Here is a 56,888-nt window from a genome sequence, read left to right as displayed (position 1 = left end):
CGTTCTGAATCGTGGCGGTATAGGTCTTGCCGTTCAGGGTCACGGTGACCTGGGTCCCGCTGGCGAACTGCGCGCTGGAGCCGTTAATCACCAGTGACGAACCGGCTTCAGCCGCGTTGATGACGTCGTCACCGCTAACGGTGTTCACCGTCAGCGCCACGGAGGCGGTGTTGACCACCACGTCATGGGTCTGGGTGCTGCTGTTGCCCGCGCTGTCGGTAATGGTCGCGCTGAGGGTCACGGTGCCGTCGGTCAGCGCGGAAATCACGCTGGCCGGGACGCCCACGCTCCAGTTGCCGCTGGCGTCAACGGTAGTGGTGTACTGGTTCGAACCGAGGGTGATAACCACTTTATCGCCGACGCTCGCGCCGGTTGCCGTGCCGCTGACAATCTGCGCCTGCCCGTGCTCCACGCTGTTAATGACGTTATCGCCCGCGACAGCGTTAAAGCTGACGGTCGGCGGCGTGGTATCAAGCGTAATCGCTTTGCCCGCGCTGCCCGGGTTACCCGCGGCGTCGCTCACGCTGACCTGCACGGTGTAGCCGTTATCCGCCAGTGCGGACAGGTCGGTGCCCGGCACGTTCACGCTCCAGATACCGCCCTGCTGCACCTGGGCGGTATAGCTCTTACCGCCCAGGGTCACGGTGACCGTCTGCCCGACTTCCGCCGTGGTGGTGCCGGAAATGGCCACGCCCGCAGACGCTTCGCTGGCGTTAATCACGTTATCGCCAGCGACCGTATCAATGCTCACGGTTGGCGCAGTCGCGTCCACGCTGTACTCGCGGCCCGCCGAGGCGCTGTTGCCGTGCGCGTTGGTGACGCTCACCTGCACGCTGGCGTCACCGTCCTTCAGGCCCGCGAGATCCGCAGACGGCACGGTTGCCGTCCAGCGGCCGTCAGCATCCACCTTCGCGGTATACGTCTTGCCGCCGAAGGTGATGGTGACGGTCTGGTTTTCCTCCACGTTCGAGGTGCTGCCGGAGAGCACCAGATCCGCGCCTTTCTCCGCCGCGTTAATCACGTCGTCGGTGGCAATCGCATCGATGCTGACGGCAACAACAGACAGATCGACCGTTACGTCATGGCTGATGGTCACCGGGTTGCCCGCCGCGCTCTGGCCCGCAACGGTGACGGTGACCGTACCTGCTGCGAAGGCCCCGACGTCTGCCGCCGGGATCGCCGCGCTCCAGGAACCGTCCGCCAGCACGGAGGCCGCATAAGTTTTGCCATTGACGGTCACGGTGAGTGTTGTACCTGCCGCCAGCCCGTCGCTGGAGCCGGAGACGATCAGGTTTTGAGTATGTTCGATGCTGTTGATCACATCGTCGCCCGCCACGGTATCGACGCGCAGGCCCGGCAGGCTGGCGTCTATAACGATTTCGCGCTCGCCCGCTCCCGTGTTGCCGTGGCCGTTGGTGACGGTCGCCGATACGGTCAAATCCCCGTTGCCCAGCGCCGTCAGGACGGACTCCGGCACGTTAACGGACCAGGTCAGATCGCTCTGCACCGTTGCGGTGTAAGTGTTACCACCAATGGTGACGGTGACGGTATTGCCCGCTTCGGCATTCGCCACGGTGCCGCTGATGGTCTGACCTGCCGCTACTTCCGCCGCGTTGATGACGTTGTCGCCCGCCACGGTATTGATGGTGACGGTCGGCAGCGCGGTATCGACCAGCAGGTTTGCAGTATTGCTGACGCTGTTGCCCACGCCGTTGGTGGCGGTTGCGTTAAGGGTGTAGTTAGCCAGGCCGAGACCCGCCAGATCCGCCGCCGGGACCGTCAGGCTCCAGGTGCCGTCTGCGGCGGTCGTCGCCGTGTAGTTATTACCGTTGAGGGTCACGGTCACCACGGTGCCTTCCGACAGGTTGGCGCTGGTGCCGCTGACGCTCAGATCCTGCCCCTTCTCCACCGCGTTCAGCACGTTATCGCCGCTGATGGCGTTGAAGGCCACGGACGGCAGGCCGGTGTCAACGGTCACGTTATGGCTGCCGGTGCCGGTATTGCCCGCCGCGTCGGTGACCGACGCCGTGACGGTTACGGTGCCGTCGCTGAGGCCGGAAATCACGCTGGCCGGGACGCCCACGCTCCAGTTACCCGCCGCGTCCAGCACGGTGGTGTAAGTCTGGCCGCCGATGGTCACGGTCACCTTATCGCCCGCCGCCGCGCCGGTGGCGGTGCCGCTGATGATGTGCGCCTGGCTGTGTTCTGCGAGGTTAATGACATCATCGCCCGCCACGGTATTGATGGTCACCGCAGGAACGGTCACGTCCACCGTCAGAGTGTGATCGGCCGACGCCGGGTTGCCCGCTTTGTCGCTGACGCTCGCCGTCACGATGACGCTGCCGTCGCCGAGCGCCGCCAGATCCGCCGCCGGAACGCTCAGTGTCCAGCTGCCGTCCGCGCCTGCGGTTGTGGTGTAGTCTTTGCCGTTCAGCGTCACGGTCACCGTCTGGCCCGCTTCGGCGGTGGTGGTGCCGGACACGGTCAGATCGGACTGCGCTTCTGCGGCATTCAGAATATCGTCAGCCGCAAGGGTATGAATGGTCACGGACGGCGCGGTCGTATCCACGCTGTACTCACGCCCCGCTGAGGCGCTGTTGCCGTTCACGTTGGTGACGCTCACCTGCACGCTGGCGTCGCCATCCTTGAGGTGGGCCAGATCCGCAGACGGTACGGTCCAGGTCCAGTTGCCGTTGTCGTCCACCGTGGTGGTGTAGATTTTGCCGTTCAGGCTGATGGTCACGGTTTGCCCGGCCTCCACGTGGGTGGTCGCACCGGACAGCACCAGATCCGCGCCCTTCTCCGCCGCGTTAATCACGTCGTCGGTCGCAATAGCATCGATGCTGATGGCAACGGTCGCCAGATCCACCGTCACATCGTGGCTGATGGTAATCGGGTTACCCGCTGAACTGTCGCCAGTAACGCTGATTTTGACGGTGCCTTCCGGCCACGCGCTCACGTCCGCAGCCGGGATCGCCGCGCTCCAGGTGCCGTCCGCCAGTACAGTGGCCGCATAGTCTTTGCCGTTGATGGTGACGGTCAGCGCCGTGCCCGGTGCCAGCCCGTCGCTGGATCCGCTGACGATCAGGTTCTGCGCGTGCTCGATGGTGTTGATCACGTCATCACCCGCGACGGTATCGACGCGCAGCCCCGGCAGGTTAGCGTCGATCGCGATCTCGCGCTCGCCGGTGCCGGTGTTGCCGTGGCCGTTGGTAACGGTCGCCGTCACGCTCAGGCTGCCGTTGCCCAGCGCGGTCAGCACGTCAGACGGCACGTTGACGGACCAGGTCAGGTCGTTCTGCACCGTTGCGGTGTAGCTGTTGCCGCCAATGGTCACGGTCACGGTATTGCCCGCTTCGGCATTCGCCACGGTGCCGCTCAGGGTCTGGCCTGCGGCCACTTCCGCCGCATTAATGACGTTATCGCCCGCCACGGTGTTGATGTTGACCGTTGGCAGCGCGGTGTCCACCAGCAGGTTCGCGGTGTTGCTCACGCTGTTGCCCACGTCGTTGGTGGCGGTTGCGTTCAGGGTGTAGTTTGCCTGACCCAGACCGGCCAGATCCGCCGCCGGAACCGTCAGGCTCCAGGTACCGTCTGCCGCGGTCGCCGCCGTGTAGTTTTTGCCGTTCAGGGTCACGGTCACCACGGTGCCTTCCGCCAGGTTGGCGCTGGTGCCGCTCACGCTCAGATCCTGACCTTTTTCCACCGCGTTCAGCACGTTATCGTCGCTGATGGCGTTGAAGCTGACCGATGGCAGACCGGTATCGACGGTCACGTTATGCGTGCCAGTGCCGGTATTGCCCGCCGCGTCGGTGACCGACGCCGTGACGGTCACGGTGCCGTCGCGGAGGCCGGAAATCACGCTGGCCGGGACGCCGACGCTCCAGTTGCCCGCCGCGTCCAGCACGGTGGTGTAGGTCTGGCCGCCGATGGTGACGGTGACCTTATCGCCCGCTGCCGCGCCGGTGGCGGTGCCGCTGATGATGTGCGCCTGGCCGTGCTCAGCGATGTTAATCACGTCGTCGCCCGCCACGGTATTGATGGTCACCGCAGGCACGGTGATATCTACCACCAGGTTGTGATCCACCGATGCCGGGTTGCCCGCTTTATCGCTGACCGATGCGGTCACGGTCACGCTGCCGTCCGTCAGGGCCGCAACATCGGCCGCCGGAACGTTCAGCGTCCAGCTGCCATCCGCGCTGACGGTGGTGGTGTAGTCTTTGCCGTTCAACGACACGGTGACTGTCTGGCCCGCTTCGGCGGTACTGGTACCGGACACGGTCAGATCGCTCTTCGCTTCGGTGGCATTGAGAATGTCGTCCGTCGCCAGGGTGTTGATGGTCAAGCTCGGCGCGGTCGCATCCACGCTGTACTCGCGGCCCGCCGAGGCGCTGTTGCCGTTCACGTTGGTGACGCTCACCTGCACGCTGGCGTCGCCGTCTTTCAGACCCGCCAGGTCGGCGGCTGGCACCGTGGTCGTCCATTTGCCGTCGGCGCCTACGGTCGCAGTGTAGCTCTTGCCGCCGAAGGTGATGGTAACGGTCTGGTTTTCCTCAACGTTCGAGGTCGCCCCGGAGAGCACCAGATCCGCGCCCTTCTCGGCGGCATTAATCACGTCGTCGGTAGCAATCGCATCGATGCTGATGGCAACGGTCGCCAGATCCACCGTCACATCGTGGCTGATGGAAACCGGGTTACCGGCGCTGCTCTGGCCCGCAACGGTCACGGTAACCGTGCCTGCAGCCAGCGCACCCACGTCCGCCGCAGGGATCGCCGCGCTCCAGGTGCCGTCCGCCAGCACGGTCGCCGGATAGGTTTTGCCGTTGACGGTCACGGTCAGCGCCGCACCCGCCGCCAGCCCGTCACTGGTGCCGGTGATAATCAGGTTTTGAGTATGTTCGATGCTGTTGATCACGTCGTCACCCGCCACGGTATCCACGCGCAGGCCCGGCAGGTTAGCGTCTATCACGATTTCGCGCTCGCCCGTTCCGCTATTGCCCACGCCGTTCGTGACGCTGGCTGACACGGTCAAATCGCCGTTGCCCAGCGCGGTCAGCACGTCAGACGGCACGTTAACGGACCAGGTGAGATCGCTCTGCACCGTTGCGGTGTAGCTGTTGCCGCCAATCGTCACGGTCACGGTGTTGCCCGCTTCGGCATTCACCACCTTACCGCTGATGGTCTGGCCGGCTGCCAGCTCCGCCGCGTTAATAATGTCGTCGCCCGCAATGGTGTTGACGATCACGCCCGGCAGAACGGACTCCACGTTTACGGTGTGCGACGCGCTGGTGCTGTTGCCGACGCTGTCCGTTGCCGAGGCGGTGACGGTATAAAGCGCCTCGCCCAACTGACCGACTTCGCTCGCCGGAACGGTGGTGGTCCATTTCCCGTTATCGTCCACCAGCGCGCTGTACGCTTTGCCGTTCAGCATCACGGTCACCGCCGCGCCTGCCGCCAGGCCGGAAGCCGTACCGGAAATCGTCAGATCCTGGGTTTTCTCGCTGTTATTGATCACATCGTCACCGGAAACGGTGTCAATGGTCAGCACAGGCGCGGTCAGGTTCACCTCCACGCCGTGCGTGGCGCTGTTGCTGTTGCCCGCTTTATCAGTCAGCGCCGCGGTAATGGTGTAATCCCCGGCGGCCAGCGCGGTGACGTCCGCCGCAGGCACGCCCACGCTCCAGTTGCCGGAGGCGTCCAGGGTAGCGGTGTACGATTTGCCGTTGAGGGTAACGGTGACCACGTCGCCCGCCGCCGCGCCCGTCACGGAACCGGTGACAATCAGGGCCTGCCCATGCTCGGCGCTGTTGATCACGTCGTCGTCGGATACGGTGTTAATGGTCAACTGTGGAACGGTGGTATCCACCAGCACGTCGCGATCCGCGGAGGCCGGGTTGCCCGCTTTGTCCGATACGGCGGCGCTGACGGTGTAGTTCCCGTCGGTAATACCGCTCAGATCCGCGGACGGCACGGTCACGCTCCAGCTGCCGTTGGCCTGAACGGTGGTGGTGTAGTCCACGCCGTTCAGCGTCACGGTGACGGTCTGGCCCGCTTCGGCGTTGGTCACGCCGTTAATCACCAGATCCTGCTGCGCTTCGGCCGCATTGATGATGTTGTTGTCGCTGACAATTTCAATAGACACCGTCGGCGCGGTCGCGTCCACGCTGTACTCGCGGCCTGCCGACGCGCTGTTGCCGTTCACGTTGGTGACGCTCACCTGCACGCTGGCATCGCCGTCCTTCAGGCTGCCCAAATCGGCGGACGGTACGGTCGCCGTCCAGTTGCCGCTGGCATCCACCGTCGCGGTGTACGACTTGCCGCCGAAGGTGATGGTAACGGTCTGGTTTTCTTCCACGTTGGTGGTCGAGCCGGACAGCACCAGGTCCGCGCCTTTCTCCGCCGCGTTAATCACGTCGTCCGAAGCAATCGGGTCAATGCTGATGGCGACTGCCGCCAGATCCACCTTCACGTCATGGCTGATGGAAACCGGGTTGCCCGCCGCGCTCTGGCCTTCCACGGTCACGGTAACCGTGCCCGCATTCAGCGCGCTGACGTCTGCCGCCGGAATGGCCGCCGTCCAGGTGCCGTCCGCCAGTACGGTGGCCGCGTAGGTTTTGCCGTTGACGGTTACCGTCAGCGCCGCGCCCGCTGCAAGGCCTTCGCTGGAGCCGGTGATAACCAGGTTTTGAGCGTGCTCAATGCTGTTGATCACATCGTCGCCCGCCACGGTATCGACGCGCAGGCCCGGCAGGTTGGCATCTATAACGATTTCGCGCTCGCCCGTTCCGGTGTTGCCGTGACCGTTGGTGACGCTGGCTGACACCGTCAGATCGCCGTTACCGATAGCGGTTAAGACCGAGAACGGCACGTTGACCGACCAGCTCAGATCGTCCTGAACCGTCGCGGTCCAGGTATTGCCACCGACTGAAACAGTGACAGTGTCACCGCTCGTCGCGCCGCTCACTTTGCCGCTCAGGGTCTGCCCGCTAGCCACTTCCGCCGCGTTAATGACATCGTCCGTGGCCACAGGGTTGATGGTGACCTGCGGCAGCGCGCTGTCGACCAGCACGCTGTGGCCGGTGCTCGCACTATTGCCTGCGGCGTCGGTTACGCTCGCCGTCACCACATAGCTCGCTTCGCCCAGCGCAGAGACGTTTGCCGCCGGAACGGTGACGCTCCAGCTGCCGCTCGCGTCGGCGGTGGCCGTATAGCTGATGCCGTTCAGGGTCACCGTAATGGTCGTGCCATCCGGCTGGTTACTGGTGCCGGACACCTGCAGATCCTGGCCTTTCTCAGTCGCGTTGATCACATCGTCAACCGCCAGGGTATTAATGGCAATTACCGGCGCGGTCAGGGAGACGTCAAACTCGTGCGTCGCGGTGGTGCTGTTACCGGCTTTGTCGGTGAGGGTCGCAGAGATCGTCTGCTCGCCGTTTGCCAGCGCGCCCACGTCCGCCGCCGGAACGCCCACGCTCCAGCTGCCGGACGCGTCCAGCATGGCGGTGTAGTCTTTGCCGTTCAGGGTCACGGTGATCACGTCGCCCGCCTGCGCGCCCGTGACCTTACCGGAGACGATCAGCGCCTGGCCGTGCTCGGCAATATTCACGATGTCGTCGCCCGCAACGATGTTGAACGAAATCTGCGGCACGGTGGTGTCGACCAGCACCGAGGAACCTGCGCTGGCCGGGTTACCTGCTTTGTCGGACACGGTCGCCGTGACCGCCGCGCTGCCGTCGGTGATGCCCGCCAGATCCGCCGCCGGAACGTCGAGCGTCCAGCTGCCGTCCGCCTGCACCTGCGCGGTGTACTGATTGCCGTTGAAGGTCACGGTGACCGTCTGGCCCGCTTCGGCAGTAGACGTCCCGCTCAGGGTCAGATCCTGCGCCGCCTCTGCCGCGTTCAGCATATTGTCATTGCTGATGGTGTTGATAGTCACCGTCGGCGCGGTGGTATCGACGCTGAATTCCTGCACCGAAGAGGCCGCGTTGCCGTTCACGTTGGTGACGCTGACCTGCACGCTGGCGCCACCGTCCTTCAGGGCACTCAGATCGGCAGCCGGAACGGTCCAGGTCCAGTCGCCGTTGCCATCTACCGTCGTGGTGTACGTTTTCCCTGCAAAGGTGATGGTGACGGTCTGACCCGCTTCCACGTTGGACGTGGTGCCGGACAGCACGAGGTCCTGGCCTTTTTCCGCCGCGTTAAGCACGTTGTCGTCGGTCACGCTGCTGATGGTGATGGCGACCGGCGCGAGATCGACGTCCACGACGGTGCCGATGATCACCGGGTTGCCGGAGGCATCCTGCGCGCTTGCCTTGATATCCAGCGAGCCATCCGCCCACTGGGACACGTCCGCCGCCGGTACCGCTGCCTGCCAGGTGCCGTCTGCCAGCACGGTTGCGGAATACGCTTTGCCGTTGATGGTCACGGTCACGGCGCTGCCCGCCGCCAGATCGGTGCTGGTGCCGGAGACAATCAGATTCTGGGCGTGTTCGATGACGTTAATCACGTCGTCACCTGCGACCGTATCAATACGCAGTCCCGGGAGCTGGGCGTCGATGCTGAAGTCGAGAGAAGAAGAACCGGTATTACCGTGCGCGTTGGTCACGCTGGCGGATACGGTGAGGTCGCCGTTGCCGAGCGCGGTGAACTGGCTCTCCGTTAACGGCAGGCTCCAGGTGAGATCGTCCTGCACGGTAGCCGTGTAAGTCTGACCGCCGAGGATAATCGTGACAGTGTCACCGGCCGCCGCGTTCGTCACCTTACCGGACAGGGTTTGCCCTGCCGCCACTTCCGCCGCGTTAACGATATTGTCGCCCGCCAGCGTGCCGATCGTCACCACCGGCAGCGAGCTGTCCACCAGCACATCGTGTGAGGTTGAGGCGCTGTTGCCTACGCTATCCGTGACGCTCGCCGTCACGGTGTAATGAGCTTCTCCCAGGGCGCTTACGGCCGAGGCCGGTACGGTCACGCTCCAGTTGCCGCTGGCGTCGGTGGTGGCGGTGTAGTTGATGCCGTTCAGGTTAACGGTAACGCGCGTGCCTTCCGGCTGGTTGCTGGTGCCGGAGAGCAGCAGATCTTCGCCCTTCTCGGTCGCATTGATTACGTCGTCCGCCGCCAGCGTGCTGATACCAATAACAGGCGTCACGGTATTCACCACCACATCCAGCGAACTGCTTCCGGTGTTGCCGGATCGGTCGGTCACGGAGACGTCGATGGTCCAGGTGCCGTCCGCCAGACCCTGCACGACGGTCGCCGGCAGGCCGAGGCTCCAGTCGCCCGCCGCATCCACCACGGTGGTGTAATCGACGCTGTTAATGGTGATAGTCACCAGGTCACCCGCTGCCGCACCGGTGACGGAGCCGCTCAGGATCTGCGCCTGTGAATGGGCGAGCTGGTTAACGGTATTGGTGCCGGTAACAAAGTCATTAATGGTCACCTGCGGTACAGTCGCATCCACCAGACCCACGCGATCGGCGCTGCTGCTGTTGCCCGCCACGTCGCTCACGGTTGCCGTCACGGTAACGATGCCGTCCGTCAGGGCACCGACGTCAGCCGCCGGGACGCTCAGCTGCCAGGTACCGTCCGTCTGGACCGTGGTCTGATACGTTTTGCCGTTCAGCGTCACGGTGACCGTCTGGCCGGGTTCCGCACTGCTGCTGCCGCTTAACAGTAAATCCTGCTGCGCTTCTGCCGCATTAATGATGTTGTCGGCGGTCAGGTTATCGAGCGTAATCGCCGGTGGCTGCGTATCCACCGTGACAACGCGCGCCGCGTCCGCGCTGTTGCCGCTGACGTTAGTGACGCTGACGCTCACCTGCGCGCGCCCGTCGGTCAGGGTTTCCATGGCGCTGGCGGGTACAGTCAGGCTCCAGGAGCCATCCTGCTGCACCTGCGCAGTAAAGGTCTGGTCAGCGAATTTCACCACCACGGTCTGCCCCGCTTCCACGCCCTGCGTCTGGCCGGAAAGGGTTAAATCACCGCCTTTTTCTGCCGCATTCAGCAGGTCGTCGCCGGAGACGGTATCAATGGTGACCGCCACGGCGTTCAGATCGAGTTCAATCGGGTGTTCAGCCGCAACGGGATTGCCCCAGGCATCTACCGCGCTGACGCTCACCGTCATGCCGCCCGCCGTCCAGGCCTGCAGGTCCGCCGCCGGAACGCCGATCTGCCAGTTGCCGCTGGCGTTAACCGCGGTGACGTACTCAACGTTGTTGATGGTGACGACAATCTGCGTGCCCGCGGCCAGATGGCTACTGGAGCCGGTGACGCTCAGATCCTGCTGCTGCTCAATGGCGTTGATCACGTCATCGCCGGAAATGGTGTTCACGCGCAGACCCGGCAGCTCCGCGTTGATATTGATATCACGCTCGCCGGTGCCGGTATTGCCGTGCCCGTTGGTCACCGACGCGGTGAAGGTTAAATCGCCGTCGCCGAACGCCTGAAGATCCGCTGACGGGATCTTCACGCTCCAGGTCAGATCGCTGCCAACCGTTGCGGTGTAGCTCTTGCCACCTGCGGTGATGGAGACGGTATCGCCCGCCGCCGCGCCGGTAACGCGACCGCTGAGGGTTTGATCGACGCCCGCTTCGGCGTTATTGACCAGGTTGTCGCCCGCAAACGTATTGATGATGACCTGCGGAAGGACGGTATCCACCAGCAGATTCGCTTCGGCAGAACCGCTGTTACCCACGCTGTCGGTACCGCTGACGCTGACGGTGTAAAGCGTGTTCGCCAGATTCAGGACGTCGGAAACCGGAACCTGGACCGCCCAGATACCGTTTTCGACGGTGGCCTGATAGTTGACGTTGTTCAGCGTCACGGTGACGGTGGTGCCGTCCGGCAGGTTGCTGGTGCCGGTCAGGCTCAGCGGCTGCATCGCCTCCTGGGCATTCAGGACGTTATCCTGGCTGATGGCGTCAATCGTAAATTCTGGCGGATGTCCACTCAGCGTAATGTCGTGCGTGGCGCTGCCGGTGTTGCCTGCCGCATCAGTGACGGAAACCGAAAGCGTATGGTTGCCTTCGCCCAGCGCGCCCAGCACGGACGCCGGCACGCCCACGCTCCAGCTGCCGTCCGCCAGCACCACGCCGGTGAAGGTCTGACCGCCAAGGGTTACGGTGACCACATCGCCCGCGGCTGCACCGCTCGCCTGGCCGGAAATAATGTGCGCCTGGCCCTGCTCGCTGATATTAAGGATATCGTCGCCCGCCACGGTATGGATGGTGACGACCGGCGCGACGGTATCCACCGTGAAATCTGCCGTCACGGACGAGCCGTTGCCCGCTTTGTCGCTAACGTTCACAGTCAGGGTGTGATTGCCCTCGCTGAGCGCCTGCACGTCGCCCGCCTCCAGCGTGACGGACCAGGTGCCGTCGCTGCCCACCGTGGCGTTATAATTTTTACCGTTCAGGGTGACCGTGACGATCTGACCGGCTTCCGCATTCGTTTTACCGGTTAGCGTCAGCGGCTGATTATGCTCAGCCGCATTAATGATGTTGTCCTGTGCGACGGTATCGACAGAGAGGGTTGGCGCGGTGGTATCCACGCCAATCGTCTGGCTTCCGCTGACGGTATTACCCGCCGCATCTTTACCGCTGACGTTGACGGTCCAGGTGCCATCGCCCAGCGCCTGCGCGTCGGCCGCGGGTACGTTAACGCTCCACGCGCCGTCTGCCCCGACTTCAGCCGCGTAGGTTTTGCCGTTCAGCGTCACGGTGAGTTCGGTACCCTGCGCCAGATTTTTGCTGGCGCCGGAGAGCGTAAAGCCCGCAGATTGCTCGCTGGCGTTCAGCACGTTATCGCCCGCCGTGGTGGCCAGCGTAATGGCGGCCTCGGCGGTCGAGACCGTTACGGTGATGTTGCCCGCATCGGTGGTTTTACTGCCGTCGATCTGCACGACCGACCAGGTGTGCTCCCCGTCCGTCTGGGTCGGTAATATTACCGTCCACGTGCCGTCTTTGCCGACCATGGTGCTGGCAATGGTGCTGCCGCTGCTGTCTTTGATCTGGATGGTCGCGCCCGGCTGACCGGTACCGCTAAAGGTTGGGTTGCTGTCGTCCGTGATCTCGTTTGCACTCAGCACGCCCTGCTTGTCACCCGCTTTATCCGACAGCAAGAAGGTCGGCGTGGCGCTTTCAACTTCTTTGGTATTATCAATGACTTTTGTTTTTGTTTCACCGTCACCGCCGTTTGCCAGCAGTGCCCCGATGGCACCGCCGCCTAACGCAGCTCCCGCAATCCAGCCCCACGGCGCGTCGCTTAAAACACTTTCCTGCTCGAGGAAAGGTTGAATGCTGCTAATCGGTGTGGCCTGCGCGGTTAACTCGGTCACCGCAACGCCTGACGCTTCCCCGGCATCGGCAAAAGAAATATGTGTCAGTTCCTGACGGTCGTTGAATACCAGTTCTGACTGGTTATGCGTCTCTGGATCTTCGACAAAATAGTTATTGCAGCGAATAACGCTGCCATCTTTCATATAAATGAGGAGGTCTTTCCCCTGGCGGACATAACGCGCCACATCCTGAGCAGAACCCTGGATTTCAATCACGCTCGGCGATGAAATAGAGACCGACAGATTTCCTTCGCCGGTTAATTTCGTTTTCTCCGCCGTTTTGCGAATGATGACATCAACAACCTTTACGTTACTCATTTCTTCTCCTTGCAGGTGTGCGGATTCCTGTGGATATGTCCACCAGACGGATGTAGCTATCCCTGGGAAAAAACACCCATTATTTTCAGACTTATTTTTGCGCAACACTGCGCGTCTTTTTTAACTCAAGTCAGGTAATTTTGCGGCAGCGTTTTTCTCTATTCCAATAAGCGGCATTAAATTATCAACCGCGGAAGCATAATTAATTGCCGAACTCCAGCCATCATACTCAGCGATTATTTTCGCTGATGTGGCCTGCCAGACATCCTGCTCAACGCTGAGCAGATCGTTAATGCTCCGCTTGCTCAGGGTGTATTCATTTTTATAAACATCGCGGGCGCGCAGCGCATTTTCCAGCTGCTGCTTTCCGGCCTCCATTCTTCCCCGTGCACCGGCCCAGTCCGCCTGCGCGACGGAGGCTTTTTGCAGAACATCGAAACGCGCCTGATCGACCTGAGAGGAGGCCATGGCCCGTGCGCCTTCCGCCTGCCGAACGCGAGCGGAAACCGCGCCCCCCTGATACAGCGGAGCATCGATATTGAGCTGTATCTGGTCGTCCCAGTATGAACGGTTGTCCGATTCATAACGGGTGCGCCCCCCTTTCAGGCTTAACGTCGGCCAGTGCTGGGACTTCGCCGTTTCCACGCCATACTGAGCCGAACGTTCCATATTCTGCGCGGCCATCACAGCCGGTATTAACGAATAATCAATACGGTTGAGCGAATCTGGCTCAACCGCGAGGTTCGCAGGCACTGGCGAAAAGTTATCTGCCTGCATGCCGGTTAATACCGCAAGCCTTGCCCGGGCGCTGTTTAAGGCGGCGTGATACTGCGCGACCGTAGCCTGCATGCCGGCAATACGCGTGCGGGTCTGGAGCTCATCGGAGGTCGAACTCACGCCCGCGTCAGCGCGCAGCTTCGCCAGTTGCTCAACGTTTTTAAGCGCCAGGACATTCTCCTTTGCCGCCTGCAGCAGATCGGAATAGCGTTTGACCTCTACATAGCTCAGAGCCGTTTTTTCCGCCACGTCAGAGAGCGTGCCCATCAGCTGATAGCGGTAGCTATCACGCTGGGCGGAAGACTGGCTGATGCTGTTATTGGTCTTACCAAAATCGTACAGCAACTGCGTCAGGCTCAGCCCCCAGGCGGCGGAATTCTTCAGCGACCCGCTGGAATCGGTGGTCTGGCTGTGCCCTGTACTCCCGTTCAGCGATATTTGCGGCATCCAGCCGCTGCGCGCTTCATCTATTTGTGCCTGGCCAATACCTAATTGCGCGGCCTGCTGACTAATTGACGGATCGCGATCGATAGCAAAAAGAATACTTTCTTTTAAGGTTGTGGTTGCCACCGGGGCAATTCCCACCTGACTACTATTGGCGTACGCCGTATTTATGGCTAATGAAATGAATGCCAGTGCTGCTGTAAATCGGCGTAACATAGGCTTTCGTAATATCGTCATGTTATCTCCCTGACTCTGAGTGATACTCAAGCAAATACCCAAAAAGAGGTACAGATAATTAGACAAATATCTTATTAAGCTACCATGCTGAATTTTAGGTAATAATCCCCACACCCATTTCCATTGGAGATGAGATCTGCCTGCGTCTTATTTCAATTAAGAATTTACTTATTTCTTAAACTGGTTAGCAGCATAACAAAATGTGGTATAGCCCACTACACCCACAATGTTAATGTGGTGTTACAAGTAAGAAAAAACATGGGGTTTCTGGACAAAACTCTAAAAGTCTCCTTTCAGATGAAACATATAAACCTCCTGTTATCTAAGGAAAATTCTTAATTCTTTCTGTGCACATTTTTGCGTTAATTTCATAGCGGGTCAGACACAAAGATTTTCAAAGAAATGTCAATTTAAGTAACCAAAGGGGTATATTTAAAATTAAAAGCTTTTAAAAAACTAATTAAAGCAATTAAAAACTGCATTATTTTAATTTAACAGCATTTAAAACCACACAATGACAATACGTTGGTTACATAGCCCAAATCGTTAAATAAAACATAACAATAACATTGTGATTAACATTCAAAACGGCTTCCTTATACCTGCTTAATAAAATTTTAATAATCACCTATCTGAATCATCACACCGCTGTACATCGTCATGACCACAATTCCCTTCTCTCTGCGTCAAAATGCTGTATTATGCGAACTATTGCGACATTTTGCAGGAATGTACTCCCATGCACAAAACCGCTCGTCAACGCTACGTCCTGGATATCCTCAGCGAGCATGGCCAGGCCAGCATCACCGACCTGGCCGAAAAGCTGCAGGTTTCAGCCGATACTATCCGTCGGGATCTGACCGACCTGGAAAACCAGGGCCTTGCGCAGAAAAACCACGGCGGAGCCATCGCGCTCAACCTCTCCGCCATGAACCGTCAGGGCCGCAATACGCTGCTGCCAGAGACCAAACAGCGCCTGGGTAAACAGGTCGCACAGCAGGTTCCACCGGGTTCCACCCTGTTTCTGGATGCCGGAAGCACGGTGATGGCCGTCGCCACCTTTCTTCAGGGGCCGCTCACCGTCATTACCACATCGCTGGATATCGCCCAGCACTTTAGCGACCGGGAAGACGTTGAGCTGATCCTGCTCGGTGGAAAATGGGACCACAAGCAGCGCCTGTTTGCCGGAAGCGCCACGCTGTCTTTACTGTCCCGCTATCGGGCAGATATCGCCATCCTTGGGGCATGCGCCATTCATGCCGAACTGGGGTTGAGCGCCGGTAAAGAAGCGGATGCCGAGGTGAAACGCGCGATGCTCGACGCCAGCCATGCGCACTGGATTGTCGCGGATCACCTGAAAATTAACCGCTGCGAGCCGTATCTGGTATCCGGGTTATCCAGCATTCAACAACTCTTTTTAGATCGTCCCTGGCCTGAGCTTGGGGACCATAGCGCACTGCAGGTCACGGTGTGCGCGAATTAACGTGGAGAAGGTCATGAGTAACGTTCAAACAATCAACATTGCGCTGATCGGGTATGGATTTGTCGGTAAAACCTTCCATGCCCCGTTAATCCAGTCTGTGGACGGGATTAAGCTGGCAGTGGTCTCTTCTCGTGATGAAGAGAAGGTTACACGCGATCTGCCGGACGTACTGGTGGTGGCGACACCGGAAGAGGCCATTCAGCATCCTGATATCGATCTGGTGGTGATTGCCTCCCCCAATGCTACGCACGCCCCGCTGGCGACGCTGGCCCTGAACTCGGGTAAACACGTGGTCGTGGATAAGCCTTTCACCCTCGACATGCAGGAAGCCCGCGACCTGATTGCGCTGGCGGACGAAAAGCAGCTGCTGCTCTCCGTCTTCCACAACCGCCGCTGGGACAGCGATTTCCTCGGCATTAAGCAGATTATTGAGCAAGGCACGCTCGGCAAGGTTAAACACCTGGAGTCGCATATTGACCGCTTCCGCCCGGAAGTGCGCGTGCGCTGGCGCGAGCAGAACGTCCCCGGGAGCGGCCTGTGGTTTGACCTGGGCCCACATCTTATCGACCAGACGCTACAGCTCTTTGGCCTGCCGCAGTCGGTTCAGGGGAATATCGCGACGCTGCGCGACGGCGCAGAAATTAACGACTGGGCGCACGTGGTCTTAAACTACCCGGAGCATAAGGTGATTCTGCACGCCAGCATGCTGGTGGCTGGCGGTACGGCGCGCTTTACCGTCCACGGGGACAAAGGCAGCGTGGTGAAGGCCAGAATCGATCAGCAGGAAGCACAGCTGCTCTCAGGGGTGATCCCGGGCAGTGAAACCTGGGGCGAAGACAGCGACAGTATGGTGTTCTTTGGCGCTGACGGCGCATCGCAGACGATCCCAACCCCGAAAGGCGATCAGCGCCAGTATTACATCAACGTACGTGATGCGTTACGCGGGAAAATCACCAACCCTGTCCACCCTGTTGAGGCGCTGGCGGTCATGGCCGTGCTGGAAGCGGCGGTGAAGTCGTCGGAGACGGGGTCAACGCAGGCGCTGGCGTTAAGTGCCGAAGAGCGTGCTCTGTTGGGTTAAAAACAAGCCGGGTGGCGCTGCGCTTACCCGGCCTACGACTCAGAGCGTAGGGCCGCGTAAGCGAAGCGCCGCCGGGCAAGAGGACTACTGACGCTTTTTCGGCATCATGCGCAGAAGAGTATTATCTTTCCAGAAATAGTGATGCATCAGCGCCGCAGCCGCGTGCAGGCCAATCACAAAATAGCCCAGGTTTGCCAGCGTCTCGTGCCACGCCTTCAGCGTATCCACCAGATCAAAATTGGACTCCGCCGCATGCGGCATCGCCAGGCCAAAGGCAAACCAGTCGCTGCCCCGGTTGTACATCATCACAATCCCAATCAGCGGCAGCGCAATAAACAGCAGATACACCACCAGATGCCCCAGATGAGACATCCCCGTCACCATCGCTTTTGGCTTCGGCTGAATCGGGGGCGCGCGGAATTTCAGGCGAACCAGCAGACGCGTCACCATCAGCACCAGAATACCGATCCCGCATGACACGTGGATCATATTGATCGCGGGACGCGCGGTGCGCGGGAAGAAACCTTTGAACTCCATGGCGCAGTAGGCGACGATGATTAATAGAAACACCAGCCAGTGGATGCCGATTTGCAGGCTTGTATATTTAGTGCGCATGTGATTTCTCGATTAAAAACAGTTACCGCGCCAACATAATCCCCTTTCCTTAAAAATTCATTAACTTTTCTGTATGGTTTTTCAAATACTTCCTCCCGCATGAAGCATCTTCAATTGCCGCCCTGCCCGTGATGGTCTAAGCCTGGATGAGTTCAAACTGTCGCATCGACACGTTTACAGGAGAACACCATGAGTAAAATTGGCATTAACGGCTTTGGACGCATTGGGCGCCTTGTCCTGCGTCGCCTTCTTGAAACCCAGGACAGTAATACCGTCGTCGCCATCAACGACCTCACCTCCCCGAAAGTGCTGGCCTACCTGCTCAGGCATGATTCCAACTACGGTGGCTTCCCGTGGAGCGTGGATTTCACCGAGGATGCGCTGATTGTTGACGGTAAAACCATTGCGGTGTACGCCGAAAAAGAGGCGAAGCACATTCCGTGGAAAACCGCCGGTGTGGATATCGTCGTGGAGTGCACCGGCTTTTATACCTCTGAAGAGAAATCACGGGCGCACCTGGACGCTGGCGCGAAGAAAGTGCTGATCTCCGCGCCTGCGGGTGACATGAAAACCATCGTCTACAGCGTGAATGACGACACCATTGACGCCAGTGATACCATCATCTCCGTCGCCTCCTGCACCACCAACTGCCTCGCCCCGCTGGCCAAAGCCCTGAACGATGCGTTTGAAATAAAAGTGGGCACCATGACCACCATTCACGCCTATACCGGTACGCAGGCGCTGGTGGATGGCCCGCGCGGGAAAGATCTTCGCGCCTCGCGGGCGGCGGCAGAGAATATCATTCCCCACACCACCGGTGCCGCCAAAGCCATTGGTCTGGTTATCCCTGCGCTCAGCGGCAAACTGAAAGGCCACGCGCAGCGCGTGCCGGTTAAAACGGGTTCGGTAACCGAGCTGGTGGCCATTCTGGGCAAGAAAGTGACCGTTGAGGAGATCAACGCCGCGCTGAAAAAGGCGACGCAGGGCAATAAATCGTTCGGGTATACCGATGAAGAGATTGTGTCGTCCGATGTGATTGGCTCACATTATGGTTCGGTGTTTGACGCCACGCAGACGGAGGTGTCAGAAGCGGGAGAGCTGCAGCTAGTGAAAGCCGTCGCGTGGTATGACAACGAATATGGTTTCGTGACGCAGCTGGTGCGGACGCTGGATAAGTTTGCGGCGCTGTGATTCCCTCACCAAAGGCTGAGGGTTCCCAACAATAGAATGCCTGCACGGACGACCCCCTCTCCCTTGAGGGAGAGGGCTGGGGTGAGGGGGAACATACGGCTCTGGTGGTCATTCCGTTCACTTTATGTATCTTGCTACTCTGTAACGACACGACCTGTGAACGTGCCATGGCGGCTCAATCGCCGCCGCCCTGGCGACCCGGGCTCCCGGCGGTAAATCGCCGCTTTGCGGTACCCTCGGCTTATTCCTTCCGGCTTATCGGGTACGGGCGGAGGCAACGTCCCTGTAAAGCCCGCCCTCTCGGCGCATCCCTGCGCCTCGCCCCGGCCTGCAGGAAACGCCTCAGCGATTTACAGCCGGACCAGGGCGTCGCTGCAATTCATTCATTTTTCTTAAGCAACGTTCATCGCTTCGGGTTTAGAAATTACTGGGGGAACCCTCTCCCCAATGGGGCGAGGGGATTGTTCCGTGCTCAGCTGATTTTTCGCGCCACCTTCAGGACCGGGTCCTGCTGCAGCTGTCTCCATGCGGCGGTGACGGCCTCAGGGAATTCAACGTGCGTGATAAAATCCCGCCCGGCCGGGCCATAGCCGTTGGCGTCATCATACAGGCGCGGCAGTTCCCCCATAACCAGTGAAAGATAACGGTCAACGGGCCACAGGCCGGTGTTGCCCTCACTGAACTCCACGCCCTCTTTACCGTTTTGCAGCGTCGGCGTAAACCCGGGATGGCTGACCCACTGCGGCGAAACGGGCTCATCCCGACAAACGCGGGCAAACGTCGCCATCGTGCGGCGCTGCATCGTGGGATCCTGCACCACCAGCATCCGCCCGGATGTACGATGGTGCTGCTTCAGCATGTTCCAGCTAAAGCGCGCGTTTTCACCGCAGTTGGTGGATTGATCCTCAACCCACAGATGCGCCTCGGGGATCTGCCAGAACGCCCGCGCAATGTCGGCAAGAATGCTCGCTTCGGCTCGCCCTCCGACTTGTAAGGTGTGATAACGCGGATGACTGCCGATAGCTGAATATAAAAACGCGGTTGAATGACCAATACCGCCGCTAATCAGGAGCGGGATTTCTCTCTGCGCGGCAATTCGACAGGCCGCCTCAATGGTCGGGATCACCGCGTTCCCTGCCAGGATCACCACATCGACGTCCAGGTGCTGGCGGCTGCCGCTCAGGTCGTCCTGCGCCAGCCATTCACCGACAGTATTTAAGGCCGCCAGCGTGGCATCCGGCAGGATGGGAAAATGGGTCTGTTCCATGATGAACTCCTTCTCTGTATCCCTTCAGGGTAGCGACTTCAGGTTCTCAACACAACGGCGACATCGGGCCGCTCTTTTTCCTTAAAATCCCCTTCACCATTTGATTAACATGCGTAAATCATATTCACTTGAATTATCATTTGCGGCAGACGTAGAATCGCTAGCCCGCTAATTATTCAATTATTTCTAAGGTAAACGACGTTATGCGCCTGCCCGAACGCGACCCTTATGCTCCTCGCGAGTGGCAGCCACATGAGAAACCCGCTCTGCTGGGTTCGCCTTCCACGCCCGAACACAGTACGCCAAAACGCATTGCCTACGGCGTCGTGGGCCTGCTGGTGTGCCTGACGGGGGCGCTGGGAAATGCGGTGGTGACCGCCAACCTGCAAAATCTGCAGGGGACCTTCGGGGCCTGGTCGACCGAAATCGCCTGGCTGCCCGCGGTCTACGTCATGACCAACATCTCTATCAACCTGCTGCTGGTCAAATTCCGCCAGCAGTACGGTCTGCGCGCCTTCACGGAAGGTTTTCTGGTGCTGTACGTGCTGGTGACCTTTTTCCACCTGTTCGTGAACGACCTCAGCTCGGCGCTGATGGTTCGTGCCGCGCACGGGATGGTGGCCGCCGCGCTCAGCTCGCTGGGGATTTACTATCAGATCCAGGCCTGGCCGGCGAAGCACCGCCTCAAGGCACTGACCATCGGCATCACCGGATCCTCACTCGCCATCCCGCTGGCTCGCCTGTTTTCGACCGAACTGCTGCAGCTGGACGAGTGGCGCGGGCTTTATTTCTTCGAGCTGGGGCTGGCGCTGATCTCCCTAGCCTGCGTCATCGCCTTAAAACTGCCGCCGGGCGACCGGCGCAAGGTCTTTGAGAAAAAAGACTTCATCACCTTCTTTTTAATGGCCCCCGGGATGGCCCTGCTCTGCGCCGTGCTCTCCTTAGGCCGTCTTGACTGGTGGTTCGAGGCGCCGTGGATCGGCTGGTCGCTGGCGCTATCGCTGGTGCTGATTGTGGCTGCCATCGTCTTTGAACATAACCGTGCCAACCCGCTGCTGAACACCCGCTGGCTGTCGAGCGGCAGCATCGTCCGTCTGGGGCTGATCATGCTGCTGATCCGTATCGTGCTGGCAGAGCAAAACACCGGCGTCATCGGCTGGCTGCAGTACGTGGGATTACAGAATGAGCAGATGACCCACCTGGCGTGGTCCATTTTCGCCGGGATCGTCTGCGGGATCGTCACCAGCTGTCTCACCATCAAGCCGACGAAACTGGCGTGGCCAATCATCACCTCTCTGGCCCTGATGATTGTTGCCTCGCTGCTGGACAGCCAGTCCAACAACCTGACCCGGCCGGATCAGCTGATGCTAAGCCAGTTCCTGCTGGGCTTCGGCAGCGCCTTCTTCCTGGCGCCCGCCATGCTGGCCGCCATTGGCGGGGTGATCGCCGACCCGCGCAACCTGGTCAGCTTCTCGGTGATGTTTGGCATGAGCCAGAACCTCGGCGGCCTGCTGGGCTCCGCGATCCTCGGCACCTTCCAGACCTGGCGCGAGAAGTACCACTCCAGCCTGCTGGCGGACCAGCTCACCACGCTCAACCCGCTGGTCAACGAGCGAATTCAACTTTATACCCAGATGTATAAAAGCCTGATTGGCGACAGTTCGCTGCTGGGAACGCAGGCGATAACGCAGCTGCAAACAGTGACCGCGCTGGAGGCGAATATTCTGGCTTACAACGATACTTATCTGCTGACGGCGAGCATCGCTGCCGCCACGCTGGTCTGGATTTTATGGCGCTTGCTGCGCCTGCGCATCACTGCCCGTCTGGCGCTGAAGAACGCCACCGGCAACAAATAATTAAAATATTTCTGGAGAGTTTATGAGTCAGCAGGATGCCGCCAAAGAGCAGGCCAACACCCGCAAAAATGTGCGCATTGTTTCCGTTTTCACCGCCGCTGCCATCGGTATTGTCGGCGTACTGGTGATCCTTTATGCGTGGCAGCTGCCGCCGTTCACCCGCCACGCGCAGTTTACCGATAACGCCTACGTGCGCGGCCAGACGACGTTTATCAGCCCCCAGGTGAATGGCTATGTCACCGAGGTGAAGGTTCAGGACTTTGTGCAGGTCAAAAAAGGCGACCTGCTGCTGCAGATTGATGACCGCATTTTTCGTCAGCGCGTACATCAAGCCGAGGCACAGCTGGCGATGAAAATTGCCGCCCTCAATAACAACCTGCAGCAGCGTAAAAGCGCCGAAGCCGTCATCGCAAAAAATGACGCCGCGCTGAAAAACGCCCGCGCCCAGAGCCTGAAAACGCAGGCGGATTTAAAGCGGGTGAAAGAGCTGACGTCAGACGGCTCGCTCTCGATTCGCGAGCGCGACGCGGCGCTGGCCAGTGCCGCTCAGGGCAGCGCCGACATCGACCAGGCGAAAGCTGCGCTTGAGATGTCGCGTCAGGATCTGCAGACGGTGATTGTCAATCGCGGTGCGCTGGAGGCGGATGTTGAAAACGCAAAAGCGGCGCTGGAGCTGGCGCAGATTGACCTGCAAAACACCCGCATTGTGGCGCCGCGTGACGGTCAGCTCGGCCAGATCGCCGTGCGTCTCGGGGCGTATGTGACCGCCGGGACCCATCTCACCACCCTTGTGCCGCCTCAGCACTGGGTCATTGCCAATATTAAAGAGACCCAGCTCGCGGAGCTACGCGTCGGTCAGCCTGTCAAATTCACCGTCGATGCCCTGAACGACAAAGCGTATCAGGGCCGCGTGGAGAGCATTTCTCCTGCAACCGGGGTTGAATTCAGCGCCATCACGCCGGACAACGCCACCGGCAACTTTGTCAAAATAGCCCAGCGTATCCCGGTGCGCATCGAGGTGCTCGGCAAGCCAGAAGATTCCGCGCTGCTGCGTCCGGGTATGTCGGTACAGGTGACCATTGATACGCGGGAGCCGAAGAAATGATCCTTCGCCCGATAGCCGCGCTGGTGGCAGCGGTCATGCTGGCCGGATGCCAGTCCGTCGACCTCAAACCGGCGCAGCCGACGCTGCACATCCCCACCCAGTGGCGTGCTGACGCCGGCCCTGCCAGCCCGGCGGAGCAGCTCTGGTGGCGCAATTTCCATGACAACAACCTCAACCGCTATGTGGATCGGGCGCTTAAGAATAACAGCGACGTACTGATCGCTCGCGAACGAATTAACGAGTATCAGGCGCGGGTCTTCGCGGCCGACGGCAGCCTGTTTCCTTCGCTTGACGCGGGCGTAACGGGGACGCGCGCCCGTTCGCAATCCGCCGCGACCGGGCTGCCGGTCTACGGCACGCTGTACAGAGGGAGCCTGACGGCGAGCTATGACGTTGATATCTGGGGCGTCAACCGCAGCACGGCCAATGCCGCCGAAGCCTCGCTGGAGGCGCAAAAAGCCGCCGCCGCTGCCGCGGATTTGACCGTCGCGTCTTCCGTTGCATCCGGCTATGTCACCCTGCTCTCGCTTGACGAACAGCTGCGCGTGACGGAGTCCACGCTGAAATCGCGCGAAGAGGCATTTAACCTCGCGAAACGTCAGTTTGAGACGGGCTACAGCTCGCGCCTGGAGCTGATGCAGTCGGATTCCGAATTACGCTCAACGCGGGCGCAGGTGCCCGTGCTGCAGCACCAGATTGCGCAGCAGGAGAATGCCCTGAGCCTGCTGCTGGGAAGCAATCCCGGCGCGGTGGCACGCAGCGAAAGCTTTGCGGCGCTGACGCCGCTGACGCTGCCGTCGCAGCTGCCTTCTACGCTCCTGAATCGTCGACCGGATATCGTTCAGGCCGAACGACAGCTGGTTGCGGCGGACGCCTCGCTTGCCGCTTCACGCGCCAGCCTGCTGCCGTCGATCAACCTGACTGCCACCGGATCGGTTCAGGATCGCACCCTTTCAGGCCTGCTGGACAACCCGCTTCAGCTCTGGAGCGTCGGGGGCAGTATTCTCGCCCCGCTGCTGAACCGCCAGGCGCTGAATGCGCAGGTGGATATTTCTCAGTCCCAGCGGAACCAGGCGCTGTACGCCTATGAAAAAACCGTGCGTAACGCGTTTGCCGAAGTCAACAACAGCCTTGATGCGATAAGTCGCTATCAGGAACAGCTGACGGAACTGCTTGCCCAGCAGGATGTGGCCCAGGAGACGCTGCGCATTGCGCAGAATCGCTATCGCAACGGTTATTCCTCCTATCTTGACGTGCTGGACGCGCAGCGCACGCTGTTTTCGGTTCAGACCAGCGTGGTGCGGGTGAAAAATAACCTGCTGCTGGCGCAGATTGATTTGTATAAAGCGCTGGGCGGCGGCTGGGTCAGTGCCTGAAAACCTGCCCGGTGGCGCTTCGCTTACCGGGCGTACATTTCGCCCTGTAGGCCGGGTAAGGCGCAGCCGCCACCCGGCAATCCCTCCCAAGGAGTCAATCTATGCAACAACAATGGTCTGCCGTAGATAATTACATGATTTCTTCGCTTATTCCTGACGATGACGTACTTCATCAAGTACTGGAAAACAACAAGCGCGCCGGGCTGCCCGAGCACGACGTAGCGGCCAATCAGGGGCAGCTGCTGGCGCTGTTCGTGCGCATGACGCAGGCAAGGCGCATTCTTGAGATTGGGACGCTGGGTGCCTATAGCGCTATCTGGATGGCGCGCGCCCTGCCGCCGGACGGAAAGCTGATTACGCTTGAGGCCGATCCCGCGCATGCCGGGGTTGCCCGCCAGAATATTCATCTCGCGGGGCTAAACGAACGTATTGAATTAATTGAAGGCCCGGCCCTTAGCTCGCTGGAGAATTTCGGTGACGTTCCACCGTTTGACCTGATCTTTATCGATGCCGATAAGCCAAACAATCCCGGCTATCTGGAGTGGGCGCTGCACTATTCCCGTCCCGGCACGATAATCATTGGCGATAACGTGGTGCGCGACGGCGAGGTCATTAACGGGCAAAGCGACGACGCGCGCGTGCTGGGCGTGCGTCGGTTTATTGAGATGACTGGAGATAATCCGCGCTTAACCGCCACCGCGCTGCAAACGGTGGGGGTTAAGGGATGGGATGGGTTTACGCTGGCGATTGTAGAACGATAACCAGCCGGGTGGCGGCTACGCCTTACCCGGCCTACATTTCGCACCCGTAGGCCCGGTAAGCGCAGCGCCACCGGGCAAGGGTTTAAGCGGAAATCTGCTCCATCGCCTGCAGGATACGTTTATCCGAAATCGGATACGGCGTACCGAGCTGCTGGGCAAAGAAGCTGACGCGCAGCTCCTCGATCATCCAACGGATCGCCTGCACGTCTTCATCGTCGCGTCGCGCTGGCGGCAGCTTGTTGAGCCACTGCTGCCACGCCTGCTGCACGCTCTCCACTTTCAACATCTGCGCGCGATCGCGGTGCGGATCGACCGCCATTTTCTCCAGACGTTTTTCAATCGCCTGCAGATAGCGCAGCGTATCGCCCAGGCGCTTAAAGCCGTTGCCGGTGACAAAGCCGCGATAGACAAGTCCCGCCATCTGCGCCTTCACGTCAGACAGCCCCAGCGCCATGGTCATATCCACGCGCCCCTTCAGGCGCTTGTTGATGTTGAACACGGCGGTGAGGATCTGCTCGACCTGTTTGGCAATCTCCACCACGGTGTCGTTCAGCTCCGCGCGCACCTTTTCGTGAAGCTGAGCAAAGCCCTCTTCCGTCCAGACCGGGCCGCCCGCCTCGTGAATGAGTTTGTCCACGCCGCAGGAGATGCAGTCGTCAATCAGATCCAGCACCTTGCCGTACGGGTTAAAGTAGAGCCCCAGCTTGGCCTTATTCGGCAGCTTCTCGTGCAGATACTTGATCGGCGACGGGATGTTGAGCAGCAGCAGGCGACGCAGCCCACGCCACATCATCTGCTGCTGTTCCTGCGGGTTATCAAACAGTTTGATCGCCACGCTGTCGCGCTCGTCCACCAGCGCAGGCCAGGCTTTCACCTTATAGTTGCCGCGCTTCTGCTCGTAGCTTTCCGGAAGCTGACCAAAGCTCCAGATGTGCAGCCCGCTCTGCTCGATGCCGTCGTCCGCCACCGCAGAGAGCGTCTCCTGGACTTTGCCTTTCAGCGCCTCTTTCAGCTCGCTCAGGGAACGCCCTTCCAGCAGCTTTTTATTTTTATCGTCCACCACGCGGAAGCTGATTTTCAGGTGATCGGGCACCTGATCCCAGTTCCAGTCGTCGCGGTCGATGGTCGTCCCGGTCATGCGGCGGAATTCACGTTCCAGCGCGTCCAGCAGCGGCAGCTCCAGCGGCGTGACGCGGCCTAAAAACGCTTCCGCGTAGTTTGGCGCAGGCACAAAGTTGCGGCGCACTGGTTTCGGCAGGGATTTGATCAGCGCAATCACCAGCTCGCGGCGCAGGCCGGGGATTTGCCACTCGAACCCGCTCTCGTCCACCTGGTTTAACAGCGGCAGCGGAATGTGGACGGTCACGCCGTCCGCGTCTGCCCCCGGCTCAAACTGATAGGTCAGACGCAGCTTGAGGTTGCTCTGATGCCAGAAGTTCGGGTAGTCGAGCTTGCTGACCGACTCCGCCCCCTCTTTAATCAGCATGCTCTTTTCGAAGTTGAGCAGGTCCGGCGTCTCTTTGCTGGCCTTTTTCCACCAGCTGTCGAAGTGGCGGGCAGAGATAACATCGTGGCTGATGCGCTGGTCGTAAAACTCAAACAGCGCCTCATCGTCCACCAGAATGTCGCGGCGGCGGGACTTGTGCTCCAGCTCCTCCACTTCGGCGCGCAGCTTCAGGTTTTCACGGAAGAAGGCGTGGCGCGTCTGCCAGTCGCCCTCCACCAGCGCGTGGCGGATAAACAGCTCGCGACTGAGCGCAGGGTCAATCTGGCTGTAGTTGACCTTACGCGCGGCGACCACCGGCAGGCCGTAAACGGTCACTTTCTCGGTCGCCATCACCGCGCCCTGCGCGCGCTCCCAGTGCGGTTCACTGTACGAGCGCTTAAGCAGATGCTGCGCCACCGGCTCCACCCATTCCGGATCGATACGTGCGGCAATGCGCCCCCACAGGCGGCTGGTTTCCACCAGCTCAGCGACCATGGTCCATTTCGGCGGCTTCCTGAACAAGCCGGAACCGGGGAAGATGGAGAAACGGGCGTTACGCGCGCCGGTATACTCCTGCTTTTCGGCATCCTTCATCCCAATGTGGGACAGCAGGCCGGTCAGCAGCGCGATATGAATTTCGCGGTACTCCGCCGGTTCGCTGTTGACCGGAATGCCCAACTCTTTCACCACCTGGCGCAGCTGGGTGTAGATATCCTGCCACTCGCGCACGCGCAGGTAGTTGAGGAAATCCACGCGGCACTGGCGGCGGAACTGGTTCGAGGAGAGCGCTTTCTGCTGCTCGCCGAGATAGTTCCACAGGTTCACGAAGGCGAGGAAATCGGACTCTTTGTCGTGGAAGCGACGGTGCTTTTCGTCAGAGGCCTGCTGTTTGTCCATCGGACGCTCGCGCGGATCCTGAATGGAGAGCGCCGAGGTAATAATCATCGCCTCGCGCACGCAGCCGTGCTTTTGCGCTTCCAGCACCATACGGGCCAGGCGCGGGTCGACCGGCAGCTGGCTAAGCTGGCGGCCCAGCGGCGTCAGCTTGTAGACCGTCGCCTGCTCGTCGGTGGTGATCGCTCCGAGCTCTTCCAGCAGACGTACGCCGTCCTGAATGTTGCGTTTGTCCGGCGCTTCGACGAACGGGAACGCCGCGATGTCGCCCAGCCCCAGGGCGGTCATCTGCAGAATAACGGACGCCAGATTGGTGCGCAGAATTTCCGGGTCGGTGAATTCCGGACGCGACAGGAAATCGTCTTCGGAATAGAGACGAATACAGATCCCTTCCGACACGCGCCCGCAGCGGCCCTTACGCTGGTTAGCAGACGCCTGCGAAACGGGCTCAATCGGCAGCCGCTGGACCTTGGTGCGGTAGCTGTAGCGGCTGATGCGCGCCGTACCCGGATCGATCACGTATTTAATGCCCGGCACGGTCAGCGAGGTTTCCGCCACGTTGGTCGCCAGGACGATGCGGCGTCCGCTGTGCGGCTGGAAGACGCGGTTCTGTTCGCTGTTGGACAGGCGGGCATACAGCGGCAGGATCTCGGTGTGGCGCAGGTCGCGCTTGCTGAGCGCATCGGCGGTATCGCGGATTTCGCGTTCGCCGCTCATGAAGATCAGAATGTCGCCCGCGCTTTCGTTACCCAGCTCGTCAACGGCATCAAAAATGGCCTGCAGCTGGTCGCGCTCGGTATCATCCGCCTCTTCAACAATCGGGCGATAGCGCACCTCGACCGGATAGGTACGACCAGAGACTTCGATAATCGGCGCATTGTTGAAGTGCTTCGAGAAGCGCTCCGGGTCGATGGTCGCGGAGGTGATGATAACTTTCAGATCCGGGCGACGCGGCAGAAGCTCTTTCAGGTAGCCGAGCAGGAAGTCGATGTTCAGGCTGCGCTCGTGCGCTTCGTCAATGATGATGGTGTCGTACTGCATCAGCAGGCGATCCTGCTGGATTTCCGCCAGCAGAATACCGTCGGTCATCAGCTTGACCATAGTGTTATCGCTAACGTGGTCGCTGAATCGCACCTTGTAGCCGATGCAGCCGCCCGGCTCCGTCTGCAGCTCTTCGGCAATACGGTTGGCAACGGTGCGCGCCGCCAGACGACGCGGCTGGGTGTGGCCAATCAGGCCTTTGATCCCGCGGCCCAGCTCCATACAGATTTTCGGCAGCTGGGTGGTTTTCCCCGAACCGGTTTCCCCCGCGACAATCACCACCTGGTGGTCGCGTACGGCCTCGAGAATGTCCTGTTTCTTCTGGCTGACGGGCAGGTTTTCCGGGTAGGTAATCGCCGGACGTGCGGCTTCACGCAGCACAACTTTCCCTGCCGCCTGTTCAATCTCTTTCGCCATCTCCTGGTAAATGGCCTGTTGTGCATCAGGATTTTTAACCTTCTTCACACCGTGCAGGCGGCGGGCAAAGCGCTGTTTATCGCGCAGCGTCAGAGAATCAAGCTGTTGCAGGAGGATCGGGAAGGTGAATTTTTGTTGTTCTGTCATAGCGTTAAAGGGCAGTACACGCCCTGATAAACTCTCTTTTTAATGATTGCTATAGAGTACCACATCGGTGCCTTTCGCGCCTTATTCAAAAAATTCGAACATAGGCTTCGATATATTGCGCTATCTCTGTGGCAGGATTGTGAATAGAGTGTCAACAAGCAACGGGGCAACCCCCTTCAATCAAATGCAACAACAGGAATCACCCATGAGCAAAGTATTAGTTTTGAAATCCAGCATTCTGGCAGGGTACTCTCAGTCTGGTCAGCTGTCTGATTACTTCGTTGAACAGTGGCGTGAACAGCATTCTGCTGACGAAATCACCGTGCGTGACCTGGCTGCAAACCCAATTCCTGTGCTGGACGGTGAGCTGGTTGGCGCGCTGCGCCCAAGCGATGCACCGCTGTCTCCGCGTCAGCAGGAAGCGCTGGCCCTGTCCGACGAACTGATTGCTGAGCTGCAGGCGCACGACGTTATCGTCATCAACGCCCCAATGTACAACTTCAACATTCCAACCCAGCTGAAGAACTACTTCGACCTGGTAGCACGCGCTGGCGTAACCTTCCGTTACACCGAGAACGGCCCGGAAGGTCTGGTGAAAGGTAAACGTGCGATCGTACTGACCAGCCGTGGCGGCATCCATAAAGATACCCCAACCGACCTGGTTGCGCCGTACCTGAGCCTGTTCCTCGGCTTCATCGGCATCACTGACGTGAACTTCGTGTTCGCGGAAGGTATCGCTTACGGTCCGGAAGTGGCGACCAAAGCGCAAACCGACGCGAAAGCCGCAATCGACAGCCTGGTTGCAGCGTAAGACTTCACCCTCTCACCGCCCGGTGGGAGGGTTTTTCTTTTCCCCCGCATTTCGTTATCATCCGCTCCCACTCTCCAGCCGGGCGGCCTGATGTCTGTAATCGTCGATAACTTTATTGCCCCACCTTGTCTCGATGAGATCGAAATTCTCTGGCAGGACGAGCATCTGCTGCTGATCGATAAGCCTTCCGGCCTGCTCAGCCTCTCGGGCAAAAATCCGCAAAACCTTGATTCCGTCCATTATCGTCTGGTTCAGACGTTCCCCGGCTGCACGCTGGTGCACCGTCTGGATTTTGGCACGTCCGGGCTGATGGTGGTTGCGCGCAATAAAGCCATCAACGCGGCGCTGTGCCAGCAGTTCAGCCAGCGCAGCGTGGAGAAAGCCTACAGCGCCCTGCTTTGCGGACATGTGGAAAATGACGAAGGTGTAATCAATGCGCCGATTGCCAAAGACCCGGCGCTGTTCCCGCTGATGTCGATCTGCGCCATCACCGGGAAACCCGCCCGCTCCCGCTATCGGGTGGTGGAACGGTTTTATCAGGGGACGGGGCTGCCGTTAACGCGGGTGAAACTGATCCCGGAGACCGGGCGAACCCATCAGCTGCGTATTCACTGCCAGCAGCTGGGGCACCCTATTCTGGGCTGCGATCTGTATGGCGGTCTTGACGTGCCGGGCGCTGAAGAAACGCCCCGGCTGATGCTGCATGCCAGCGAGCTGAATTTTATTCATCCCGTGAACGGCGAGCCGGTTAACGCCCGTCACGCCGCCCCGTTCTGAATGCGGTTTACCACATCAAATCGTCAGGGATTTTGAAGTCCGCGTACGGATCGTCTTCGTCCTGCTCTTCCTGGCTGAGCGCGCTGTTTAACACGATGCTGTCGGCATCGCGCTGGGCAATTTTATCGGCCACCACTGCCGGAATGATCGCGTAGTCGCAGTCACCGTTAGCATTGAGCACCAGGCGGGCAATCGCCAGACGGCCATTGATCAGCTGGGTCTGCGTTTGCTTATCGACTTCAATCTTTTTAATCAGCGTACCGTCGGTAAAGTTAAAGGTGATGTTGCCTTTTGCCACGGTGATGCGGTTCATCTCAATTAGCTGCTTCACCTGCGCCTTAAACTCTTTCGCCAGCACGGCCTGCTTCTGCTGCTCGCTCAGCAGCTTGTCACGCTCGATCTGCGCCTTCTTGTTCTCTTCGACCGCTTCACGGGCCTCACGCGCCTGAACGCGTGATTTCTTTGCCGTACGCTGCACTTTCGCCGCTTTCTTGCTGCTGACGAGGCCCGCTTTCAGCATCTGCTCTTGTAAGGTGAGTTTTGTCATGATTGTTTCTAAACCGGTTGGAAATTTTGGGGATTATAGCGGGAATTGAGGAAAGAGTGCGACATTAGCAGAATCGTAGGCCGGGTAAGCGCAGCGACACCTCGCGCATTACACTTCATGAACTTCGCTCATGTTGCATTGAAATTAAGTCACTTCCCCTGCGCCGCGGGCTCAGGCATAAATTATGCATTGGTAACTTCTTAGCAACATGAACTTAGGATGCATAACCACAATGAGCAAAGCTTTCACATATAACCTTAAGCGCAGTTGCTTCGATGAGAATTACAACCCGTCAGAAAATACGCGTACGACCACTAACTTTGCCAACCTGGCCCGCGGTGAAAAACGTCAGGAGAACCTGCGCAATACGCTGGTGATGATCAACAACCGCTTCAACGCCTTAGCGCGCTGGGATAACCCAACCGCCGATCGCTACGCGGTTGAGCTTGAAATCATCTCTGTCGATTTGAACATTGGCGCGGAAAAACCGTTCCCGGCCATTGAGATATTGCAAACATATATTGTCGACAAGAAAAACAACCAGCGCATCCCCGGTATCGTCGGGAATAACTTCTCGTCTTACGTGCGGGATTATGATTTCAGCGTCCTGCTGCTGGAGCATAACAAGAACCAGCAGCACTTCAGCATTCCGGAAAAGTTTGGCGAGCTGCACGGCAATATTTTCCGCCACTTTGTGAACTCACCGGAATACAAAGAGAACTTCACAAAAGGACCGGTGATTTGCCTGAGCGTCTCCAGCAAAGATACCTATCGCCGCACCGGTAATCAGCACCCCGTGCTGGGCGTTGAGTATCAGCCGGATGGCGAATCGCTCACGGAGCAGTACTTCGCGAAGATGGGCCTGAGCGTGCGCTACTTCATGCCGGAACACAGCGTGGCGCCTTTCGCGTTCTTCTTTACCGGGGATTTGCTGAGCGACTACACCGATCTCGAACTGATCGCCACCATCAGCACGATGGAGACGTTCCAGAAGATCTATCGCCCGGAAATTTATAACGCCAACTCGGCGGCCGGACTGTGCTACCGACCGGATCTGAACCAGCAGGATCACTCCTTAACCAAAATTGTGTATGACCGGGAAGAGCGAAGCCGTCTGGCGATTGAACAGGGTCGATTTACCGAAGAGTACTTCATTAAGCCTTACAAACACATTCTTGAGCAGTGGTCTGATAACTACACGCTTTAATACATCAAAAAAGGTCTTTTATTATGAAAACATTGCTCCCGACTTCAACGGCTGGCAGCCTGCCTAAGCCGACCTGGCTTGCGCAACCTGAAACGCTGTGGTCACCCTGGAAATTGCAGGATCAGGAACTGCTGGCGGGCAAGCAGGATGCGCTGCGCCTGTCTCTGGATGAGCAGGTCCGTGCGGGAATCGATATCGTCAGCGACGGGGAACAGACCCGTCAGCACTTCGTCACCACCTTTATTGAACACCTGAGCGGCGTCGATTTTGAGAACCGCCAGACGGTGCGCATTCGTAACCGCTATGACGCCAGCGTGCCGACCGTGGTCTCCGCCGTCGCGCGGCAGAAACCGGTCTTCGTGGACGATGCTAAATATTTACGTCAGCTTACGGATAAGCCGATCAAATGGGCTCTGCCGGGGCCAATGACCATGATCGACACCCTTTACGACGCGCACTATAAAAGCCGCGAAAAGCTGGCCTGGGAATTCGCCAAAATCCTCAATCAGGAAGCGCGAGAGCTAGAGGCCGCAGGCGTGGATATTATCCAGTTTGATGAACCGGCGTTTAACGTCTTTTTTGATGAGGTCAACGACTGGGGTATCGCCGCGCTGGAGCGCGCCATTGAAGGGCTGAAGTGCGAGACCGCGGTACACATCTGCTACGGCTACGGCATCAAGGCCAATACCGACTGGAAAAAGACGCTCGGATCCGAGTGGCGCCAGTACGAAGAGGCCTTCCCTAAGCTGCAGACCTCTAACATCGACATTATCTCCCTGGAGTGCCACAACTCCCGCGTGCCGATGGATCTGCTTGAGCTGATCCGCGGTAAGAAAGTGATGGTTGGCGCGATTGACGTGGCAACCAACACGGTTGAAACGCCGGAGGAAGTCGCCAATACGCTGCGAAAAGCGCTGCAGTTTGTCGACGCCGACAAGCTGTATCCGTCAACCAACTGCGGTATGGCTCCTCTCTCCCGTGAGGTCGCTAACGGCAAGCTGAAAGCACTTAGCGCTGGCGCAGAGATTATCCGCAAAGAGCTTGGCGCGTAATCCCCTTACGTTTGCCAGTACGGCGGCGTGCCAAAACGCTCGACGTAATAATCAATTACCGCCCTGACGTTCAGGGGCGGATGTCGGGCATCAGGATAGATCGCCGCAATAGCCTGCTGTTCCGTATTGATGGCACACTCCAGCGCGGGCAGGAGCGGAATCAGCTCACCGCGCTGGAGCTGTTCACTCACCAGCCAGTCCGGGAACAGCACAATCCCCATCCCGCCCAGCGCCGCAGCGAGTAACGCCTCCGCATTATTGGAGGTCATCAATGGCGTCACGGGATAGTGTATCCACGCCTCGCCCTTCCTGCGAAAGAGCCAGCGGTTTGGCCCTGACGATCCGCGATAGACAAGACAGTGATGACGGTTCAGATCGTCCGGTCCTTCAGGTGCACCATGTTTACGCACGTAGTCCGGCGACGCGGCCAGATGATAAACCTGCTGCCCGAACACTCGCGCATGAAACGAGGAGTCCGTCAGCACGCCAATCCGAAATATAACATCCGCCGCATCCCGATGGGGGTCGATAAAATCATCGGTCAGCGTCAGCTCTACGCTCAGGTGAGGATAGCGTTCCGACAGGCCGGGAAGTCCTGGGGCTATGTGCTTCTGGCCGAAAAACACCGGTCCGTTAATGCGGATCGCACCGGACGGTTCCCCCGCTCGAGCGTCCAGCTCCCGGCGCGCCTCTTCCAGATTTTCCGCCATCGACCGGGCGTAGCGAACAAACAGATGACCGCTTTCCGTGGGAATGACGGCCCGCGTATTGCGATAGAAAAGCTGCTGCCCGAGCGCATCCTCAAGCTGGTGGATCACGCGCGATATCTGCGAGGCCGATATCCCCTGCCGCCGCGCCACGACGGAGAAGTTCTGCGCTTCATACACGTCGATAAAGATCAGCAGCGCGCGGATGTTGATGTTGCTGGCGTCAACCATTAATGCATTTCTCGCAAAGGTGTTTCCAGCATTATGGCATTTTTCTCATTGAACAACCCACGTAATCTTCTTCGCCTGAAAACGGAGGAAGAAGAATGCAGGTTGTTTTGATTTTACTGGTGATTGCTGGCGGGATGGGCCTCTCCGTCGAGGCGGGCCTGCTGGGACCGCTGGGGGGAAAGGTCGGAGATTTATGGGCGACGTTCAGCATTTTTGGCGTCGGCGCCGCGCTAACGTTTCTGCTGATGCTGTTTTTCAGCCCGCGCAACAGCCCGTCGTTTTTCGGACAGCCCGGCTGGCAGCTGCTCGGTGGCGTGCTCGGGCCGGTGTACGTGGTCATCCTGACCGTGGCGACACCCGCCATCGGCATCGCAATGACCATGATTGGCATTCTGGCCGGCCAGGTCTTTAAAAGCCTGATCATCGATCACTTTGGTCTGCTGGGTTCGCCGCACAGGAAGATAAACGCGAAACGCATTATTGCACTGGGGTTCATTATTGCGGCACTGGTTCTGGTGGCACAGGGGTAAACGTATGACACTGATTATGATTCTTCTGGCCGTCTGCGGCGGCGCGACGCTGAGCATTCAGGCCGCAATTAACGGACAGCTTGGCAGCAACGTGGGTGTCTTCAAAAGCGCGTTCCTGACGTTTTCCGTCGGCGCGCTGGTGACCGCCCTGCTCATTTTCTTCTTTGAGCCTAAGCAGGCGGTCACGCTGCTGGACGTGCCGAAATGGCAGCTTCTCGGGGCGATATTCGGCGTGCCCTATATCGTGATTATGGTACTCGCCGTACAGCGCATCGGCACCGCCGTCGCCACGGTGGCGGTGATCTTTGGCCAACTCGCCATGAGCATGCTGATTGATCACTTTGGCTGGCTGGGTAATCCCGCCATTTCCTTTTCAACGAGTCGTCTGGGGGCGGTAGTCTGCCTGGGGATTGCGCTTGTCTTTATTTACTCGGGTAGTAAAACCCGTTCTGCCGGGGCATGACATCACACCTTGCGGACACAGCGTAGACACGAAACAGTTCCCTCGCCCCTTTGGGGAGAGGGTTAGGGTGAGGGGGAACATACGGCTGTAGTGGTCATTCCGTTCACTTTATGTTCCTTGCTACTCTGTAACGACATGACCTGTGAACGTGCCAGGGTGGCTCAATCGCCACCACCCTGGCGACCCGGGCTCCCGGCGGTAAATCGCCGCTTCGCGGTCCCTTCGGCTTATTCCTTCCGGCTTATCGGGGACGGGCGGAGGTAACATCCCTGTAAAGCCCGCCCTCTCGGCGCATCCATGCGCCTCGCCCCGGCCTGCAGGAAACGCCTCAGCGATTTACAGCCGGACCAGGTCATCGCTGCAAAATAATCATGTCATTTAAAAAATCCGAATCGCTTCTGGTTACAAATTGAGTGGGGATCCCTTATCCCTTGGTGAAAAACAACGTCACCGTAGCGACGGTGACGCCCAGTTTCTTCATCTCGGTTTTATTAAACAGGTGCGTTTCATCCTGCAGGTACATCCAGTCGTCAAAGTTCAGCAGCCAGGTGCTGCCGTTGGTCTTCACGTTCATGCTGTAATGCCAGTTGAACGCGTTGCCTGCGGCCTGCCCCGTCGCTACCCCTTCGATATCCCCCGCCGTGCCCTCATAGCGATCGGTCCCCAGGCGCCGGATATGCCAGACCCGCTGCTGCTTCTCACCGTCGTCGTAAACAAAATGTTCGTTGAGCGTCAGCGTATCGCCGATAACGTCCCCGGCAATCTCAACGTGAAAGCGGCGGATCTGCTTGCCGCTGCGATCCTGCACCATCCCCCACGCTTCGGTTTTTCCCTGGAAGTAATGGAAAATATCAAGCCGCGGCAGCTGCTGGCGGTACTCGGTCACCTCCGTGCTACAGCCCGCCAGCAGCATCGTTAATGCCAGCACCATCATCAGAAAACGTTTCATTTTTGGCCTCCGATTAACTGCTGACGCAGCTCAGGATATTGCGTACGGGGAGCCAGCCAGATGGCCAGAAAGCGGGTACTGAACGCTTCTGACTGGCGTGGTCCCAGGGGAATAAAGGTTTTCTGAAGGACCGGATCGCGGTACCAGAACTGCCCCTGCTGGTCATCAAGGACAAACGCCAGCTGTGAGCCCGGTCGAACATCCGGCCACAGCGTCCGGAGCATCCGCAGCCAGGCTTCGCTTTGCGGTTCCTGCGCCAGGATCCCCTGCGCCTGCCACTGATCGCGGGTCGCCTCAACCAGCTCATCGCGATCGATGTCGCGCGCATAGGTAATTATCAGCGCCTGATCCTGGTTCTCCCGACCGTAACGCCCGTCCGGCGTGCGCAGCTGAGAGGTGTAGACGGTGAACGGCCCCCAGGTGAGCGTGGCATCGCCCACCTTACGCCACGCCAGCCAGTCGGCGGCCTGGGCCGCGGGCATGGCGATCAGGCAAAGCAGCAAAATCGCAGCTCTCATTTTTGTCTCCCCATCAGCAGGTGGAAAAACAGCATCAACACCAGCCAGCCCGGCGCCATCCAGCTGACGACGATAAAGGTCGGCTCCAGAAATGTGATGGCATCCAGCCGCTCGCCAATCAGGTACGCCACCGGGCCTCCTACGGCCGCCAGCAGTGTCAGCAGCCAGCCGGGCAACGTGGTGGTGCGCGTAAGCTGCGTCCAGACGGTGGCAAACATCAGCCACAGTGCCACCATCCATAGCGGCATCAGGGAGTCGCCCGTGAAGGCTATCAGTCCCGTCAGCGCCCAGAGCGTATCCAGCAAACTGCCCGCCGCGGCCAGCCCAATGGCGTAAAAACGGTATACAGACGGCAAGAGCAGGCATGCCAGGATCGCCAGCGCGAGCCAGATAATCAGGCCCTTTTCGCGAAAGAGCACCACCAGCGCCCAGTAAAGATCGAACGCGACGGCCAGCAGAAAGACCTGAAGATATCGTTTCATACTCGCTCGGCGGTCAGCTGCACCACGCTGATGGTGCGGGCGTTAAACCCGGCTTCGCAGTAGCCAAAGTAGTACAGCCACATGCGGCGAAACCGCTCATCAAAGCCGAGCTTTTCAATCTCCTGCCAGGCGTGGACAAAGCGCTGCCGCCAGTGGGCCAGCGTGCGGGCGTAGTCGGGACCCATGTCGAACAGATTGCGTACCACGAAATCGGTGTGGCGCGTCATCAGCTCGTTCATCGCGGTAATGCTCGGCAGGAAGCCGCCGGGGAAAATATAGCGCTGGATAAAATCGACGCTTTTGCTGTAGTCGCGATAGCGCTGATCCTGAATAGTGATGGCCTGAATCGCCATGCGACCTCCCGGGCGCAGCCGCGCCTGGCAGGTACGGAAGAACGTGGGCAGATAGCGCTGCCCGACGGCTTCGATCATCTCTATCGAGACCAGCTTGTCGTACTGTCCGGTGAGGTCGCGATAGTCGCAGAGCAGCACCTCGACCCGATCCTGCAGCCCGGCGCGGGCGATCCGCTCGGTCGCCCAGACGTATTGCTCCTGCGATAGCGTGGTGGTGGTCACCCGACAGCCATAATGACGGGCCGCGTATTCCGCCATCGCGCCCCAGCCGGTGCCAATTTCCAGCAGATGGTCACCCGGGTTTAGCACCAGCTGTTCACACAGGCGCGCCATTTTGGCCTGCTGAGCCGCAGTGAGATCCTGCTCGTCAGCGGTAAACAGCGCGCTGGAATAGAGCAGCTCCTTATCCAGAAAATGGGCATAGAAGGTGTTACCCAGATCGTAATGGGCGGCAATATTTTCACGCGCCTGCGCGCGGGAGTTCCGCCGCGTCCAGTGGCGTAGCCGCTCCAGCGGCCTGCCGAACAGACGGAACCCGTTTTCGAGACGACCAAGCACCTCGCCGTTGAGCGCCAGAAGTTCCAGTAGCGGCGTGAGGTGCGCGGTTTCCCATTCGCCGTCCATCCAGGCTTCTGCCGCGGCAAGGCTCCCGCCCGTTAAGACGCGCCAGTAAACGCCGGGCGTAAGGATCTGCACGTCAGCATGCAGCGCGGAGGATGTCTCGCCAAAATGAAAGGTCTGTGCCCCTTCACGCAGCGTGAGCGAGCCGCCGCGAATGCCGCTTAACAGACGAAAAAGCAGCCAGCGCGCAAGGCGCACGCTGCGCGGGATATCGGGTTCTAACGCAAAGACGGGATCGGTCATGAGCGTTCACTCCTGCTGACGGGATGGTTATACAGCGGCACGCGCTTGAGCCACAGGCGCAGCGCCTGCCAGTAAATGGCGAAAACGGTTTTCAGGGTCATAAGCGGGATACGCAGGAGCAGCGAACGCAGCGCGGGGTGCGTCAGAGGCTCCCGGCGCAGCGCAAGCGTGGCGTCGAACACCTTCGCTTCCTGATGATTTTCAATGTGCATATGCAGCGTGTTATCCGGGTCGTTGAAGCGCCAGTGGTAGATCATGTCCATCGGGTTGAAGGGAGAAACGTGAAACGCTTTTTCCGTGGGCTGGGCATGTTGCCCGTCGACCGCGTAATAATGACGCTCGTTCCACGGCGTGTTGCGGACCTCCGCCAGCACCCAGCGCAGGGTACCCTTCCCGTCATAGCAGTAGTAAAAGTTGACCGGATTGAAATGGAACCCGAAATAGCGCAACTGCGTCAGGAGCATGACCCGCCCGTCCGGACGTTCCCCGGTCAGGCTCTCCAGCCTGCTCAGCACGTTCTCTTTAAGCGGCGTGCCAAGCGGATAGTCCGCATCATGAAATGAGGCGGCGGCAAAGCGATTGCGCCGCACGCCGACGGACGTCAGCAGCGGCAGCTCATCGAGATCCAGCCAGGCCATAAACACGCTGTAGCGAAACTCATGGGTTTTCGGCTGCAGGCGGCGGTGGCGTAAGATGCCGTGGTAAAGGCAGCTGTTCATCTCAGTTCCCCTCCCCGGCCGCTATCGCATTGACCACGTCCAGCGCGCTGCGCACGCCGTCTTCATGAAAACCGTTGTACCAGTAGGCCCCGCAGAACCAGCTCCGCCGGTGGCCGTTGATCTCGCCGCGCCGTGCCTGCGCCCGCCAGCTTTGCGGGTTAAACAGCGGATGTTCATAGACGAAGCGTTGCAGAACGAAGCGTTCATCCACCGGCGCGTCCGGGTTCAGGGTGACGCAGAACAGCGGACTGCCCGCAGGCAGCCCCTGCAGGATGTTCATGTTGTAGGTGACGCAGGCGCTGGCCTGCGCCTGCTCGCTCAGGCGGTAGTTCCAGCTGGCCCAGGCGCGCGGCCGCACCGGCAGCCAGCGCGGGTCGCTGTGCAACACAACCTCGTTGCGCTGCCAGCCGATATCGCCCAGCACTTCGCGCTCGGCGGGCGTCGGGTCATCAAGCATCGCCAGAGCACTGGCGGAGTGGCAGGCAAAGATCACCTGGTCGAAGGTATGGCTGGCGTCGTCGAGCTGGAGGGTGACGCCATCCGCATGGCGTTTCACACGCTGCACCGGCGCGTTCAGGTGCAGCGTCAGACGGTCGCCCAGCTTATCCAGCATGGCGCGGATATACTCCCGCGAGCCGCCCGGGACGACGTACCACTGCGGACGATGGGTGATATCCAGCAGGCCGTGGTGGTTAAAGAAGCGTAAAAAGAGCGGCAGCGGGAAACGCGTCATCTCCTGCAGCGACGAGGACCAGATGGCGGCTCCCATCGGCAGAATGTAGTGGCGCGCAAAAAACGGCGTGAAGCCGTGCTGTTGCAAAAACGTCTGCAGCGTGGCGCTCGGGTCCACCTCCCCGTCCAGCGCCGCTTTCGCCAGGCGGTTAAAGCGAACGATCTCGCCCAGCAGCCGCCAGAATGCCGGATTCACCAGGTTTCGACGCTGGGCAAACAGCGACGTCAGGGTGTGTCCGTTGTACTCAAACCCCGTCGCGGGATTGTGCACCGAAAAGCTCATCTGCGTTTTTTGCCCGCTGATGCCCAGCTCGCTGAGCAGGCCCATAAAACGCGGATAGGTGCGATCGTTATAGACGATAAACCCGGTATCTATCGCGTATGTACCCTGTGGCGTTGTCACGTCAACCGTTGCGGTATGGCCGCCCGGCGTGGCGCCTGCTTCAAAAAGGGTCACCTGATGGTGCCCGGCCAGCCGCCAGGCGCAGGTCAGCCCGGCGATGCCGCTGCCGATAATCGCAATGTTCATGAACGCACCATCCTGCGCAGCAGCGCGCGCTGAAGAAACGCAGGCAGCCCGGAGAGCAGCCGCAAAATGAAGCCAAACCCGTCAGGAAACGCAATATGCATTTTCCCAGCCGCCAGTCCGATACGGATCGCCTTGACCGCCTCGTCGACGGTCACCCTGCCCGGCATGGCAAAATCGTTTTTTTGCGTCAGGGGCGTATCGACAAAGCCCGGAGAGACAACCGTGACGGCAATCCCTTTTGACTCCCAGTCCAGGCGCAGGCTCTCGGCAAACCAGCTCAGCGCCGCTTTGGACGCGCCGTAGGCCTCTGCGCGAGGAAAAGGCAGCCAGTGCGCCATCGAACTCACCAGCACCACGCGGTTACCTGCCACCAGCTGCAGCTGGAGCGCCTCGAGGCAGTTCACCGGGCCGAGGAAATTGGTTGCCATCACCCGCTCCACCAGCGCCGCATCCACCACTCCACCGTCGAGGTATTCGCAGGTACCCGCGCAGAGAATAATCAGGTCGGCGTAGCTGCCGGTCAGCGCCTGGCGACAGGCGTCCCTGTCCGTCATATCGAACAGGCGAACGGTGAGATTAGGACAGGTCTGATGCAGCGCTTCCAGACGCGCCGGATCTCGCCCGCAGGCAATCACATGGTAGCCGTCAGCGGAAAAGGATTTTGCCAGCCCGGCGCCAATCCCCGAGCTTGCGCCGGTAATCAGCACCGTCTTCATGATTTGACCCTCCGCTTCACGCCGCGAACCGCCCAGCCAAGCAGAGGAAGATGTTCGTAGATCATCTCTCCCGCATCGTAGTAGTCGCGCTGGTGCGTGATGAGATCGTTTTCCGTCTGCACCACTGAACATCCGGGCAGGTCGAGCGGTTCGCCTCCGGCAATGCGCGGGTGCGACCAGTGCATCACCCAGGTGACAACAAACCGGTTCCCGCTGCACAGCGGCGGATCGATAGAAAAACGGCAGTTCTCGACGTTGGCCAGCAGATGGGTGAAATAGCGCTGAAGCGCAAAAATACCGTTGCGCTCACCAAACGGATCGATAAGCGTGGCGTTCGAATGATAAAGCCCCGCCAGCGCGGACGGCGGCTGGCTATCCAGTGCGGCGTAGTACTCGACAAACCGACTCACGACAGAGGGCAAAGTGCTCATGGGTCACATCCTGGCTGTAAACAACGTGGCGTAATCGCATAATTAAAACTTACACAATTAACGTTATTTGTCCAAGTTTGTGCAGATTTATTTTTTATTACCTATCAATATCAACAACTTGATAACTCAATCGTTTGACGGTTTTGTAGGCCGGGTAAGGCGTAGCCGCCACCCGGCTTTCACTTTCAGGATATCCTTAAGGCAAATTCGTCGGTCTTCTTCCAGGCTTATCCTTTTTATTCAAAAGGATGCCCGTATGAAACGTTTCTTCCTCTCCCTTTTCTCAAGCCCGGAATCCTTACTGCAGGTGATGAGTCAGCAGGAAATTATTGAAGCCGTGGAAGATGGCGATCGCATCATTATCGACCAGGACGGGAACGCCTCGGTGAACTACAAGAGCAACGAGGTGATGCAGGATTTTCTGCGTCACGTCAACACGCTGAAGAGGGCCTGATATGGGAACGGCGATATTTATGGTGCTGATGGTCTGCGGGTACTGGTACACCAGCCGCGACCTGTCGACCCGCTTTAAAATCAAGCGTTCCTTCGGCTGGGATGTCTATTTTCTCGTTGCACTTTACGGCTGTATTTTCGTTCTGCAGGGCGTGATTGCCACCGGTCTGCTCTGGCTACTCTTGCTCGCCCTTTCCGCCGCCAACAACGCTTTTCACTTTGCCTCACCGAAATACACCGACTGGCAAATCGACTTTATGAACTGGAGCTTTTTAGGTATTCAGGCGCCGGTGGTCGTGATGCTGGCGTTTGCCATCCTGTTTTGCCTCTACCGCTCTAACTGGGCAGGCAGCGCCAGGCTGGACGGCGAGAGCCGGAAAAAGCTCTACAAACGGCTGGCGCAGTCGAGCGGTATTGAACAGCTGCTGTACCAGTGTATGGAGCAAGGCGAGCTGGCGCAGGTCACGCTGCGCTCGAGGCGGATTTACGTGGGTATGATCCACACCGCGACGCTGGAGTATGAAAAAACGGCCAACATCGTGCTGATCCCGATGTTGAGCGGGTACAGAGACGCGAAGACGATGAACTTTCGCATCGAGAATAATTACAGCCGGTGGTATGCGGAGCATGACATTACGCTCGACTCGGAACCCCGCAGCGCCATGTCATTCCGCAAAGTGATTTTACTCAATCAAATTGAGAGCATCTCGCTGTTCGATCCCGCCAGCGCCAGCGCGCTGTCGCTGGCACAGCATGACTCGCTTTCTAAAGAGGCATCCCCATAATCCTGAGTATGCTCTGCTGTGAGGCGGTTTCGAAAAGGACGTTCTTAACGCAGAGCATGCCCTGCTTCTGGTAGAACCGGTACGCTCCCGCGTTCTGCTCAAGCACCTCCAGCCAGAGATAGTCTTTCCCCCTGCTCCGGGCCATGTCTGTGATGTTGTTGAACATCACCTGACCATAGTTCTTGCCGGTTGCGGCGGGATCAAGGTAGAGCTTATTAAGGAGAACACCCTTCTTGTCCGTTTCTGGAAGCATGGCTTCCCAGGTCACTTTCATGAATCCCACTGGCCGATCGGTCTCTGCAACATACCAGGAAACAGCGTTATCTTTCAGGCTCTGTTCAACTACAGAACGCGCGTACTCTCCGTGCAGAAAATCCTTCATCTCTGCCTCTGACACCCACAGATGCTGAAAATGGGCGGGATAGATGCGATATCCCAGCTCGCTTAACAGCGTTGAATCGGCCCCGGTGGCCTGTCGAATTCGAAGAGACATGGAGGGTATCCTTACTAACCGCTTTAGGTGTGATGCCGTGCGAAACGAGAAAGACAAAATCAGTTACATTCTTGCCGCATATATTATTGCGGTGAACAACGTTAAGTACAGCCCGCGTGTTATGGATCTCGCCCGACACACCAAAACGGGTGGGTGAAAACCCTCACCAGATCGCGCTAGTCTGCCTGTGTTGAATGGATGACCAGGACTAGCGATTAGAACGTATGGAAATTATTTTGATGCGGCATGGAGAACCCCATTACAGGGGCGCGCCAAGGGTCTCGTGCAGGGAAATGACCGAATGGATCGACAGCTATAACCTCTCTTCGACGGGCAGCGACAGGCCGCCTGAAAGGGCTCAAATTCAGGCGTACCGCGCGCTCACGTTTCTCAGCAGCCCTCTCCCGCGAGCCCTTTCATCGTTGAAAACGCTGGGGTGTGAACCGGGCTTAATTGATGAGGTTTTTCGGGAAGCAGAGCTGCCGGTGTTCCGTATTCCGGGGTTACGGCTATCGCCTTTTTACTGGGCTGCGCTGTTTCGCGTTCTTTGGCTCTGCGGCCTGTCTGGCGAGGCAGAGTGCGTGAGCGTCGCAAAAAAACGTGCCGTTAAGGCGGCAGAAATCCTGGTGAATGTCGCGAAGGACTCTGACGGCCCCGTCTTGCTCATGGGGCACGGAATGATCAATCGGTTTATTGCGAAGGAACTGATCGCATCAGGCTGGAAAGAACAGACTTCCCCGGGTACCGGTTACTGGGGAGCGGGGGTTTACAGCCTTGCGTAAGGGCACATACTGACACCGAAGATTTTTTCATCCTCGGTGCCTGGGTCATAGCGTCTGGCCAAGGATAACGCGATCGAACAGACGGTCTCCCAGCCAGAGACGCATGCGGATGAGCATCTTTGCATACTTGCCGGCTGCATAGCGTGTACGCGGATGAGGGCTTTTAACGGCGCGGGCAACCACGTCCGCAATCACCTTCGGGTCGCTGCCTCTGCCATTCCCGTATGCATTTTTGACCGATTTAGCCACCTTCTCCACGAGGCGAGCGTAAGGGCCATTTGCTGAACGTTTAACTATATTGCCGCTGACCACATCACCAAAGCCTGTCTCGATTAAACCCGGTTCAACAATCACAACCTTAATGCCAAATTCAGCCACTTCAAGACGCAGACAGTCAGACCATCCCTCAAGCGCATGTTTCGTTGCGTGATACCAGGCTCCCAGAAGGGTGTAAATCTTACCCCCCATAGAGGTGATATTAATAATGTAACCGCTGCGTCTGGCACGCATGGCCGGGATCAGCAGTTGCGTAAGGCGGGCCGCACCAAACACGTTAACCTCAAACTGATAGCGAGCTTCTTCAATACCGATCTCTTCTACCGGTCCATAGAGCCCAAAACCCGCGTTGTTGACCAGTACGTCAACCCCACCTGTCTGCGACATGATGGTATTCACTGCAGCCAAAATGTCTTCATCACGTGAGATATCCATCCGCAGAGGGTACGCGCCAAGCTGGGCGAGATCGTGCATTTTCTCAACGCTACGGGCAGCAGCGTAAACCTGATAGCCATCCTGAATGAGACGACGGGCGATGGCTTTGCCCATACCTGACGATGCACCGGTGACCAGCGCAGTTTTTTTGTCCTGAGTAAACATAGATACCTCGGTGAGTAGACTGCGGCTAGTTTGCTCTCCTTCGACCTCATGTTAACTAGCGTATCGCGCCATGTGACTCGCAAACTGCGCCATCAGAGCGATACATACGCACGTGTTTACTCAAGACGCATGGCTGTCCTGGCCGCTTCAGGAGTCTGACCCGTCCAGGTCATAAATGCGCGATAGAATGAGTTAGGATCTTCGAAACCCAGCAAAAACGCGATCTCATACCCGGAAAGACGCGTATTGCGAAGATAATGACGGGCCAGGTGTTCACGACACGCGTTGACAAGGTTGCGAAAGTTTTCCCCTTCCTGCTCAAGCCTGCGCTGCAGCGTGCGTTTGCTCATTCCCAGACGCTCCGCCGCTTTTTCAATAGTCGCTTCGTTACCGGGAATAAGCTCCAGGAGTACCGCTCGTACACGATCGGCGGTTGAAGCCCGTTCATTTAACTGACCGAGACGACGCTGCAGTTCCGGTTCAAACACCTGCCACATCCCCTCATTGACCGTTAAAAAGGGTCGAAGCGCATCGGCTGCGGAAAAGCTGATGGCGGGCTGTTCTCCGTATTGCACGTCAGCACCAAAGAAACGCGAAAAGTGGCTGTTCTGAACCGATGACGGTAGCGCAGAAACGCAGATCCGTAAGGGGTTAACCGGTTCGCGAGTTCCCAGCCGCAGAAGCTTGAGCAGGAAGCCCAGTTCTGCCACCTGGAGAAACGGCGGAATAGTTGTCGCAAAAAGCCAACGCGGTGAGACGGTAAGGTTGCCGTTTTGGTCGACCGTTGTCTCCAGAACCATGGGAGCAATAAGCTGTTTATATCTGGCCAGACGCTGGACAGCCTGCATCATATTGCTGCTACACAGTGCGGCAAAAAGGGGCGGATCAAACACATCCGCAGAGATCAACTCAATGAGCGGGACGGGAAAGGCAGGATCGTTCGTTTCAGCCTCCAGCGCGTTCCAGAAGCGAATGTATTCATTCGTATCGAGTCCGCGCGCTTTTTGCAAAAAGAGATCGTCAGGTAATCCTGCCCTGCGGAGAATGCGTTCTGGCTCAAGCCCCGCGTCTTTCAGCAGCGTTTTCCAGCTTATATCGAGAGCGAAAGTACGGTTAGAAGCCATTTACTCATTCCCGGTTGAAGGTTATGCAACGGTTAGCGTTATTGTTCATCGACGGATGAATGGGCGCTATGCAGTATGGTTGGCTGGCAGGTTACCGGGAAATTCAGTGAGTTAGCAATAAAGCAGAGCTCATGCGCGCGGTGATGAAGTGCCACAGCGCGATCGATATCATCCCCTGGGCGAAGCGTGATTTGAGGCTTCAGGACAATAGAGGTGAAACACCCCTTTTCTCCTTCGCACATCGTTCCTTCCGCCCGGTCAATATAGGTATAAACGCTTATCCCCGCTTCCGCGCAAAGATGCAAATACCATAATTTGTGACAGGCAGAGGCTGACGCGACAAGAAGATCTTCAGGATTCCAGCATGATGCATCCCCCAGAAATGCAGGGTCTGATGAACCTGAAATCGGAGATTTATCACCCGCCGTGATGTCATAAAGACGATCGTAGGCTTTATAGGATTCCGTCCCCCGACCTTTGTTCCCTTTCCACTCGACCTTAACCTGATAATGATGCTCACGATGGCTCATCTTGATGCTCCCGATAATGATATCCGATGGATTTTGCTGGCGATGTTTGTTCGCAATCACCTGTCTCGACGTAGGCTATCAGATGGTATACCATTATACCATCTTTTCAGGAGAAACAGTATGCAGCTTAACGCCCTTTCGACCCCGGACGTGCTCGCCAGTGAATTAAGAAAGATGATAAACAGCGGTCGTCTGCGTGATGGAGAGAGGCTTGTTGAAAGGGATCTTGCCAGTCATTTTTCTGTCAGCCGAATCCCAATGAGAGAAGCAATCAGGCAGCTTGAACGCGATGGGCTGGTGGAAATTTTCAGGAACCGCGGCGCTGTTGTCAGAACGCTTTCTGTTGATGATCTGGATGAGATTTACTCCCTGCGTGCCTTACTGGAAGGGGAAGCCGTCTTTCAAAGCGTGAAAAACCTGAGCTCTGATACGCTGGCGAGGGCCGAACTGACGCATACGCTTCTCGCCAGAACGACTGAATTTGACATGCAGGGCACACTTAACCGGGAGTTCCACGATCTTGTCTACAGTGGGTGCAAAAACCAACGCCTGCTGAGGCTGATTAACGATACCCGCAATCAGATAGAGCGGTATGAATACCTTCAGCGAAAGCTCCTTTCCGCAACGCCGGTTTTTCAGGATGACCATGCAGGTATCCTTACAGCCTGCAGGGAACGGGATGCCGGGAATGCACGAGCTGAAGTCGTGCGACATATTCTTAGTGCCGGAGAAATGCTAAAAACGTTTATCAGCCGTCGCGACGAGGGTTAAGGGGAAATCCCGTTAACACGGCTAATGCCCGCTTCAACGGAGTGATGACATCATCCGTCTCCATGCCCATTTGCGCATGAATAATGGCACCGTCAATGAGCAGCATGATTTCATTGACGACGCGCTCATCCGCGATCTTCGTCAGCGACGCAATAATATTCTTTGTTTCGATTTTATGATCGCGGCATATCTCTTTTATTTCGCTTTCAATATCTTCCGATTTTGCCTCAGCGCTGGCATTAATAAATGCGCAGCCGTGGAATTCAGGCGAAATAAACCATTCGTAAAGCGTTGCCGATATAGCATCAGAAGGTATTTCACCTTCATCAAGATGTCGACGCAGCGTGGATTCAAACCAGCCAATCCATATTTCATGCCGATAGTGCAAATAGGCGAGAATAAGTAAACTTTTACTCGGAAAATGGCGATAAAACGTCACCTTGGTCACTTTCGATGCTTTAATCAGCGTATCCACGCCCGTCGCCCTGAAGCCTGTGGAATAAAACAGATCGTGCGCCGTAAGTAATATCTTATCTCTGACGCTGATTTTGGTATCGTTGCCTGCGGATTCTGTTTTCACTTTTGGGTAGCCTCAAAACGGATGTTGACAGCGTTATTTTACAGGCATAGATTACCGCATGTAGACAGACCTGTCTACATCATATAACACTGAGGTAATCGCCATGAACACACGTCCTCCTTTACCGCCCTTCACGCGTGAAAGCGCCATCGAAAAAGTCAGACTGGCAGAAGATGGCTGGAACAGCCGCGACCCGGCGAAGGTCGCGCTGGCCTATACGCTGGATACCCAATGGCGCAACCGCGCGGAGTTCGCCACTAACCGTGAAGAAGCCCGGGCGTTTCTGGAGCGGAAATGGAAAAAAGAGCTGGACTATCGTCTGATTAAAGAGCTCTGGGCATTTACGGATAACCGCATCGCGGTGCGCTATGCCTATGAATGGCATGATGATTCCGGCAATTGGTTCCGCTCTTACGGCAATGAAAACTGGGAGTTTGAGCCGGACGGACTGATGAAGCGACGCTTTGCCTGCGTAAACGATATGCCGATAAAAGAATCCGAGCGCCTGTTCCACTGGCCGCTGGGCAGACGCCCGGACGATCACCCTTCGCTGAGCGATCTTGGCTTATAGGATTTTCGCATCACTCCGGGCCGTCCCGGAGTGGTGAATTTACAGTGCGCCCAGCTGTTTCATCAGCGTCAGGTTGTCCTCAATATGCCAGTTAGCCGCAATCTTTCCGTCAGCAATCTCATAAATATCCGTGGCGATAAAATCTATTTTCTGCCCCTTTCCCTTCAGCTTGCCAAATGTCCCGGTGAAGGTGCCGTGAAAATGTAAATGCGAGACCACGCGATTGCCTGAAATAATCATTTGCTCAACGTCGCAGCGTAAATCAGGCACGGCTGTACGAAACGCACGGGAGGCTAAAATAGCGCCTTCGGGACCTTGCTTACGACCTTCCGGAGGCGTTTTATCGATGAAATTCACTGCCAGCGCATCACGCGCCAGGGACTCTTCTCCCGTATTCCAGAACGTTGCATATTCTCTGGCAACGGCTTCATTCGCCCTTAATTGCGCCTGGGGCAGGCTCTTATCAACAATAAGCTGTTTCGGTGGAAGCCATTCCAGCTGCGCCGAAAATGCGGTGCCGGACAGACCGGCAAGAATAAGCATCGCCACAGCTGGACGAAAACACGTCGTATATTTCATGATATCTCTCAATAGAGTATTACATTACCCGCAGTCGATTTCCTGCGGTTCAAATCCGCGAGGGTCAGTTAATTAACGCCCCGCCCTCAATATCAATGATCGACCCCGTGACAAAGGGATTATCAATGGCGAAAAGATACCCTTGCGCGATGTCCTCCGCCCTTCCCCAGGCTTTGGCTGGCAGGGTTTCCGCCGCGCCAGCGAGCATTTTTTCCCGCGCGGCGGAGTCCATGCCCGCGTACGCCTCCGTGTCGGTCAGCCCCGGGCTCACGACGTTGACGCGCAGCGGTGAAAGCTCTTTCGCCAGCACTTTTGTCGCGGCCTCAATCGCGGCATTCATCGTCGTTTTAACAATGGCGCCCGCCACGGTGCGACGCGCCACGAACCCGCTGGTGAACGTCAACGTACCGCGGGGAGTGATGTTCCCGCTGAGATAGCGGGCGACATTGATGCTTCCCCAGAATTTTGTATCAAAGGCCAGCCTTGCAGCGCGGAGATCCAGCCCGGAAAGAAGCCCTCCCGGAGCCTGTGAGCCCGCGGTAACGACAATATTATTGACCTCACCCAGCGTTTCACCGAGCGCGACAAGCTCTGCCTCACGGCTGATATCCAGCACGAGGGTGTGAACAGACGCGGCGTGAGTGCTCAGCCGCTGCCGCGCAGCGTTCAGCTTCGCGCCGTCGCGGCCCGCAAGAATAATTTCCTCGCCTCGCCCGGCAAGCAGGCTGCCCACGGCGAAACCGATGCCGGACGCGCCGCCGATAATTAAGGTTTTACGGGTCATAACGTTTCCTCCTGCAGGATGTAAATGGGGTAATCGGTATAGCCCGTCGCGGTGCCGCCAAACAGCGTGGCGGGGTCGCGCACCTGGGCCAGAGGCAGCTGGTGCGCCAGCCGGTGGGGTAAATCCGGGTTGGCAATAAACGGTCGTCCGAAGGCAATCAAATCGGCATAGCCGGCAGCAAGGATCTTTTCCGCTTTTTCAAGGTCATAGTTACCCGCAACGATAAGGGTTCCGCTAAACGTCTCGCGAAGCGATCGACGGAACTGTTCAGGTACCTGCGGCGCATCGTCCCAGTCGGCTTCCGCCAGGTGGATGAAAGCAATACCTTTTTGCTCACACCAGGCCGCGAGCGCGAGTATGGCTTCCGTCACCTGCGGATCGTTCATCCCGCGCTGGGTAATAAACGGGGAAAGGCGAATGCCCGTACGCTCGCGGCCAATGGCCTCAGCAATGGCGCTTAACACCTCCTGAGCAAAGCGGATCCGGTTCTCCAGCGTGCCGCCGTACTCATCCGTGCGTTTATTGGATGTCTGACGCAGAAACTGGTCGATCAGATAGCCGTTTCCGCCGTGGATCTCCACGCCATCAAACCCGGCCTGGACGGCATTCAGTGCCGCCTGACGATAGTCCGCGACGATGCTGTGAATCTCCTTGCGCGAGAGCGTTCTTGGCTGCGGGCAGTCAACCATCTGGCCTTCCCCCTGTTCATTCACCACCCACACCTGCGCGTCCGGCGCCAGTGCTGACGGCGCAACGGGCTGACCATCCTGATGAAAACGGGCGTGCGACATTCGCCCCACGTGCCAGAGCTGAGAAAAAATAACCCCGCCCGCCTGATGCACGGCACCCGTCGTGAGCTGCCATCCTGAAACCTGCTCCGGCGAATGGATGCCGGGAGTCCATGAGTATCCCTGGCCCTGAGGCGAGATCTGCGTGGCTTCCGTGATGATTAATCCGGCGCTGGCCCGCTGCCGGTAATACTCTGCCATCAGCGTGGAGGGAATATTGCCCGGTTGAAGGGAACGCGCGCGGGTCATCGGCGCCATGACGATACGGTTTTTCAGGTCTTGCTGCCCCAGCCTGTAGCGTTCAAAAAGTGAGGTACGTTGCATGTTTTCATCCCTTATGGTTTGGATGAAATCACTTTACAGACGGCATCTTGTTTTGATAATTACGCTAAAAGCAGATGCACTTTTCGGAAAATATGAATAATGGGCAAACTCGAAGACATGGCATTACTGGTTGAAGTGGCCGAGGCTGGCGGTCTTTCTGCCGCCGGACGACGCCTGTCGCTTTCCCCCGCCACCATGACGGCCAGGCTGAAGGCGATTGAGGAGCGTTACCAGACCCGTCTGTTTCACCGCTCAACGCGGTCCATCACGCTGACCCGCGCCGGGGAAGAGTTTTACCATGCCGCGCTTCGCGTGCTGGAGGAGATGCATCACGCCGAGTCGTTACTGACGCAAAAAGAAGGCGTGCTCAGCGGCAACATTCGCCTTTCTGCCCCCTCGGACTTTGGCAGACAGTATCTTAGCCCCGCCGTCGTGGAATTCTCCCGACGCCATCCTGACGTTAAATTTTTCATCTCGTTAAAAGAACACGTTGAGGACCTGGTCGCTAACCGGCTGGATATGAGCGTGCGTTTCGGCAACCTGCCGGACAGCAGCCTTGTCGTCAGAAACATCCGCCCGAACCATCGAGTACTGGTCGCCTCCGGGGAGTACCTTAACGAACGCGGCATCCCCGCCACGTTTGCAGATTTGGCTCAGCATCGGTGCCTGGCACTTGAGTCTCAGGGTGTGGTGATGAACGAATGGCGCTTTGAAACCAATGGCGAAGAAAGCATTGTACGCGTAGAGCCTGCCATGGTGTGCGACGACGGAGCATTGCTTCGCCAGTGGGCGCTCAACGGGGCTGGCATCGCGGGGAAATCGTGGTGGGATGTAAAAGACGATGTTGATACAGGCAGACTCACGGTACTGTTTGCCGACAGCTTCACCGGTTTTAGTCGGTACGATCGCAAAGATGTCGGGCTGCAGTTTGTTTACCCGCAGCGCAAGCTGCAGCCGCTTCAGGTCACTGCGTTTAGCCAGTTTTTTCTCGACTGGCTAAAAAAACAATAACGCAATAAACAGTGATACACTCGCCCGATACAACTCATTATCCCGTCTTAACGGCTTATGACTACAAATATTGCTTTTTTCGACTTCGATGGAACGATAACGTTTTCCGACACCTTCACCCCGTTTATTTATCGCTCTGTTGATGAAAAAACGCTACGGCGTGGAAAGCTGCGCCTTCTTCCCTACATCCTCGCCTATAAAATCGGTGCGTTGTCGGGGTCGGTTTTACGAAAAAAAGTGGTAAGAATAGCGTTAGCTGGCAAATCAGAAGCTGAATTAAAAAAGGCCGGGCTTTTCTACAGTAAAACCGAAATTCCTGCCCTGTTGCGGGAGGATGCCATGAAGAAAATCAGCTGGCATAAGTCTCAAGGGGATACGGTGGTAGTGGTCTCAGCCTCGCTTGATTTATACCTTAAACCGTGGTGCGAGCAGAATGGTCTGGAACTCTTATGCAGTGAAGTGGCATTTTCAGGTGGAAAAGCAACCGGAAAATACAAAAAGGGTGATTGCAGCGCCCGTTTAAAAAAAACGAAGATAATTGATCATTATGATTTATCTTCCTACAACGTCATCTATGCCTATGGCGATACGAAGGAAGATTTAGACATGCTCTCGCTTGCCTCGAAAAAATTTTATCAGTGGAAAGAGATGGCCTGACCCCGCCATGACATATTAATAAAACATCAAAATAAGAGATAGCGCGCATTTCGGTGACAACCTCAGGACTACTCTGGGAGCGGTTTTCAGGAGGTACAAAACATGAAAAAGCTTCTGATATGTTGTTTGTTTGGTAATACCGCAAACTCTCTCGCCAAAAAGATGCAATCTCTGGCAGAACGTGAAGGCTATCCGCTGATGATTAGCGCTGTTGGGCTGGATAACTTCGCCAGTGTTGCTCCCGCTTTCGATGGTTTTCTCGTCGCACCGCACATTCAGTACAAACTCGATGAGATAAAAGAGACGGTGGGTAATACGCATTCAATCGCCATTATTGAGAGCCTGCCCTATGCGTCTCTGGACGCGAAGAGGGTGTTGAATTTCGTGAAGGAACAGATGCCTGAACTGGCTGCGTGATAGATAAGGCCGCATCGGTTTTGCGGCCTCCGCTCAAAACTCGTCGATACAAGGTTGACCAACCTTATTAATCGCATTGATTATCCTGGCTCTGAGTTCAATTAGCGCCGCTTCTTTCTCTTCCAGCTGCTGCAGCTTGCGGCGCAGGGACGCTTGTTTTTGCTCAGCGGTAAATTTGTCGTCAATCCAGACAGCTAAAACCTCTGAGATTTCGGCTAAGGTAAAACCCAGCATTTTGGCATGCTTGATCATGTTTAAACGCTGTAAATCAACGGCGGAATAGACTTTGTAGTTATTGCTGCGATTAGGTTGCGGGATATTCTCTAATAGCCCTTGCCGCTCATAGTAACGCACCGTCTCTTTCGATAATCCCGTTTTCGCACACAGTTCACCAATTCGCATCGCGCCGCCCTCACCTTGTAAAAATCACGTTTGACCGTGTACCTAAGTGCACGGTTTATCCTGTGCGGCATACATTAGGGAAACGGGATTAAAAATATGAATTCTTTTGATTATACAGGAAAAACAGCGCTGGTTACCGGAGCGTCTTCGGGCATAGGTCGTGATTTTGCCAGGCAGCTCGCGGCCCGCGGCGTGGCCTTGATCCTGATCGCCCGCTCCGAACCAAAGCTGCAGGCGCTTGCCGCAGAGTTAGTCAGAAAGCATGGCGTATCCATCACGATTATTGTGCAGGATTTAGTGAAACCGGAAGCCATTCCCCACATTGTGGAACGGCTTGAAACCTTAAGGCGTTTCCCCGACATTCTGATCAACTGCGCCGGGTTCGCCACCTATGGGCCATTCGAAAAGCTCTCTATCGACAGGCAGCGTGATGAGATAAACGTGAACTGCCTGGCCCCTGTGGAGCTGACGCACGCCATGCTGCCGGGAATGCTCCAGAAAGGCTCGGGGATGATTATTAATGTTGCCTCAACGGCCGCGATGCAGCCGGATCCCTATATGGCGATTTATGGCGCAACCAAAGCCTTCCTGCTCTCGTTTTCGAATGCGCTGTGGGGTGAGTATCGCTCAAAGGGCATCCGCGTTCTGGCGCTTTGCCCCGGCGCAACGGATACGGCCTTTTTTGATGTGGTGAATGCGGAGGAAGCCTCGGTAGGTAAAAGAATGCCCGCAGACAAGGTGGTCGCCCTGGCGCTAAAGGCCGTGGAGAGTAACCGTAGCACCCTGATTACCGGATGCGGTAACTGGCTTCTGGGGCAGCTACACCGGTTCGTGACGCGAAAGCATCTGGTGCTCATCGTTGAAAAAATATTGCGTCCACGCTCGGCTTAAGCAAAAACGGCTCTGTTCAGTGCAAGGGAGTTGCGCTGAAATCCTCGCTTATCGCAGACAGATAGATGCCATAGTGCACGAAAAACAGTGATACACTTACCCCACCTGGTTGATCGTCCCGTCTGAAGGGCGCATGATGAATGACGGTAACCAAAGTACGAAATGGTCACTCGTTGTTAATCGTAGCCTGTCACGCTAAGCTTAAATAATGACTAAAAATATGAACCCCCCATCAGCACGTGGTCCACTTGACCACGCTGTCAGAGAGCAAATCGTCGAAGCCGCTTTTGAGCACTTCGGTCACTACGGCTATGAAAAAACCACCGTCGCCGAGCTGGCTAAATCCATCGGTTTTTCTAAGTCCTACATTTATAAGTTTTTCGATTCCAAACAGGCTATCGGCGAGGTGATCTGCGCTAACCGCCTGGAGTTGATCATGGCGGCGGTGCTTTCCGCCATCAAGGATGCGCCGTCAGCAAGCGAAAAATTACGCCGTCTTTTCAAAGCGCTCACCGAAGCGGGAAGCGAGCTGTTTTTCCACGACCGTAAGCTGTACGACATTGCCGCCGTCGCCGCACGCGAGCAGTGGCCGTCGACAGAACGGTATGCAGAAAGCCTGATGAAGCTGATTGAGAGCATCATTATCGAAGGCAGGCAGGCCGGAGAGTTTGAGAGAAAAACGCCGCTGGACGAGGTCACACAGGCTATCCACATGGTGATGTGTCCTTTTATCAATCCCATCCAGCTACAGTACAACCTCGAAATGGCCCCCACCGCGGCGGTGCTTCTCTCTTCACTGATTTTAAGAAGCCTGGCCCCCTAAATTGTGACCATTGACATTTTTGGTCACTAGTCAGAGAATGCGGATACCGTCCTGTTACGTCAAAAAGGTTTCCCATGCTCAGGCTCACTTCAGCCCGCGTTGCCGTTTGTCTCCTGCCGTTTGCCCTGGTGGCATGCGGCGATATTTCCGCGAGTGACGATCCGCGCACAAAGCCACCGCTCGTCAGATCCGCTTCCGTCGAGCTTGCGAACAATACCGCCCGCGCCTTCACGGGCGTTGTGGTCGCGAGAACGCAAAGCGATTTGGGTTTCAGAGTTCAGGGAAAAATCCTTGAGCGACTGGTTGATACGGGGCAGACCGTCAAACAGGGGCAGCCCTTACTGCGCCTGGATCCCGTTGACCTGAAATTACAGGCTCAGGCGCAGCAGCGTGCGGTGGATGCTGCCCAGGCGCGTGCGCGAAAAGCCTCCAGCGATGAAGCGCGCTATCGCGGCCTTGTGGCATCCGGCGCCGTATCTGCCTCGGAGTATGACCAGATCAAGGCGGCGGCCGATACGGCCAGAGCCGATCTCAGCGCCGCCCGGGCACAGGCCAACGTGGCGCAAAACGCCACGGGCTATGCCGTACTGCTGGCGGATTCAGACGGCGTGGTCATGGAGACGCTCGCCGAGCCGGGTCAGGTCGTCAGTGCCGGACAGGTGGTGATCAGGCTCGCCAGAGCGGGACAACGCGAAGCGCTCGTGCAGCTTCCGGAAACGCTGCGCCCTGCCGTCGGCAGCGAGGCGCAGGCCACCCTTTATGGCAAAGAAGAAAACCCGGTCACCGCAACGCTGCGCCTGCTGTCTGACTCTGCCGATGCCGCGACCCGCACGTATGAAGCCCGCTACGTGCTGGATGGCCTGCTGGCAAACGCGCCGCTGGGGGCGACCGTCACGCTGAACATTCAGGACAATAAAGCGGAAGGTCAGGTCATGCAGGTTCCGCTGGCTTCACTCTATGATGCAGGAAAAGGTCCCGGCGTCTGGCGTATTTCCGCCCAGCCGGCAAAAGTCGCATGGACGCCCGTCAAGGTGCTGAGCGTGGGTGAAGACGCGGTGCAGGTTACGGGCGGCGTGAAGCCCGGTGAGAAAATTGTTGCGTTAGGCGCCCATCTTCTGCACGAAGGTGAGGTCGTCAGGCTTGCTAAACAACGCAATGCCGCCCTGACGGAGAACACGCCATGAGCGGAAGCCGCTTCAACCTGTCAGCGCTGGCCGTCCGCGAACGTTCCATCACGCTGTTTCTGATCGTTCTGGTCACCATTGCCGGAATTTACGCCTTCTTTGGGCTCGGACGCGCGGAAGACCCACCCTTCACGGTAAAGCAAATGACGGTGATAACCGTCTGGCCTGGCGCCACCGCGCAGGAGATCCAGGATCAGGTCGCCGAACCGCTGGAAAAGCGCCTGCAGGAGCTCAAGTGGTACGACCGTACCGAAACCTATACCCGTCCCGGCATGGCGTTTATCACGTTGTCATTGCAGGACAAGACCCCGCCCGCCGAAGTGCAGGAGGAGTTCTATCAGGCGCGTAAGAAGCTTGGAGATGAATCTCAACGTCTTCCGGCGGGCGTCATCGGCCCGATGATCAATGACGAATTCTCGGATGTCACCTTTGCCCTCTTTGCCCTGAAAGCGAAAGGCGAACCGCAGCGGCAGCTGGTACGTGATGCCGAAGGCCTGCGCCAGCAGCTTCTGCACGTTCCCGGCGTGAAAAAAGTGAACATTATCGGCGAACAGGCCGAGCGGATTTATATCTCCTTCTCCCATGACCGTCTGGCGACGATAGGGCTCTCACCCCAGG

The 56,888-nt window shown here is 57.9% G+C and carries 49 protein-coding genes (2 of these 49 cut by a window edge); 25 read left to right on the top strand and 24 right to left on the bottom strand.

Going from position 1 to position 56,888, the window contains the following annotated elements; genetic code table 11:
* Positions 1-12,649: the 5' portion of an Ig-like domain-containing protein gene (locus tag AC0TN7_RS22360; RefSeq protein ID WP_473702472.1), read on the bottom strand. Its footprint begins 5,357 nt before the window's first position; the window shows 12,649 of its 18,006 coding nt (coding positions 1-12,649); its start codon is at positions 12,647-12,649; its stop codon lies beyond the left edge, outside the window.
* Positions 12,650-12,769: 120 nt separating this feature from the next.
* Entirely contained in the window at positions 12,770-14,107 is a 1,338-nt protein-coding gene (locus AC0TN7_RS22355; protein ID WP_248164453.1) for a TolC family outer membrane protein, read from the bottom strand.
* Between the two features lie 739 nt (positions 14,108-14,846).
* Here AC0TN7_RS22355 and AC0TN7_RS22350 point away from each other — a divergent pair.
* Together AC0TN7_RS22350 and AC0TN7_RS22345 are read left to right on the top strand one after the other, a co-directional pair.
* On the top strand, positions 14,847-15,590 hold the full coding sequence (locus tag AC0TN7_RS22350) for a DeoR/GlpR family DNA-binding transcription regulator (protein ID WP_148768572.1): 744 nt from the start codon (positions 14,847-14,849) through the stop codon (positions 15,588-15,590).
* A 13-nt stretch (positions 15,591-15,603) separates the two neighbouring features.
* A complete protein-coding gene (locus AC0TN7_RS22345) occupies positions 15,604-16,671 on the top strand; it encodes an oxidoreductase (RefSeq protein WP_463726674.1) in 1,068 nt (355 codons plus the stop codon).
* An 84-nt stretch (positions 16,672-16,755) separates the two neighbouring features.
* Here the strand turns inward: AC0TN7_RS22345 and cybB are convergent, their stop codons facing one another.
* The gene (gene cybB, locus AC0TN7_RS22340; RefSeq protein WP_024908383.1) at positions 16,756-17,286 is read right to left on the bottom strand and encodes a cytochrome b561; all 531 of its coding nucleotides are present in this window, start codon (positions 17,284-17,286) and stop codon (positions 16,756-16,758) included.
* A 189-nt stretch (positions 17,287-17,475) separates the two neighbouring features.
* Between cybB and gap the strand changes: the two genes are divergently transcribed.
* Entirely contained in the window at positions 17,476-18,477 is a 1,002-nt protein-coding gene (gap, locus tag AC0TN7_RS22335) for a type I glyceraldehyde-3-phosphate dehydrogenase (protein ID WP_063408900.1), read from the top strand.
* A 472-nt stretch (positions 18,478-18,949) separates the two neighbouring features.
* On the opposite strand, the gene AC0TN7_RS22330 is transcribed toward gap, so the two are convergent.
* Positions 18,950-19,744, bottom strand: coding sequence for a YdcF family protein (locus AC0TN7_RS22330; protein WP_473702471.1), 795 nt, complete (start codon positions 19,742-19,744; stop codon positions 18,950-18,952).
* Positions 19,745-19,947: 203 nt separating this feature from the next.
* Here AC0TN7_RS22330 and AC0TN7_RS22325 point away from each other — a divergent pair, with 203 nt between their 5' ends.
* The 4 genes from AC0TN7_RS22325 to AC0TN7_RS22310 all read left to right on the top strand — a co-directional run bounded on the left by AC0TN7_RS22325 (position 19,948) and on the right by AC0TN7_RS22310 (position 24,842).
* Positions 19,948-21,600 carry an MFS transporter gene (locus tag AC0TN7_RS22325; RefSeq protein ID WP_473702470.1) on the top strand — a complete coding sequence of 551 codons (1,653 nt, stop codon included), beginning with the start codon at positions 19,948-19,950 and terminating at the stop codon, positions 21,598-21,600.
* A 22-nt stretch (positions 21,601-21,622) separates the two neighbouring features.
* Positions 21,623-22,705 (top strand): HlyD family secretion protein, encoded by a 1,083-nt coding sequence (locus tag AC0TN7_RS22320; RefSeq protein ID WP_473702469.1) that lies wholly within the window; start codon positions 21,623-21,625, stop codon positions 22,703-22,705.
* Positions 22,702-24,081, top strand: coding sequence for an efflux transporter outer membrane subunit (locus AC0TN7_RS22315; protein ID WP_473702468.1), 1,380 nt, complete (start codon positions 22,702-22,704; stop codon positions 24,079-24,081). The genes AC0TN7_RS22320 and AC0TN7_RS22315 overlap by 4 nt, the downstream gene beginning before the upstream one ends.
* Before the next feature lie 101 nt (positions 24,082-24,182).
* Positions 24,183-24,842: an O-methyltransferase gene (locus tag AC0TN7_RS22310; RefSeq protein ID WP_463726671.1), complete on the top strand. Its 660-nt coding sequence runs from the start codon at positions 24,183-24,185 to the stop codon at positions 24,840-24,842.
* Positions 24,843-24,924: 82 nt separating this feature from the next.
* Here the strand turns inward: AC0TN7_RS22310 and hrpA are convergent, their stop codons facing one another.
* On the bottom strand, positions 24,925-28,827 hold the full coding sequence (gene hrpA, locus AC0TN7_RS22305) for an ATP-dependent RNA helicase HrpA (RefSeq protein WP_473702467.1): 3,903 nt from the start codon (positions 28,825-28,827) through the stop codon (positions 24,925-24,927).
* 205 nt (positions 28,828-29,032) lie between these two features.
* Between hrpA and azoR the strand changes: the two genes are divergently transcribed.
* The gene (gene azoR / locus AC0TN7_RS22300) at positions 29,033-29,638 is read left to right on the top strand and encodes an FMN-dependent NADH-azoreductase (RefSeq protein ID WP_008502313.1); all 606 of its coding nucleotides are present in this window, start codon (positions 29,033-29,035) and stop codon (positions 29,636-29,638) included.
* Between the two features lie 90 nt (positions 29,639-29,728).
* The gene (locus AC0TN7_RS22295; protein WP_024908375.1) at positions 29,729-30,415 is read left to right on the top strand and encodes an RluA family pseudouridine synthase; all 687 of its coding nucleotides are present in this window, start codon (positions 29,729-29,731) and stop codon (positions 30,413-30,415) included.
* A gap of 7 nt (positions 30,416-30,422) precedes the next feature.
* Here the strand turns inward: AC0TN7_RS22295 and AC0TN7_RS22290 are convergent, their stop codons facing one another.
* Positions 30,423-30,962, bottom strand: a complete 540-nt coding sequence (locus tag AC0TN7_RS22290) for a DUF2058 domain-containing protein (RefSeq protein ID WP_008502315.1) — start codon at positions 30,960-30,962, stop codon at positions 30,423-30,425.
* A 232-nt stretch (positions 30,963-31,194) separates the two neighbouring features.
* On the opposite strand from AC0TN7_RS22290, the gene AC0TN7_RS22285 reads away from it, so the two are divergent.
* Together AC0TN7_RS22285 and AC0TN7_RS22280 are read left to right on the top strand one after the other, a co-directional pair.
* Positions 31,195-32,169 (top strand): DUF1852 domain-containing protein, encoded by a 975-nt coding sequence (locus AC0TN7_RS22285; protein ID WP_024908374.1) that lies wholly within the window; start codon positions 31,195-31,197, stop codon positions 32,167-32,169.
* 23 nt (positions 32,170-32,192) lie between these two features.
* Positions 32,193-33,221 (top strand): methionine synthase, encoded by a 1,029-nt coding sequence (locus AC0TN7_RS22280; RefSeq protein ID WP_248164431.1) that lies wholly within the window; start codon positions 32,193-32,195, stop codon positions 33,219-33,221.
* A gap of 5 nt (positions 33,222-33,226) precedes the next feature.
* Here AC0TN7_RS22280 and AC0TN7_RS22275 read toward each other — a convergent pair whose 3' ends face one another.
* A complete protein-coding gene (locus tag AC0TN7_RS22275) occupies positions 33,227-34,159 on the bottom strand; it encodes a LysR family transcriptional regulator (protein WP_473702466.1) in 933 nt (310 codons plus the stop codon).
* Between the two features lie 95 nt (positions 34,160-34,254).
* Here AC0TN7_RS22275 and AC0TN7_RS22270 point away from each other — a divergent pair, with 95 nt between their 5' ends.
* The gene (locus tag AC0TN7_RS22270; protein WP_248164424.1) at positions 34,255-34,689 is read left to right on the top strand and encodes a DMT family transporter; all 435 of its coding nucleotides are present in this window, start codon (positions 34,255-34,257) and stop codon (positions 34,687-34,689) included.
* 4 nt (positions 34,690-34,693) lie between these two features.
* Positions 34,694-35,152 carry a DMT family transporter gene (locus tag AC0TN7_RS22265; protein ID WP_248164421.1) on the top strand — a complete coding sequence of 153 codons (459 nt, stop codon included), beginning with the start codon at positions 34,694-34,696 and terminating at the stop codon, positions 35,150-35,152.
* 424 nt (positions 35,153-35,576) lie between these two features.
* Here the strand turns inward: AC0TN7_RS22265 and AC0TN7_RS22260 are convergent, their stop codons facing one another.
* Genes AC0TN7_RS22260 through AC0TN7_RS22225 form a run of 8 tightly spaced genes read right to left on the bottom strand, consistent with a single transcriptional unit; the run spans position 35,577 to position 41,445 of the window.
* Positions 35,577-36,101, bottom strand: a complete 525-nt coding sequence (locus AC0TN7_RS22260; RefSeq protein WP_248164417.1) for a DUF3833 domain-containing protein — start codon at positions 36,099-36,101, stop codon at positions 35,577-35,579.
* On the bottom strand, positions 36,098-36,619 hold the full coding sequence (locus tag AC0TN7_RS22255; RefSeq protein WP_248164412.1) for a chalcone isomerase family protein: 522 nt from the start codon (positions 36,617-36,619) through the stop codon (positions 36,098-36,100). Before AC0TN7_RS22255 ends, AC0TN7_RS22260 begins: the two co-directional genes overlap by 4 nt.
* Positions 36,616-37,101, bottom strand: a complete 486-nt coding sequence (locus AC0TN7_RS22250; RefSeq protein WP_069719274.1) for a DUF2878 domain-containing protein — start codon at positions 37,099-37,101, stop codon at positions 36,616-36,618. Before AC0TN7_RS22250 ends, AC0TN7_RS22255 begins: the two co-directional genes overlap by 4 nt.
* Positions 37,098-38,318, bottom strand: a complete 1,221-nt coding sequence (locus tag AC0TN7_RS22245) for a class I SAM-dependent methyltransferase (protein ID WP_248164407.1) — start codon at positions 38,316-38,318, stop codon at positions 37,098-37,100. Before AC0TN7_RS22245 ends, AC0TN7_RS22250 begins: the two co-directional genes overlap by 4 nt.
* Complete coding sequence (locus AC0TN7_RS22240; RefSeq protein WP_248164401.1) at positions 38,315-39,037, bottom strand: DUF1365 domain-containing protein; 723 nt, start codon at positions 39,035-39,037, stop codon at positions 38,315-38,317. Before AC0TN7_RS22240 ends, AC0TN7_RS22245 begins: the two co-directional genes overlap by 4 nt.
* A 1-nt stretch (position 39,038) precedes the next feature.
* Positions 39,039-40,298, bottom strand: coding sequence for an NAD(P)/FAD-dependent oxidoreductase (locus AC0TN7_RS22235; protein WP_463726668.1), 1,260 nt, complete (start codon positions 40,296-40,298; stop codon positions 39,039-39,041).
* Positions 40,295-41,014, bottom strand: coding sequence for an SDR family NAD(P)-dependent oxidoreductase (locus AC0TN7_RS22230; RefSeq protein ID WP_463726667.1), 720 nt, complete (start codon positions 41,012-41,014; stop codon positions 40,295-40,297). Before AC0TN7_RS22230 ends, AC0TN7_RS22235 begins: the two co-directional genes overlap by 4 nt.
* Complete coding sequence (locus tag AC0TN7_RS22225; RefSeq protein WP_473702465.1) at positions 41,011-41,445, bottom strand: nuclear transport factor 2 family protein; 435 nt, start codon at positions 41,443-41,445, stop codon at positions 41,011-41,013. The genes AC0TN7_RS22230 and AC0TN7_RS22225 overlap by 4 nt, the downstream gene beginning before the upstream one ends.
* A gap of 256 nt (positions 41,446-41,701) precedes the next feature.
* On the opposite strand from AC0TN7_RS22225, the gene AC0TN7_RS22220 reads away from it, so the two are divergent.
* Together AC0TN7_RS22220 and AC0TN7_RS22215 are read left to right on the top strand one after the other, a co-directional pair.
* A complete protein-coding gene (locus AC0TN7_RS22220) occupies positions 41,702-41,899 on the top strand; it encodes a hypothetical protein (RefSeq protein ID WP_248164398.1) in 198 nt (65 codons plus the stop codon).
* A 1-nt stretch (position 41,900) separates the two neighbouring features.
* On the top strand, positions 41,901-42,683 hold the full coding sequence (locus AC0TN7_RS22215; protein ID WP_061715223.1) for a hypothetical protein: 783 nt from the start codon (positions 41,901-41,903) through the stop codon (positions 42,681-42,683).
* Here AC0TN7_RS22215 and AC0TN7_RS22210 read toward each other — a convergent pair.
* A complete protein-coding gene (locus tag AC0TN7_RS22210; protein WP_061715224.1) occupies positions 42,664-43,176 on the bottom strand; it encodes a GNAT family N-acetyltransferase in 513 nt (170 codons plus the stop codon). The two genes, AC0TN7_RS22215 and AC0TN7_RS22210, sit on opposite strands and share 20 nt — an antisense overlap.
* Before the next feature lie 239 nt (positions 43,177-43,415).
* On the opposite strand from AC0TN7_RS22210, the gene AC0TN7_RS22205 reads away from it, so the two are divergent.
* Entirely contained in the window at positions 43,416-43,958 is a 543-nt protein-coding gene (locus tag AC0TN7_RS22205; protein ID WP_024908358.1) for a histidine phosphatase family protein, read from the top strand.
* A 45-nt stretch (positions 43,959-44,003) separates the two neighbouring features.
* Here AC0TN7_RS22205 and AC0TN7_RS22200 read toward each other — a convergent pair whose 3' ends face one another.
* From AC0TN7_RS22200 to AC0TN7_RS22190, 3 genes are all read right to left on the bottom strand, one after another.
* Positions 44,004-44,834 carry an oxidoreductase gene (locus AC0TN7_RS22200; RefSeq protein ID WP_032647039.1) on the bottom strand — a complete coding sequence of 277 codons (831 nt, stop codon included), beginning with the start codon at positions 44,832-44,834 and terminating at the stop codon, positions 44,004-44,006.
* A 116-nt stretch (positions 44,835-44,950) separates the two neighbouring features.
* On the bottom strand, positions 44,951-45,958 hold the full coding sequence (locus AC0TN7_RS22195; RefSeq protein ID WP_225283314.1) for an AraC family transcriptional regulator: 1,008 nt from the start codon (positions 45,956-45,958) through the stop codon (positions 44,951-44,953).
* Between the two features lie 38 nt (positions 45,959-45,996).
* On the bottom strand, positions 45,997-46,488 hold the full coding sequence (locus AC0TN7_RS22190; RefSeq protein WP_463726665.1) for an OsmC family protein: 492 nt from the start codon (positions 46,486-46,488) through the stop codon (positions 45,997-45,999).
* 120 nt (positions 46,489-46,608) lie between these two features.
* On the opposite strand from AC0TN7_RS22190, the gene AC0TN7_RS22185 reads away from it, so the two are divergent.
* On the top strand, positions 46,609-47,259 hold the full coding sequence (locus tag AC0TN7_RS22185) for a GntR family transcriptional regulator (protein ID WP_024908354.1): 651 nt from the start codon (positions 46,609-46,611) through the stop codon (positions 47,257-47,259).
* On the opposite strand, the gene AC0TN7_RS22180 is transcribed toward AC0TN7_RS22185, so the two are convergent.
* On the bottom strand, positions 47,237-47,839 hold the full coding sequence (locus AC0TN7_RS22180) for a TetR/AcrR family transcriptional regulator (RefSeq protein ID WP_048989730.1): 603 nt from the start codon (positions 47,837-47,839) through the stop codon (positions 47,237-47,239). The genes AC0TN7_RS22185 and AC0TN7_RS22180 overlap by 23 nt on opposite strands.
* Positions 47,840-47,942: 103 nt before the next feature.
* On the opposite strand from AC0TN7_RS22180, the gene AC0TN7_RS22175 reads away from it, so the two are divergent.
* Positions 47,943-48,410: a nuclear transport factor 2 family protein gene (locus AC0TN7_RS22175; RefSeq protein ID WP_032645324.1), complete on the top strand. Its 468-nt coding sequence runs from the start codon at positions 47,943-47,945 to the stop codon at positions 48,408-48,410.
* Positions 48,411-48,449: 39 nt separating this feature from the next.
* Here AC0TN7_RS22175 and AC0TN7_RS22170 read toward each other — a convergent pair whose 3' ends face one another.
* The 3 genes from AC0TN7_RS22170 to AC0TN7_RS22160 all read right to left on the bottom strand — a co-directional run bounded on the left by AC0TN7_RS22170 (position 48,450) and on the right by AC0TN7_RS22160 (position 50,885).
* Positions 48,450-48,989 (bottom strand): ester cyclase, encoded by a 540-nt coding sequence (locus AC0TN7_RS22170; protein WP_032647031.1) that lies wholly within the window; start codon positions 48,987-48,989, stop codon positions 48,450-48,452.
* A 64-nt stretch (positions 48,990-49,053) separates the two neighbouring features.
* Positions 49,054-49,773 (bottom strand): SDR family oxidoreductase, encoded by a 720-nt coding sequence (locus tag AC0TN7_RS22165; protein ID WP_248164385.1) that lies wholly within the window; start codon positions 49,771-49,773, stop codon positions 49,054-49,056.
* Positions 49,770-50,885, bottom strand: coding sequence for an alkene reductase (locus AC0TN7_RS22160; protein WP_463726664.1), 1,116 nt, complete (start codon positions 50,883-50,885; stop codon positions 49,770-49,772). Before AC0TN7_RS22160 ends, AC0TN7_RS22165 begins: the two co-directional genes overlap by 4 nt.
* Positions 50,886-50,984: 99 nt before the next feature.
* Between AC0TN7_RS22160 and AC0TN7_RS22155 the strand changes: the two genes are divergently transcribed.
* The 3 genes from AC0TN7_RS22155 to AC0TN7_RS22145 all read left to right on the top strand — a co-directional run bounded on the left by AC0TN7_RS22155 (position 50,985) and on the right by AC0TN7_RS22145 (position 52,970).
* Positions 50,985-51,896: a LysR family transcriptional regulator gene (locus tag AC0TN7_RS22155; RefSeq protein WP_248164380.1), complete on the top strand. Its 912-nt coding sequence runs from the start codon at positions 50,985-50,987 to the stop codon at positions 51,894-51,896.
* Positions 51,897-51,953: 57 nt separating this feature from the next.
* Positions 51,954-52,553: an HAD-IB family phosphatase gene (locus AC0TN7_RS22150; RefSeq protein WP_032647022.1), complete on the top strand. Its 600-nt coding sequence runs from the start codon at positions 51,954-51,956 to the stop codon at positions 52,551-52,553.
* A 102-nt stretch (positions 52,554-52,655) separates the two neighbouring features.
* The gene (locus AC0TN7_RS22145; protein WP_090417072.1) at positions 52,656-52,970 is read left to right on the top strand and encodes a PTS sugar transporter subunit IIB; all 315 of its coding nucleotides are present in this window, start codon (positions 52,656-52,658) and stop codon (positions 52,968-52,970) included.
* A gap of 33 nt (positions 52,971-53,003) precedes the next feature.
* Here the strand turns inward: AC0TN7_RS22145 and AC0TN7_RS22140 are convergent, their stop codons facing one another.
* Positions 53,004-53,372 carry a MerR family transcriptional regulator gene (locus AC0TN7_RS22140; RefSeq protein WP_024908012.1) on the bottom strand — a complete coding sequence of 123 codons (369 nt, stop codon included), beginning with the start codon at positions 53,370-53,372 and terminating at the stop codon, positions 53,004-53,006.
* 96 nt (positions 53,373-53,468) lie between these two features.
* Here AC0TN7_RS22140 and AC0TN7_RS22135 point away from each other — a divergent pair, with 96 nt between their 5' ends.
* The 4 genes from AC0TN7_RS22135 to AC0TN7_RS22120 form a co-directional block, all read left to right on the top strand.
* A complete protein-coding gene (locus AC0TN7_RS22135) occupies positions 53,469-54,263 on the top strand; it encodes an SDR family NAD(P)-dependent oxidoreductase (RefSeq protein WP_090417076.1) in 795 nt (264 codons plus the stop codon).
* 208 nt (positions 54,264-54,471) lie between these two features.
* Positions 54,472-55,086 carry a TetR/AcrR family transcriptional regulator gene (locus tag AC0TN7_RS22130; protein ID WP_024908014.1) on the top strand — a complete coding sequence of 205 codons (615 nt, stop codon included), beginning with the start codon at positions 54,472-54,474 and terminating at the stop codon, positions 55,084-55,086.
* Positions 55,087-55,160: 74 nt separating this feature from the next.
* A complete protein-coding gene (locus tag AC0TN7_RS22125; RefSeq protein ID WP_032647017.1) occupies positions 55,161-56,270 on the top strand; it encodes an efflux RND transporter periplasmic adaptor subunit in 1,110 nt (369 codons plus the stop codon).
* Positions 56,267-56,888, top strand: the 5' portion of a protein-coding gene (locus AC0TN7_RS22120; protein WP_463726662.1) for an efflux RND transporter permease subunit. The gene runs 2,468 nt beyond the window's last position; the window shows 622 of its 3,090 coding nt (coding positions 1-622); the start codon lies at positions 56,267-56,269; the stop codon falls past the right edge of the window. Before AC0TN7_RS22125 ends, AC0TN7_RS22120 begins: the two co-directional genes overlap by 4 nt.

The sequence above is a fragment of the Enterobacter sp. PL_is511 genome (assembly GCF_055816065.1).
The sequence above is the reverse complement of the archived record's forward strand: the minus strand, read 5'-3'. Positions and strand labels throughout refer to the sequence as shown.

Excerpts from the sequence above, each read along its gene's own strand:
- AC0TN7_RS22225 (WP_473702465.1), bottom strand. The coding sequence starts at position 41,445 with ATGAGCACTTTGCCCTCTGTCGTGAGTCGGTTTGTCGAGTACTACGCC.
- AC0TN7_RS22350 (WP_148768572.1), top strand. The coding sequence starts at position 14,847 with ATGCACAAAACCGCTCGTCAACGCTACGTCCTGGATATCCTCAGCGAG.
- AC0TN7_RS22190 (WP_463726665.1), bottom strand. The coding sequence starts at position 46,488 with ATGAGCCATCGTGAGCATCATTATCAGGTTAAGGTCGAGTGGAAAGGG.
- AC0TN7_RS22160 (WP_463726664.1), bottom strand. The coding sequence starts at position 50,885 with ATGCAACGTACCTCACTTTTTGAACGCTACAGGCTGGGGCAGCAAGAC.
- azoR (WP_008502313.1), top strand. The coding sequence starts at position 29,033 with ATGAGCAAAGTATTAGTTTTGAAATCCAGCATTCTGGCAGGGTACTCT.
- AC0TN7_RS22330 (WP_473702471.1), bottom strand. The coding sequence starts at position 19,744 with ATGGAACAGACCCATTTTCCCATCCTGCCGGATGCCACGCTGGCGGCC.
- AC0TN7_RS22200 (WP_032647039.1), bottom strand. The coding sequence starts at position 44,834 with ATGTTTACTCAGGACAAAAAAACTGCGCTGGTCACCGGTGCATCGTCA.
- AC0TN7_RS22150 (WP_032647022.1), top strand. The coding sequence starts at position 51,954 with ATGACTACAAATATTGCTTTTTTCGACTTCGATGGAACGATAACGTTT.
- AC0TN7_RS22195 (WP_225283314.1), bottom strand. The coding sequence starts at position 45,958 with ATGGCTTCTAACCGTACTTTCGCTCTCGATATAAGCTGGAAAACGCTG.
- AC0TN7_RS22355 (WP_248164453.1), bottom strand. The coding sequence starts at position 14,107 with ATGACGATATTACGAAAGCCTATGTTACGCCGATTTACAGCAGCACTG.
- AC0TN7_RS22280 (WP_248164431.1), top strand. The coding sequence starts at position 32,193 with ATGAAAACATTGCTCCCGACTTCAACGGCTGGCAGCCTGCCTAAGCCG.
- AC0TN7_RS22255 (WP_248164412.1), bottom strand. The coding sequence starts at position 36,619 with ATGAGAGCTGCGATTTTGCTGCTTTGCCTGATCGCCATGCCCGCGGCC.
- AC0TN7_RS22140 (WP_024908012.1), bottom strand. The coding sequence starts at position 53,372 with ATGCGAATTGGTGAACTGTGTGCGAAAACGGGATTATCGAAAGAGACG.
- AC0TN7_RS22295 (WP_024908375.1), top strand. The coding sequence starts at position 29,729 with ATGTCTGTAATCGTCGATAACTTTATTGCCCCACCTTGTCTCGATGAG.
- AC0TN7_RS22285 (WP_024908374.1), top strand. The coding sequence starts at position 31,195 with ATGAGCAAAGCTTTCACATATAACCTTAAGCGCAGTTGCTTCGATGAG.
- AC0TN7_RS22320 (WP_473702469.1), top strand. The coding sequence starts at position 21,623 with ATGAGTCAGCAGGATGCCGCCAAAGAGCAGGCCAACACCCGCAAAAAT.
- AC0TN7_RS22130 (WP_024908014.1), top strand. The coding sequence starts at position 54,472 with ATGACTAAAAATATGAACCCCCCATCAGCACGTGGTCCACTTGACCAC.
- AC0TN7_RS22345 (WP_463726674.1), top strand. The coding sequence starts at position 15,604 with ATGAGTAACGTTCAAACAATCAACATTGCGCTGATCGGGTATGGATTT.
- gap (WP_063408900.1), top strand. The coding sequence starts at position 17,476 with ATGAGTAAAATTGGCATTAACGGCTTTGGACGCATTGGGCGCCTTGTC.
- AC0TN7_RS22315 (WP_473702468.1), top strand. The coding sequence starts at position 22,702 with ATGATCCTTCGCCCGATAGCCGCGCTGGTGGCAGCGGTCATGCTGGCC.
- AC0TN7_RS22265 (WP_248164421.1), top strand. The coding sequence starts at position 34,694 with ATGACACTGATTATGATTCTTCTGGCCGTCTGCGGCGGCGCGACGCTG.
- AC0TN7_RS22170 (WP_032647031.1), bottom strand. The coding sequence starts at position 48,989 with ATGAAATATACGACGTGTTTTCGTCCAGCTGTGGCGATGCTTATTCTT.
- AC0TN7_RS22310 (WP_463726671.1), top strand. The coding sequence starts at position 24,183 with ATGCAACAACAATGGTCTGCCGTAGATAATTACATGATTTCTTCGCTT.
- AC0TN7_RS22235 (WP_463726668.1), bottom strand. The coding sequence starts at position 40,298 with ATGAACATTGCGATTATCGGCAGCGGCATCGCCGGGCTGACCTGCGCC.
- cybB (WP_024908383.1), bottom strand. The coding sequence starts at position 17,286 with ATGCGCACTAAATATACAAGCCTGCAAATCGGCATCCACTGGCTGGTG.
- hrpA (WP_473702467.1), bottom strand. The coding sequence starts at position 28,827 with ATGACAGAACAACAAAAATTCACCTTCCCGATCCTCCTGCAACAGCTT.
- AC0TN7_RS22220 (WP_248164398.1), top strand. The coding sequence starts at position 41,702 with ATGAAACGTTTCTTCCTCTCCCTTTTCTCAAGCCCGGAATCCTTACTG.
- AC0TN7_RS22205 (WP_024908358.1), top strand. The coding sequence starts at position 43,416 with ATGCGGCATGGAGAACCCCATTACAGGGGCGCGCCAAGGGTCTCGTGC.
- AC0TN7_RS22230 (WP_463726667.1), bottom strand. The coding sequence starts at position 41,014 with ATGAAGACGGTGCTGATTACCGGCGCAAGCTCGGGGATTGGCGCCGGG.
- AC0TN7_RS22145 (WP_090417072.1), top strand. The coding sequence starts at position 52,656 with ATGAAAAAGCTTCTGATATGTTGTTTGTTTGGTAATACCGCAAACTCT.
- AC0TN7_RS22290 (WP_008502315.1), bottom strand. The coding sequence starts at position 30,962 with ATGACAAAACTCACCTTACAAGAGCAGATGCTGAAAGCGGGCCTCGTC.
- AC0TN7_RS22165 (WP_248164385.1), bottom strand. The coding sequence starts at position 49,773 with ATGACCCGTAAAACCTTAATTATCGGCGGCGCGTCCGGCATCGGTTTC.
- AC0TN7_RS22135 (WP_090417076.1), top strand. The coding sequence starts at position 53,469 with ATGAATTCTTTTGATTATACAGGAAAAACAGCGCTGGTTACCGGAGCG.
- AC0TN7_RS22250 (WP_069719274.1), bottom strand. The coding sequence starts at position 37,101 with ATGAAACGATATCTTCAGGTCTTTCTGCTGGCCGTCGCGTTCGATCTT.
- AC0TN7_RS22210 (WP_061715224.1), bottom strand. The coding sequence starts at position 43,176 with ATGTCTCTTCGAATTCGACAGGCCACCGGGGCCGATTCAACGCTGTTA.
- AC0TN7_RS22260 (WP_248164417.1), bottom strand. The coding sequence starts at position 36,101 with ATGAAACGTTTTCTGATGATGGTGCTGGCATTAACGATGCTGCTGGCG.
- AC0TN7_RS22175 (WP_032645324.1), top strand. The coding sequence starts at position 47,943 with ATGAACACACGTCCTCCTTTACCGCCCTTCACGCGTGAAAGCGCCATC.
- AC0TN7_RS22240 (WP_248164401.1), bottom strand. The coding sequence starts at position 39,037 with ATGAACAGCTGCCTTTACCACGGCATCTTACGCCACCGCCGCCTGCAG.
- AC0TN7_RS22325 (WP_473702470.1), top strand. The coding sequence starts at position 19,948 with ATGCGCCTGCCCGAACGCGACCCTTATGCTCCTCGCGAGTGGCAGCCA.
- AC0TN7_RS22155 (WP_248164380.1), top strand. The coding sequence starts at position 50,985 with ATGGGCAAACTCGAAGACATGGCATTACTGGTTGAAGTGGCCGAGGCT.
- AC0TN7_RS22275 (WP_473702466.1), bottom strand. The coding sequence starts at position 34,159 with ATGGTTGACGCCAGCAACATCAACATCCGCGCGCTGCTGATCTTTATC.
- AC0TN7_RS22215 (WP_061715223.1), top strand. The coding sequence starts at position 41,901 with ATGGGAACGGCGATATTTATGGTGCTGATGGTCTGCGGGTACTGGTAC.
- AC0TN7_RS22185 (WP_024908354.1), top strand. The coding sequence starts at position 46,609 with ATGCAGCTTAACGCCCTTTCGACCCCGGACGTGCTCGCCAGTGAATTA.
- AC0TN7_RS22125 (WP_032647017.1), top strand. The coding sequence starts at position 55,161 with ATGCTCAGGCTCACTTCAGCCCGCGTTGCCGTTTGTCTCCTGCCGTTT.
- AC0TN7_RS22270 (WP_248164424.1), top strand. The coding sequence starts at position 34,255 with ATGCAGGTTGTTTTGATTTTACTGGTGATTGCTGGCGGGATGGGCCTC.
- AC0TN7_RS22245 (WP_248164407.1), bottom strand. The coding sequence starts at position 38,318 with ATGACCGATCCCGTCTTTGCGTTAGAACCCGATATCCCGCGCAGCGTG.